Here is a 47567-nt window from a genome sequence, read left to right as displayed (position 1 = left end):
ATGCTAAGATTAGGCAATTGAATCATTGAGACCTGGCTTATTCCTGTCCGACTGATAGAAATGGATTGAACGGATAATGCCCTCTTAAATTATTACAGAATGTATAGACAATTCGTCAAATAATTCCCTAAAAAATAATGACAATTCTCCAGTGATTTGATAAGAGAGCTTGGGCAAGTGCTATCTATTATCTACTTTTTTCACTTTGGAAACTAGGTTCTATTTTTCTAATGGTTGTTATCTTTTCAGTATATTATTACCACTTTTGTTCACTTTGAGCAACTTTTTGGCAAAAGACTTGCTAAAAATGATGTTATGTGCATAGTTCTTTAACCCTTTTGGGTAATCTAAAGAACAACAGAGAACTTGTAGGAATATAACAGTCTCAAAAAAGGTTAGAAACAGAGTTTTGCTTCGCAATCTTGTAATAACCCACTATTCCCTATTCCTTATTCCCTATTCCGCAGTGTATACCACTCTAGGGATTAGTCGCTCTGATTCATACATAGGGTAGACATTCTGTCAAATGTTTGTTACATTGCTTTATAATAAAAATTAAGTTGTCACCCTAACTTTCGACTTAAGGATCTCAGTACCCTACTTCTATTTAAACAAGGAGTCATTATGGAAAACACCTCTTGTAATCTCACCTTAGAACAACAATTTGAAATGAAACGGATTCGCGATGCAGCAACTCAAATGAGCAGAGAGCAAGCTTTAGAGTTATTAGTCCAAGCATCACGACTATTAATGATTAAAACAAATGTTGTTCGTAACTTGGGTAAATAGTTCTCTGTTTACCAAAAAAAATCTCACTAACTATCAATTAACTTATGGAGGTCAATATGGACGCTAATACCTTTGAATTATCCTTAGAGCAACAGTTTCAACTTCAATGCTTACAGCAGGAGTTCCAAGACTTAGAAAGGGAGCAAGTCATTGATTATTTGCTTGATACCATGCAGCAAATCATGGCTAGAGACAATCTCATCCGAGATTTAATGAAAAACGACTTATTCTAGTGTCTTAAGATAGACGCTCTCCATCTCGTGTCAAGCTTCTCTAATATCCTAGGCAAACGATGAAGAGGGACAAGGGGTGTCGGGAGGTCAATCTATGATGATACAGCACAACAGGGAAAAGGCCATAAAAGAAACGAACTAAGCTACTGGCTTTTGAGACTGTTCTAACTGATATATGTGCTCCGATACGCGAACCAGCGTTAAGTGTAATAAATATCTAGTTTTTTCTCTGCCAAACCCGAAACATTAATCCTAAACAAACCAAGATGTAACCCGATGTGAGCAAGCCGTTAAGATATAGTAACCGTAACGTAAGCGTTTCAGATGTTTGTAAAGAGCTTAACCATAGTAAGCTATAAGCAATTGCCCAAATAACTGTGAGTCGCAGGGAAAAACGACTAATCGATACAACCTGACGGCTACCCTGATGATAGTAAACTGTCCAAAGCGCAGGAATCCAACCAACAACAGGAATGAGACGAGTTATTTGTTGTAACTTTTCTAGTTTTCGTTCTTGAAACGGATCATGATGAGAATTTTTCATTACTCTAACCCATAATCTGAGATGGAAACACTTTTCAAAGCCGATCTTAGTGCCATTATCCTCGCAGGGGGTAAAAGTTCTCGCATGGGTGAAGACAAAGCACTGATTAAAATTCGGGGATTTCCCTTATTACAAGTTAGTGCTACTTTAATCCGAGCCTACGCTAACCCAGTCTATATTATTACCCCTTGGATAGAACGCTATCAAAAGATAGTTCCTTCAGGCTGTCATTTGTTGCAAGAAGTGTGTCCATCTGGAGAAAGCCAAGGACCTTTGGTAGGGTTTGCTCAAGCTTTATCCTATGTTAAGACAGAATGGGTGTTATTGTTAGCCTGTGATTTACCTAACTTAACAAATCAATCTATCGAAGCATCGTTACAACAGTTACATCAAGTTTCTGATCAAGCCACTGCTTGTTTACCCCGACATGACAAAGGGTGGGACCCATTGTGTGGGTTTTACCGTTCTTCTTGTTTAACGTCCCTTGAGAGCTTTATACAAGGAGGAGGGCGATCATTTCAAAAATGGTTGCAGTCTCAATCTGTCCAAGAATTGTTTGTGAGCGATCGCTCGGTTCTTTTTAATTGTAATACCCCGATGGATCTCAAGAGAATTATCCAATTTGAATGAATTGAGTTAAAAGTAACAGGAGAATTAATTGTTAAACAAGGGAATTCATCGGTAATTTTGTTAGAATAAAGCTTAATTACTACTCCTATTATCGTTCTTTATAGTAGGGGCATTTTTTATTGATATTGTTAATGCTTTCGTGATTCAAAGATTTCTTTCCTTTATTAGCTAATTAGAAATCTAAAGAAAAATGTTTATTTGTAAATTTTTTGTTATTTTAACAGCAATATTTCTTTATTTTTACAACGACGATTCCATTGCGATTTTGTGAGATATTAAAAGATAAATATTAGAAATGTTAGAGATTGCTCAGTATGGGAAGTCGATATGATTTTGATTATTATTTAGCTTGTGAAGGCAGAGACTATCAGTCAATTACAGCACAACCAGGCTGTTTATTAATTGGGGGAGCAGAAGGCAATAAATCAGGAGAACATGAGGCGACGCAATGGTTTTTAAAACGAGCCTACGGGGGAAAATATTTAGTGCTTCGGGTGGGAGGAATTGGCAGACAAGCTGATTGGATTTGTCGAAATTATAGAGATTGGATCTATTCTGCTGCCGAACTTTCTATTGATAGTCGTGAGTCCGCTAATAATTCCACAGTCACCGACTATATTCTCGACGCTGATGCTTTGTTTATCGCAGGAGGTGACCAAAATGACTATCAAGAATATTGGCAAGGCACGAAAACAGAAGAAACGCTGAATTACGTCATTAATGAAAAAAAAATCCCCATCGCTGGAACCAGTGCAGGAATGGCGATTTTAGGAGACTATTACTATTCTCCCGACCATCAAGGGGTTATCAGTTCAGAAATTTTGAACGATCCGTTTCACTATAATACAGAACATATCCATCGAAGTGATTTCCTGCAAGTCCCTTACCTGCACCAAGTCTTGACGGATACACATCTAGATCGACTGAATCAATGGAATCCAGAAACTCGCTATGGAAGGTTATTGGGTTTATTAGCTAAGGTCATTTACGAAGATAATAATCAACTTGACCATTATGGCATTGGATTAGAAGAAGGGGCCTTTGTTGCTATTGATGAGCAAGGAATTGCTAAGGTTTTTGGAAATGGAACTAATATTGGACAAGATGCCTATTTTTTACAGACTAATGGAGCCTTACCAGAACAAATGGAACCAGGCTGGCCACTGGTTTGGAATAATGAGGGAAAAGCAGTTAAAACCTATCGAATTTCAGGCACACCAGAAGGAAGCGGTCATTTTGACTTAAAGGACTGGTCCACAGCCAATGGAGGACAATGGGAATATTGGTACACTGTAGGGGGTAAATCTGGATTGAAAAAACAATCTTTCTAACTCACATCTTTATGTTTGTTAATAATTGATCGGGATCAATTTTCAGAATAATTAAAAATAAAAGGTATTCATGCAACAGTCAACAGAAAAGCTTAATTAAAATCAGAAACTAACAGTCTAGCAGCTTCGTGTGCTGCATCTCTAAAAGGTAATAAAACGAGATCCGATCCTGCATTTTTGAGAATTTCCATTTCCCGTTCTGTATGACTGGTTACCGCAATTTTACCCTGGAATTTTTGATATTCTAATGTATGTAATAAGGTTAGTCCCACTCGTTGCCCCGGTAAGGTACTAATGACCCATTTTGCCTTATTTAAAGGAAGGGTTGCTGCAAATTCAGGATCTTCTGCATCCCCGTAAAAAGCTAATATCCCTTTATGTCGCCATGTTCTCACTAATTCTGGGTTAAAATCCACCCCTAAAACTTGTAAACCTGATCCTTGTAAGGCTTTAATTAAACTACCGCCATACCGTCCTAACCCGAACAAAATAATATCAACATTGTAAACATTAACTGCATCTAAATCACCTAATTTTTGATGATAATGGGGAATTAATTTATTCAAATGAGAAACAATTGGTAATAATTTTTCATAAATAGTATGAGAATCTATAATCATATAAGTAGACACTCCCATAGTAATTAATCCCACTAACGTAATTAAGCCTAAAACATTCTCATTAATATGACCCAATTCAAGTCCTAATGTGGCAATAATTAAAGAAAATTCACTAATTTGACTCAAAGATAAACTGGTAATGGTGCTAGTATATTTTTGATAACCCATGATACTCATTAACACTGTAATCATTAAAGGCTTACCCAACAAAACAAACACTGATAAAACAAGAGCCGAAAGAATTTCTGAGCCTAAATAACTAACATTAATATGAATGCCTAAATCAATGAAGAAAAATAATAATAAAAAATCTCGCAAACTGACTAATCTGGCTCCAATTGTTGCTCGATAAGTTGTGGATGCTAAAGATACCCCTGCTACAAATGCGCCTACTTCTTTACTGAACCCTAAACCATCTCCTACTGCTGCTAAAGCGATCGCCCAAGAAATAGCAAAAATCAATAGTAATTCCGTTGAATAAGCCAAAACATGAAGTAATTTTGGTAAAATATAACGGGTTAAAAAAGCGATGAATAATAAAAAGATTCCTCCTTTTAAAATAACCGAGAGGATTTCTTGCCATAAGGACTGTTGCGAATCCTCACTAAATGCTGTTAACAAAATCATTGCCACCACAACCACTAAATCTTGAACAATAAGAACCCCTAACGCAATGCGGCCATGTAAAGCATCTATTTCTTGTCTATCTGATAATAATTTAACAACAATAATGGTACTAGAAAAGGTTAAAGATAAGCCAATATAAAAAGCAGAAATTAGATCGAACCCTAAAAAACTAGCAATAAAATATCCTAAAATTCCTGTCATCAAAATTTGACCCATTCCGGCAATAATTGCCACCGGACCAACAGATTGAATTTCATGGGGATCAAGTTTTAAACCCACCACAAATAATAATAAAGCAATACCCAATTCAGCCAATAATTCCACTTCTTCGTTAGCTGAAACGATGTGTAACCCCGCCGGACCAATGAGAATACCAACAATAATAAACGCCATAATTAAAGGTTGCCGTAACCATAAGGCTAATCCTCCCACAGCCGTTGCGATCGCCATAATGCAGGCGATTTCTGCAAAAACACTACTAAAACTAAACATAATAATTTCTTTTGATATCCCTTTTGAATCCAATTGTAGAATTAAATTGTAGGAAAACGGGAACAAAAAAATAATCCGATCGGGGGATAAGAATAACCCGATTGGGGGATGAGATTGTTATGAAGATTTGTTACATTAATAATATAAAAGAAATGCGAGGAGTATTAAATATGAAAAGGAATATATTAAACGCAGTATTGTTAGCTACCCCCATTTTATTAGCTAGTCCTGTAATGGCAGGAAACCCGGCCCATGTTCAACAATTATTAGAAACAGGAATGTGTCAAGGGTGTGATCTTAGTAACGAAGACCTAAGATATGCTCATTTAATAGGATCTGATCTCAGAGACGCTAACCTAGAAGGAGCGATTCTTATCGAAGCTAACCTAGAAGGGGCTGACCTTACAGGGGCTAACTTAGAAGGAGCAAACCTCATGGGAGCTATGTTAACGAATGCTACCTTAAATAACTCTAACTTAGATAACGTTAACTTAGCCAATGCCAAAATCTATGATGCAGACGTAACCGGCGCATCTATGGAAAATCTAGACATTACCAACGCGCAAATCTTTAACACAGGTATCGGTGTCGGTGGCGAAACACCATAGTTGAACAAATTAGTGTTATGAAATTAACAAAAGTCGGGGCGACAGTGGGAAACAATATCCTCTCCTACTGATTCGCCCCTTGTTCGTTATTATTTTTTATATTTCTAACTTGTTCAATATCTAATTGAAGCTTGATTAATATTTTCTAATTCATCTAAATAAATATGGGTAATTCGTTGAGAGTTTAACACTTCTTGATAAGGTTGTCTGTTATCCATTTCTATTTGACGGTTAGGATAAATAATAACCCCTTTCCAATCATTGCTTAATTCGGTTTTACTGAGATATAAGAAAATTTAAGCAAAGAAACGTCCATAAAATTGATCATCTTGTTGGAATTGTATCTCACAGAAATAAATGAGAGTTTCAGGGTTATCATTTTGGGTAAGAAATACCCCATCAATACGAAAAGCTAATTGTTTAACTTCAACAGAATCAAACCGATACTTAACCGATAGTTATTTGCTTGACTAACAGGAACTTGAATGAATTCAAAGAAGATGCTAGGAAAAGATTGAAATAGACAATAAAAAAGAGTATCTATTTTCATTTTGTTATCTTAATAGGCGATCACTGGTTTTTGATAATAGCTTGATTCTACAGACAATAAATATTATATTGAGAACCTAGATAATCAATTCTATTGCCCTTAATCTTCCGAAAAAAAAGTAAACTAGAAAAATAGTGAACTAGATAAAACTTTATGGCTCGTAGACCACCCCCTCGTTATTCTGATCGCCGTTCTAACCCTTCTCCTCCGCCTTCCCCCAAATCTAATATTAACTATGGAACTATTGCCCTATTTGGAGGCATTTTTGTTTTAGGAATCGGGGTTGGCATCGGTGTGAGTTCTAACGCCAGTTTTGACCCCAAAAATGTCGCGTCACGGGAGGTTATAGACAAAAGTGCGCCCAATGCGGAACTTTGTGTTCAATACGGAGCTAGTGCCATTGTTGCGGATATGCGGATTTTCCTGACCTTAAATCCTTTTAGTGTGTTTGTCACTCAACCGCAAATGCAACCCGGATGTGTTCTACGTCGTTCTAACATGAATTTACTCGAACAAAAACGACTGATCACCTCAGAACAAGCGAGAGATTGTCGAAATCGCATGAATACCTTTGGTTTTGTTGGTTCTTTGGATAGTCAACCCACCATCGATTGTATCTATCCTAACGATGCAGCCGGAAACTTATTCTTGAACCCACCCGGTTCAGTTAGTCCTCGTTCCGAAGGAGAGAATTTTTAACCCGATTAAAATCCGTTTATCCTATAAGATAAGACAAAAATAGTTTAGTCAACTTAGTATGAGTATTCATCAAAAACAAGCCATCACTATTGCTGTAGTGGGAGACGTTCATGACCAATGGGAAGAGGCTGATAATAATGCGTTAGAACAGTTAAATATTGATCTGATTTTATTTGTAGGAGATTTTGGGAACGAATCCGTTCCCGTAGTGCGTAAAATTAGTGAGATATCTGTGCCGAAAGCAGTGATTATGGGTAATCATGATGCTTGGTACACTGCTTCTGCTTGGGGACGCAAAAAATGCCCTTACGATCGCTCTCAAGAAGATTGGTTACAAAAACAATTAGACTTATTGGGTGATATTCATATCGGTTACGATAAATTAGATTTTCCTCAATTTAAACTTTCTGTTGTAGGCAGTCGTCCCTATAGTTGGGGCGGTCCAGAATGGAAAAATAAAGAGTTTTTACGCGATCGCTATCAAGTTACCAATTTTCAAGAATCTACTACAAAAATAATGTCTGCTGTTCATGAAACTAGCGAAGATAATATTATTTTCTTAGGTCATAATGGCCCCACTGGTTTAGGCAAACATCCTGAAGCTATCTGTGGAAAAGATTGGCAACCCATCGGAGGGGATCATGGTGATCCAGACTTTACCCAAGCCATTGAACAGACTTATGATTTAGGGAAAAAGATCCCTTTAGTTACTTTTGGTCATATGCACCATCGTTTACGTCATACCCGTTCCCAACTGCGGACTAGGGTAGTCAGCAGTGAACAGGGAACCGTTTACTTAAATGCAGCTTGTGTCCCTCGTATTATTGAAGAAAACGGCAAAAAGTTACGGAATTTTTCCCTAGTTACCTTAGAAAATGGCAAAGTAAGTAATATTTCTTTAGTATGGGTAGATAATCAAGGGGCGATCGCTACTGAAGATCGTCTTTATGAACAACCTGTTCTTTCTCCCATTCATTAAACCTTATGAGGCTACTTTCTCCCTTTTCTTCTCAATCGATTACCCCTTTATTTATTTATTTTCCTGGTATGGATGGAAGCGGAAAATTATTTCATCGGCAAGGAGAAAAATTAAAGGATTTTTTTTCCATTCGTTGTTTATCAATTCCATCCAATGATCAAAGTGATTGGCCAACTTTAGTTAAAAAAACAGTAACTTTGATTAGAAAGGAATTAGAGGATCATCCTCATTCCTCAGCTTATTTATGTGGAGAATCTTTCGGAGGTTGTTTAGCGATTCAAGTCGCTTTAACAGCCCCAGAATTAGTGGAAAAAGTAATTTTAGTTAATCCAGCCTCTTCTTTTAATAAACGCTCTTTTTTCAAAGTGGGAATTGAGTTAAATCGATGGATTCCTAACTTTGTATATAAAGGATCTGCTTTGATTCTTTTATCGTTTTTAGGCGCATTAAATCGAATAACAAATAAGGATAGTAGAGCTTTATTTAATGCGATGCAAACCCTTCCCCAAGAGGTAGTCAGTTGGCGACTTTCTTTGTTACGAGATTTTGAAATCAATAAAAAACAGTTGATGTTGTTTGAAAAACCAACATTAGTATTAGCGAGTCAAGCCGATAAATTATTACCTTCGGTTGATGAAGGAAAAGAATTAGTCAATTCTTTTCCTAACAGTTGTTTAGCTATTTTGCCTGACAGTGGTCATGCTTGTTTATTAGAGACAGATGTTAATTTATTAGAAATTTTACAAAAACATAATTTTATTTATGAGGAAAATCAAACTAAAAATAATTTACACGCTAAATAAATTAGGTTGCCAAGTTAATATCACAAACAATCTAATCAAAAGCACAAAAAGACTAGGAGAACCCCTAATATTTTTAAAGTAGTTGATATTTAAGATGTTTAGTATAGAGATTATTATGAAAAGTATACTAAGATTAAATTAACGCCAAATCCCAACAATTTTCTATGCTCTCCCAAATCAAAACCCTTGCTGAAGACTTAGCCCCTAGACTTATTGAAATACGTCGCCATTTACACGCTCACCCCGAATTAAGTGGGCAAGAATATCAAACAGCAGCTTATGTGTCTGGGGTGTTATCTTCTTGTGGGCTTCATGTCCAAGAAGCAGTAGGAAAAACAGGGGTTGTGGGTAACTTGAAGGGCAATGGGGCAAAAAAGGGAATTTTAGCGATTCGCACCGATATGGACGCTTTACCCATTGAGGAACTAACACAACTTGACTTTGCCTCTTGTAAACCAGGGGTAATGCACGCTTGCGGACACGATGTTCATACCACCTTGGGACTGGGAACCGCTATGATTTTATCCCAGTTACGAGAACAGTTACCCGGTAATATTCGCTTCATCTTCCAACCCGCCGAAGAAATCGCCCAGGGAGCAAGCTGGATGGTGCAAGATGGGGTAATGCGAGATGTGGATAGCATTTTGGGGGTTCATGTGTTTCCGTCTCTTCAGGCGCGTTCTGTGGGCATTCGTTACGGGGCATTAACAGCAGCAGCCGATGATATTGAAATCTTTATTAAAGGAGAGTCTGGCCACGGGGCCCGTCCCCACGAGGCAGTCGATGCTATTTGGATCGCCTCTCAGGTAATTACCACTCTACAACAAGCGATCAGTCGCACTCAGAACCCCTTACGTCCTTTGGTTTTGACCATTGGACAAATTACCGGAGGACGTGCGCCGAATGTAATTGCTGATCATGTAAGAATGGCTGGAACCGTGCGATCGCTACATCCAGAAACCCATGCTAACTTACCAGAGTGGATAGAGGGGATTGTTGCCAATGTTTGTAATACTTATGGAGCTAAGTATGAAATGAATTATCGTCGCGGTGTTCCTTCGGTTCAAAATGATGTTAATTTAACGCAAATATTAGAAAATGCTTGTCGAGAAGCTTGGGGAAATGATCTTGTCGAACTACTTCCAGAACCCTCTTTAGGAGCAGAAGATTTCTCTTTATATTTACAACACGCTCCAGGAACAATGTTTCGCTTGGGGGTTGGACAACCTGATACTGTTAATTATCCTCTACATCATCCCTTATTTGAAATAGATGAATCTGCCATTATTACAGGAGTGGTTACTTTAGCTTATACGGCTTGTAAATATTGGGAAATTAACCAAACATAATCACTTTTTTGACACTCGCTTCTCTGGTTAAAACCAAAACACAGCTAGAGAATATTTCTCTAGCCGAGGTTACTAGGGGTGTTTTGAGTGCGATTCGTTTCTCTGAAACCTATACATATAGGGGGATAGAGAGCATCTGTTGAGTAAACCAATTTGGTTGGAGTTCGCACTTTAATCCTCAATAGAATGATAACTTCATTTTCATGTAAGTGAGTGAAAGTACCCTAGAAATCACAAGTCTTACCGTCATGGTGCTTGATTGAAAGCATTTTCCCCAGGTTCGAGACTAGCCATCAAACCCTGAAGCGGGAGAAAAAGCGTAAAGATACTAATAGCCTAATTTGGTATCACGTGAGCAAGTTCTTATGAGTAACAGAAGTGAAGGAAGGTTTGAGAACCGTCGTTATCCCCAAACCAGTGGAATAAGGCTATACACACTGGGAGTACCAAAAGGTCATAAGGTTCAACTAATTGAACATAAAGGGTGGGAAAAGTGTTCAATAACTTTTCTCAGCACTACCCTAAAACTCGGCGGACGCTTCCACTCTAAGAGAACAAAACAATGAAAATGAGGAACGAAGTAACCTATCTATTTACTCTCAATCAAGGTCGAAAGATTGAGTAGTCAGCTAAGACAAAACATCTACCAAAAAAGGTAGGTAATAGATAGGAAAGATTGAGTCAGAAGCTAACGCTTATGGTAATGCGTAAGATATGCCGACAGACTCACGGTAGAACGGAATGTAAAGCTACAAGTAGCAATGAATAAGTTATGAACACGGTTAAACCGATGTATAAATGGTCAGATATCCCCTGGCGTAAGCTAGAAAAGAACATCTACAAGTTGCAAAAGAGGATTTACAAAGCGTCTAGTCGTGGTAATGTCAAATTAGTTCGCCGACTCCAAAAACTTCTAATTAAATCCTGGTCTGCAAAATGTCTAGCGGTTCGTCGGGTCACTCAGGATAATCAAGGTAGGAAGACCGCAGGAGTGGATGGGGTTAAATCTCTATCCCCAAAACAGCGTCTCACCTTGACAAATAAATTAACACTGGGTACAAAAGTCGCTCCCACTAGGAGGGTATGGATTCCTAAACCTGGGAAACAAGAGAAGCGACCATTAGGAATACCGACAATTAAAGACCGAGCAATGCAGGGACTTGTCAAACTGGCACTTGAGCCAGAATGGGAAGCCAAATTTGAGCCTAACTCATACGGGTTCAGACCAGGACGCTCATGTCATGATGCAATTACAGCAATCTTTGGCTCAATAAAACAGAAGTCTAAGTATGTTTTTGATGCCGATATCAGTCAATGCTTTGATTGCATAAATCACAACAAACTACTCGAAAAACTAAATACCTATCCTACCCTACGGAAGCAAATCCGAGCTTGGCTGAAGGCTGGTGTTATGGATGGAATAGAGTTAAAACCAACTTTACATGGAACACCCCAAGGAGGCGTATTAAGTCCGCTTTTAGCGAATATTGCCTTACATGGAATGGAAAATGTAATTAAAGACTTAGTAGTTCAATATAGAATATTAAGTCCCACGGGAAGACCACTAAATACTAAAGATAAGCGACAAAGCGTAAATCTTATTAGGTATGCTGACGATTTTGTGATATTTCATGAAAACATAAACATACTTAACAAATGTATAGAGGTCATAACTCAATGGCTAAATGACATGGGGTTAGAAATAAAAGCCAGTAAAACAAGAACAACCCATACATTAATGCACTACAAAAAAGAAAAACCTGGATTTGATTTCTTGGGATTTCACATCAGACAATTTAAGTCTGGAAAATATAGAAGTGCAAAATATAAAGGGAATATTCTAGGCTTCAAAACTATTATCTCACCCAGTAAAAATAGCGCATCAGAACACTATCAAAAGATTGCTGAAATAATCAGAAAACACAAATCAAAGAGACAAGCTGCTCTCATTGATAATCTCAACCCAATAATTAGAGGTTGGTGCAATTACTTCGCAATAGCTAGTTCAAGCAAAGTGTTCAGGCGACTCAAAAACATAACATTTTGGAAGTTATGGAAATGGGGTAAGAAAAGACACCAAAATAAGGGAAGAAAGTTTGTAAAAAACAAATACTTTCATCACGTTGGTAACAAAAATTGGGTTTTTGCTACAAAGATAAGCAACAATGAACTCTTTACCTTAAAGTTACACGATGAATTCACATTCAATGATAAATACATTAAGGTTAAAGGGAATGCCAGCCCATACAATGGCAACCTGATTTACTGGAGTACAAGAATGGGAAAAAACCCTGAGATGCCTAAGCGAACAGCATCATTGCTCAAAAAGCAAAAAGGGAAATGTACCCATTGCGGATTAACTTTCAAAGATGGAGACCTAATAGAGCTAGACCATATCATCCCTAAGTCGAAAGGCGGAAAAGATGAATACAAAAATTGGCAATTACTCCATCGACACTGCCATGATGAAAAGACCAAAACAGACGGAAGTTTGGAAAGGTCTGGTAACAAAACTGACTGCAATAGTGTCATACCAAAACAACTATCCATTATCCCATCCAATTACAAATGGGTTGAGGATATGCTTGTGATGACGTACTGATGACAATAGCCGTTCTACTGAGGAGCGGTGTGACGGGAAACTGTCACGCACCGTTTTGGAGAGCAGTGGAGAAGGTGACTTCTTCACTGACTTTAATGTCGCCCACATCGGTATGATGTATTTAAGAATTTAAGTAAATCATACCGAAAAAAATGTGAAGAGGCGAGATTTTAACCCGACTCGTAACAACATTTTTGAGTCCAGGGTGTTTCAACCCCTGGAGAACTCAACATTGTGGAGGAACCAATCTTAAAGGTATAATATATCTTAACAATTTCTTCAAGGTTGACCAAACCATGACTTCTAGATACGTAATCAGTGCTTTTTTATTGCCGTTTTTAGGAATTTTAAGTGCTTCTGTTCCTGCTAACGCAAAATTTAACAGTAATCTTACTGTTGAAATCGATGGGGTGAGCGATCGCCAAGGGCAAATTTGTTTTAGTCTTTTTAAAAGTAGTCGTGGTTTTCCTGACAGTGGTAATGATGCCGTCGATAAAAGATGTGTCAAAATTACAGAAACTCCCCCTAAAATAACGTTTAATGATTTACCTCCCAACACCTATGCGGTGGCAGTGTTTTGGGATAATAATTCTGACGGAGAATTAAACCGTAATTTTCTGGGAGTACCCACAGAAAAATTCGGATTTTCTAGTAATCCTGTTATCCGAACTGGACCCCCTAAATTTTCTGATTCTGCTATTTTAATTACCGGTAAAAATCAAGTAATTTCAATTAAATTACAATCCTTTTAATCATTAATAATTACCAGTCAGCTATCAGTTATCGGTCACTGTTTACTGATAACTGATAACTGCTTTAAAGCACCTGCGCTCTAAGCCAAGCAATGGGAAGATAGACCATTTTCTTGGGAGTCCGAACAAAAGCCCTTTGATTAAACACATCATAATCATTGGCTTCAATAACATCAAGGATACCTTGATATAACATCAATGCTGCCCAAACTGGCCAACGAGAGTCTCTAGAAAGAATACGAATACCCCGTTCTGCATCTTTATAATACTGTCTAGCTCGTCGGATCTGAAAAGCCATCAACTCACGCCAGCGATCATCAATTACCCCTTTAAATAAATCGGTTTCTGTATAATTAAAGCGATCTAAATCTTCTAGGGGTAAATAAATACGTCCCCGTTGGGCATCTTCTCCCACATCCCGCAAAATATTAGTTAATTGATTAGCAATACCCAAAGCGATCGCCTCTTCTTTGGGAATATAGTTTTCAAGTTGTTTATTCCAAGGACCGATGGATGGCTGTTTTTCCACGCCTAACACTGCATTAGACATTAAGCCAACGGTGCCAGCTACCCGATAACAGTAAAGTTTCAGGTCTTCAAACGTCTCATAACGGTTACGATGCAAGTCCATATGTTGTCCTGCGATCATGTCCTCGAAGGGTTTAATTTCTACAGGAAACCGTTGTAACGTATCCACTAAAGCGACATCTTCGTCATCAATGGGATTACCTTTAAACAGGCATTGAAGATGATCTTGCCACTGTTGTAGGGTTTCTGGGGTGGTGTATTTTGCTTGGGGACCGTCGACTAACTCATCGGTACGGCGACACCAAACATAGATCGCCCAGATTGCCCGTCGTTTCTCCGACGGCATTAATAGGGTTCCCAGATAAAAGGTTTTTGAATATTTCTGGGTAATTTGACGACAGCGTTCATAGGACTCTTCTACGGAGACCAGCATTTTTGGGGGTTGGGGACGTTTAGGCAATTGTAGCATTCAGCACAAGCAGAATGATTTTCTATAGTAAAAAGAGGTAATAAAGTTTTTTGACCGTTAGACTCTTAGCATTGTCCCATTCATTGACCTTTTCGTCATTATTTCGGACAAAATTCTAGGTCGCTAACTGTCAAAGGACTAGACTAAAGAGGCTTCTTTAGGGACTTCAGAGCTTGATGAGGTTATCTTAGCAGGGTAATCTTGCGCTAGGGTTTGTGCTGCTAATTTTCCGGATAAAACGGCTCCTTCCATGCTTCCTAAATATTTTTGCATAGTAAAGTCGCCTGCTAGATAGAAGTTAGCAATGGAGGTTTTTTGAGAAGGACGATAAGCTTGTCTTCCGGGAATCGCTTTATACACAGAACGAGGGGTTTTTATCACATGATATTTGAGGAGTTTTGCCTGATTTTCCCCTGTAAAGTGTTGGGGGAAGAGTTTTTTGATTTCTGTCATGGTTACCTCGATAATGGCTTCATCGGAGGCTGTTATCCAATCCTGTGCCGGGGCTAAAACTAACTCCAACATGGAGCGATCGGGGTTAGCGTATTCTTTACAAGTGTTACTCATGTCCGCATAAACGCTGAGTAAATCAGAACGAGAAAATAGAAGATGATCGATATCAGTAAGTTTCCGATCAAACCAGAGATGGAGGTTAATCACAGGAACCCCTTCTAATCCTTCTAATTTCTTAAATTCTTCTAGTTGTCGCCAAGGTTTGGGTAAAATCACCTTTAACGGATCAACAGGCATGGCCGATATATATAAGTCCGCTTCAAATATTTCGTCTGGTTTACCCTCAATTCCTCTGAGAAGAAACCCTTTAACTGTATTATCGTCATTGAGTAAAATTTCTTTTAATGGGGCATTTAATCTCACTTCTCCGCCCCTTTCAGTAATGTAATCAACTAACGGTTCACAGAGTCTTTCTGTGGGGGAACCATCGAGAAAAGCCATTTTTGAGCCATTTTTCTCCTGTAAAAAGCGATTTAACGCGGTTAATAAAATGGTGGCTGAAATCTCATCAGGGTTAATAAAATTTAACGCCTTAGACATAGCGATAAAGACTTCTTTTTCAACTCTGGAGGGAATATTCTGTTTTTTAAGCCACTCTGACCAAGAATATTGATCCATCTCTTCGACGTAGCTTTGTCCCCGTACAATGGCAGGAAGTAGCCCTAAACCGAATTTTATTTTCTCTTCCCAAGTCAACATATCGTTATTGCGTAAAATAGCAAGGATACCATTGACGGGTGCTGGTATATTAGGAAAATCAAACCTTGAGTAAGTTCCAGGGGTTTCAGGTTGGTTGAAGATCATGGAATGTTCTTTCCACTGTAAGCGATCTTCAATCCCTAATTCTTTGAATAATTGCAACATATTAGGATAAGCCCCGAAAAAAATATGAAGTCCGGTTTCATACCAGTCTCCATCTTCATCTTTCCAGGCAGCAACCTTGCCACCGAGGACATCTCTTCTTTCTAAAACAATGGGGGTATGTCCTGCATCCACAAGATATTTGGCACATGATAGGCCCGCTAAACCGGCACCGGCGATCGCAACTCGCATCTATTTTTCTTCTCTATAAGGGTTTATGTCTTACTCATTATACTTTGCATTTCGTTACATTTTGTTTAGAGTTGGAAATTTTCTTGAGAAAAAAAAGAACCGGAGGGGTGAGTGTGGGGTGTAGAATGTTCGGAGGTGCTTTTAGTTCATCAAAGACTGTTGAAGAAATTCAATAAATAACTTAATTTTTGTAGAAAGATGTCGATTAATCGGATAAATAATAGATAGGTCTAATTCTGGTATTTTATAACTAGATAAAATGATTTGCAAATCCCCACTTTCTAAGTATTGATTGACAATAAAATCAGGTAAAATAACAATGCCGAGTCCCTGCAATGCAGCATCTCTTAATACTTCTCCGTTATTAGAGCAAAATGAACCTTCAATGGTTATGTTTTCTTGTTTTCCTTGATAAATAAATTGCCATTGAGTACCACTCAGCAAATATCCATAATGAAGACAAGAATGTTGTTTTAGCTCAGAAATTTTTTCAGGAATTCCGTTTGTTTTTAAGTAATGGGGAGAAGCACAAATAACGCGAGCAATAGTCGTAATTTTACGAACGAATAAATTAGGTGATTGTGGTGGGGAACCTATGCGAATGACGAGATCATAACCTTCACTAATGGGATCAATAAACCGATCTTCTAAAGTCAATTGAATTTTAATCTTACTATAGCGGGTCATAAACTTAGCAATGATTGTCCCTAAACGAGTAATCCCAAAAGACATTGGCGCATTAATTTTTAGGCTTCCTAGGGGTTCATTTTGTTGCTGTGAAACGGCTAATTCTGCTTCTTCTAAATTGCTAAGAATCTCAAGACAACGTTCGTAAAAAGCTTGGCCAGTAGCGGTAGGGGTCACTTGACGAGTAGTACGATACAGTAGTTGTACTCCTAAGTAATTTTCTAAATTAATTACTAATTTATTAACCGCAGAACGGGATAGTTTCATTTTCCTGGCTGCGGCCGCAAAACTTCCTTCTTCTATAACGTAAGTAAAGGCACGCATACTCTCGAATTTATCCATAATCTATCAATTTGAAATATAATGTGTTTTGAGATGTTATATAGTCAGTTTAATTAACCGAAGAATTAGAGTTGATTTTTAAATTATGAATGCACTTTCAATTCCAACCTGGATGGTTCATGTTTCTAGTGTTATTGAGTGGACAGTTGCTATTTTATTGGTTTGGACTTATGCAGAAGTTAGTGAGAAATTATACTGGCGATGGCTATCTTGGGGAATGTTACCGGCGTTAGTGAGTGCGATGTGTGCTTGTACTTGGCATTTCTTTGATAATGCACCTTCTCTAGATTGGTTAGTGACGTTACAAGCTTCTTTGACAGTGGTAGGAAACTGTACCCTTTGTTTGGCTGGTTGGCGTATTTTTCGCTCTTCTTCTGCTTCATCTTCAGTTGTTGAAAGTAAACAGGAAACTGAATAATTATTATTAATTCTAGAGCAGTTTATTTTGATAATACTGAGACAAGATTTCTAATACTTTCCTAGAAACATCAAAAGTCAGTAATTCTCCGTTACAATCAATCTGAGAAAAGAGAATTATTTCGACAACACTATTCGTATAAGCAATGATTTCTAGGGATTTAGTCCACGAGGGAGTCCATTGATTTTCTTTGATGTTAAGATTCTGCTGACGTAACCACTGAATTAATTGCCATCTTCCAATTCCTGGCAAAATTTGACCCTCTAAAGCTGGTGTGTACCATGTTCCCTGTTTCCATCCCCAGAGATTACCGGTACTGGTTTCAAGCCAATTACCCTGTGAATCTACTAAAATAGCTTCTTGAAAGCCAAGGGTTTTTGCTTGTTGTAAGGCTAACCACGCCCCTAAATAATTCCCCGTTTTATGACTGTTTAAAGTTCGTTCAAAGAGGGGATAAGATGCTAACCATCCTTTAATCCCTTGTTGTTGAAATTGAGCTAAATTTTCAGGTAAAAAACGTCCGATAATCCATTCTCTTCCATCAGGAAAAATAGTTATTCTTAAAACGGGGTATGTTTTAATTAAATGTTTTGCACCTTGAGCTATGTTTTGCCAATTGGGGAAACACCAGTCAAAAGCTTCTAAACTGTTTTTTAAACGGTCAAGATGTGCCTCCCATTGAGTTAAAGGGTGTTCTAGAGATTGTTGATAAACTCGAAGCGTGCTAAAAATCGTGGCCCCGTATTTTAATCCTGGGTCATTAATGGATAAACAGATTGTATCTTCTTCAAATAGTTGACCATCATACCAATACATAACTGCTACGCCAAAGTCAAAAGTCAAAAGGCAAAAGTTAATAATTATTAATTACTGTGACATCGCTCTTAATTGTCCACAAGCTGCATTGGCTTCTAGTCCCCGTGAATAACGAACACTAACGGCAATTTTTTGTTCTTCTAAAACATTACGAAATAGGTTAATACTTTGAGTATCAGGTCGTTGATAGTCTGCTTCTTCTATAGGGTTATAAGGGATTAAATTAACATGACTTTGAAACCCTTTTAAGCATTTAGCTAATTGGATTGCTTGTTCTGATGAATCATTAACTCCCCCTAATAAAATGTATTCAAAAGAGACTCTTCTTCCGGTTATTTCTACATATTTTCGACAATCGGCTAATAGTTTAGGAAGAGGATAATATTTGGCACTGGGAATTAATTGTTCTCGTAATGTTTGATTAGGAGCATGAAGACTAACAGCAAAAGTCACTTGTAATTTACGATGAGCCAATTCTAAGATTTTTTTAGGAATTCCAACGGTAGAAATAGTGAGCGATCGCTGTCCAATTCCTACGTCTTGATTGAGGATTTTTACTGCTTTTATTACCTCTTTTAAATTTAACAAAGGTTCACCCATTCCCATGAAGACAACATGACTCACTCTCTGTTGAAAATCTTCTTGTACAGTTAAGACTTGATCAACGATTTCTGCACAGGTTAAATCTCTGGTATATCCACCTTTTCCTGTGGCACAAAAATCACAATTCATCGGACATCCCACTTGAGAAGAAACACAAACAGTTAAGCGTTTTGAAGTAGGAATACCCACAGTTTCAATAATTAATTCATCCCCTAAACTTAAGAGGTATTTTCTGGTTTGATCGTCGGCAATGGTACGATGATAAATGTTAGAACGACCAATCTGATAATCTTTTAATTCTTCTCGCCAGGTTTTGGGAAAAACAGAAATGTCAGTGAGCGATCGCGCTCCTTTTTGATATAACCATTGATGGAGTTGTTTTCCTCGATAAGCAGGTTGTCCTTGTTGTTTTACCCAGTCGGTTAATTGTTCTACGGACTTTCCTAATAAAATTTCTTCTTGCACTTTCATGGTCATAATTACTTGACAATTTTTTTTGCTTTAACTAACACTAATTAAGAAGCATTATTTTCTGACTTGTTTTAAGAGTGTTGTTTGCACCATTGCTCATAAACTCTGATTCACTCCTTATATGATAACTTGACTAGCTGATTCGATTATTAATTTCTTGCCTGTTCCCTGTTCCTCATGATTGAGTTATAATTATCCAGAAGTATTAAATTTTGACTATATTTACTATTAATAGCCAACAAAGCTCAGTAAAATAACCAACAACAGCCTTAGTTGATTGCCTTTTTATTTAATTTTTCTCATAATTAAGTTATGTCCCCTTTACCTGAGTATAGACCCCAAAAACTGTCTTTAGGCTCTTTAGAAACAGAAATTTTAGAAATCGTTTGGGACTTTGGCCAAGCGACGGTTAAACAAATCCACGATCACATTTTAGCTGATCCAGAACGAGAACTGGCCTATGCTTCTGTGACGACGGTATTAAACCGTTTGAGAAAAAAAGGTTGGCTAAAATGTTGTAAAACCAATAAAGCGTTTGTTTGGGAACCGTTAGTGTCCCGTGAACAGGCGAAAACGATACAAGCTTATGAACAATTACAACAATTTCTAGCTATTAGTAATCCTGATATGGTAGCTTCTTTTGCTGATAGTTTAGATACAACCAGTTTAGAACAATTGGAGGCGATCGCTACTCGTCTTCAGGCTATTCGTCGTCAACGGGGGACTCCTTAACCATGCACTTAATGATGATTATAACTGCATTGGCTTTAGGAATAGGGATACGATTATCTTACGGTTTATGGTGTTATCAAATGAGTCGTTGGCAGCGATCGCTGATTGCTTTTATTGTGCCACCTCTATTGTTATTAATGACAGCCATTGCCGTTATTTCTATGGGCTATCATGGCGAGATGTTAGGCTTTCACGCTAGTCGCTTCAGTTATCTATTAACTATCTTTTTCTTAGGTTTTGCATTAGTAAGAGGCTTAGAAATTACTTATAAAGGATGGTTAGCCACCCAAAAAATCAAGGATTATCCTCAACAAAATATTAACAACAATATTGCTAGAATTATTAATATTAATTTACCTTACAGCGCACAAGTGGGCTTTTGGAATTCCGAGTTAATCATTAGTAATGGTTTATTAGAAACTCTAGATAATGACCACATAAAAGCAGTCATTGCCCATGAACAAGCCCATACCCATTATCATGATACCTTTTGGTTTTTCTGGTTAGGTTGGTTAAAACGGATTAGCTTTTGGCTTCCTAAAACCAATGAGCTTTGGCGAGATTTATTACTGTTAAGAGAAATTCGGGCAGATCAAGAAGCTGCTCAAACCGTTGACCCTTTGATGTTAGCAGAATCTTTACTAATCATTGCTCAAGAAGTTCAAAAAATAGCGATAACTAACAATTTAGGGGTTGTAGAAGCAGGGTTTCATGATATTGAGATGAATAATCACCTTGAAGAAAGAATTAATGCCTTATTTAGTGAATCAGATTACTTTAGGTTTGAGGGCATCGATTGGCATTGTATATTATTCACCTTACTTCCATTAATTTCAATTCCGTTTCATCGTTAGAAACCATATATTGATTATTATTTTTTTCTGAGGATATGAAAACCAATGAAAGAAAGCATTTTATTTTTTTAAAACAAAACAAGCTAGAAAGATTTTAAACTCAATTAAACAATTATTAATTGATAATGCTTATAGCGTTTCTCGAACTCATGAGGTAAAGCTAAAATTTAACTTTTCTACTCCTAACTTCTAAAACTAGAAAACGTTGTACCTCACAAGTATGGGGATTGCTATATTTTTAGCGCCCTACGATCTCAGCTTGAGCAGGAGTTAAAGATGGTCTTTGACCAGGTAAAAAAGCGATAGGATTAACTGCTTTTCTACCGTTAGGACGAATTTCAAAATGTAAATGGGGTCCGGTACTAAATCCAGTGCTGCCCATTTCAGCAATTTGTTGGCCTCTTTCGACGGTTTGTCCTGAAGTCACTAAAAGCCGTTGATTGTGGCCATAAACACTGACATTACCATCGGGATGACGAATGCTGACTTGATAACCCAAACCTTTATTACTCCAACCGGCAAAGACGACAACTCCAGAGGCAGCAGCGACGATAGGAGTACCGATGGCCGCAGCAATGTCAACCCCTGTATGTAGTTTATTGAAACGTTTTCCAAAGCCAGAGGTTAGGTTTCCTTGAGCCGGCCAAATGTAACCTTTAGCCGATTCAGGGGTTTGAGGTAAATAGTTATCTGAAGGAAGGGGGCGTAACTTTGAGCCAGCTTCACTATCTCCAGAAGCAGCGACTAGGCTATGAAAGGTTAAAGAAAAGCAGATGCTTACAACAGCGATGATTAATCGATTTGATGAAAATTTCATAAATTAATGAATGGTTTAGCTATATATACAGATTAACGAGGAAATCAAGGGTTAAACTCTGCCCCTTGAGGGAGTATTAACTCCACACTCCTCACACCTCACTCTTCACAAACTCCTCACATCTCACACACTCCTCACATCTCATACACTCCTCACACCTCACTCCTAGCTCCTAACTTGTGACAACTTTGGTCACTTCGTAAAGAAAGTTAAAGAGTTGTAAGCTACTGTAGCAGAAAATTGACTTTTGTAAAATTTAATTTCTTGCCTTGAATGTTTTAATCTGATGATTACCCAATGTTTACCTTCATCTTTTACACTGTCTCGTAAAGTATTGTCGTTTAACGATGGGAAGACTAAAATCAAGATGCTGTTAGCCTATAACCCAACTCAACCTCTGTCCCTTGAAGATACAGAGGGGGGACGACTGCACTTTTATGAACGAGGAGAGACGATTCCTTTAGTAACAGAACGGGTGTGGCAAGTTTATCGAGGTGTTGCTCAACTAAGTCAGTTATCTCCCCAAGGAGAAGAAATTTTACTAGGATGGGCGCAACCTGGGACATTTTTTGGTTCTTGGTTAACTTGTGTCGATTCTTATCAAGTGAAGGGGTTATCGGATATTTATTTGAAATGGCATCCCCTAGAAGAGTTAACTAACTCCGCTCAATTAAGTCAAATGGCTTTTACTCAATTAGCCCGTCGAATGCGTCAAACAGAGGCATTATTAGCTATTTCAGGATTGAAACGAGTTGAGGATCGTCTTCAACAATTACTGAGTTTACTGAAGCAGGAACTAGGGGAAACCACCGAGACAGGAACCCGTATCAAAGTGCGTTTAACTCATCAAAATTTAGCCGGGGCGATCGGGACAACGAGAGTGACGGTAACTCGCTTATTAGGAGAATTTCAACGTCAAGGATGGCTTAGTTTTGATAGCGATCGCCACATTATTATTACGTCTGATAAGTCTGATAAGTTTGATGGGGATATTAAATCTGATCTAGTTTTGAATTAATTTTGCGATATACAATTTATTTCTAGACTATTTAAGGGTTAGTTATTATTGCTTGTTGTTTTGCTAATAATATTTACTATTGGTAAGATAATTTTTAATTCGGTGTATTCATTTTCTTTACTGTCTATGAAAATTTGTCCTTGATGTCCTTGTACAATAATATCATGGCTAATAGATAATCCTAAACCTGTTCCTTGTCCAGTCGGTTTAGTCGTAAAAAAAGGGTTAAAAACTTTATCGATTACAGTGTGAGGAATGCCTTTACCGTTATCATGAATGACAATTTCTATCTCTTCATTTTTATTAGCGGTGGTTACAGTTAGCGTTGGTGTAAAGTTTTCTGGATAAGATTTACTTTTTTCATTAACAGCATAACAAGCGTTATTAATAGCATTAAGAAAAACTCTACTAATGTCTTGGGGAACTATATTAGTTTCAGGAATATTACTATCATAATTAGTCTCAATTTTTATTTTAAAGGAAGGGTCTTGGACTCGCATTCCGTGATACGCTAAATTAACAGACTCAGCTAATAAATTATTAATATTAGTTCGTTTTCGTTGTCCTGGTTTGCCTTTTGAGTGCATTAACATACCATGAACAATTTTATCAGCCCGTTGTCCATGTTCGTGAATTTTTTGGGAGTTTTGTTTAATATCTTTTAAGATTTCTTCTATATATTCGATAGTTTCCTGATCTAATTTATCTTTTTGGTTATCTACTTCTTCATATAATTCGTCTGTTAATTCGATACAAATTTCTGCAAAATTATTAACAAAATTAAGAGGGTTTTTGATTTCGTGAGCAATTCCAGCCGTTAAGGCCCCAAGAGAAGCTAATTTTTCTTGAGCAATAATTTGATTTTGTGTTGCTTTTAATTTAGCCAATGTTACATTTAATTGCTGATTTTTATCTTGTAATTCTTGGGTTCTTAACTGTACTTTTTTCTCTAAGGTTTTACTATAGTCTTCTAGTTGTTCGTAGAGGCGAGAGTTTTCAATAGAAACCGCAGCAGAACTTGATAATATTTTGACAATTTCTACTCTTTGTGGGGTAAAAGCATCGGTAGTTAAATTGTTCTCTAAATAAATAATTCCGTTGAGTTTTCCTTGATTAATAATAGGCGTACAGAGAATTGATTTGGGTTTATTTTTGACAATATAAGTAGTTTGAGTAAATTTGCCTTCTTGAGAAGCATCATTTAAAACAATACTTTCTTGGGTATGAGCGACATAATTAATAATAGGAATTGACAGTTTGATATTGTGAGAGATTTGATCAGAATGATTAATAGGAATTGATTGTAATATGGTGAGATTTTCATCCTCAATATTTCCTTCTGCTTCAATTAACCAATTACTATTATTTTCTAATAATAAAAATCCTCTTTGTGCGCCAGCATTTTCTATAATAGTTCTCATCAATTTTTCTAACAAGTTTTTTAAGATAATTTCCCCAGAAATAACTTGAGAGGCTTTTAAAATACTGTTAAAATCTAACTCTTCAGTTAATCTTTTTTCAGTTATTTTTGTGGTTAGTTTATTGGGCAAAAAACTGTCTTTTGATACCAACTGAGGGTAGGTTTCTTCGATATCTTTTACTTTTGCGATCGCTCCCCAAACTTTATAATAGTAATGGGCATTGTGTAAATAGTAATAAGCTAAGTGGGTGTGTTCTTTTTTAAATAAAATTTAGCAGCTAATTCATAAGCAATCGCTTGTTCATGAATATAATTGCTTTTTCAAAGGAAGCAATTGCTTGGTCATAATATTCTCTGGCATTTTGATCTTCACCTAATACGCGATATAATTCAGCTTCAATTAAATAAAATTTTCCTAAATAGTGACTCGGATTATGGGTCGATAAAAGTTTTATAGTTATTTGATGATGGGTTACTTTTTCGATAATCTTTTGTTGTTCCTCATCAGATTTTTGCTCATAAATGGCTAAATGAGTTAAACAATAGTAAAAAAGAAATTTTGGAGATCCTGCGGTTAGCATTTCTCCTATATATTTTTCTCCTTCTAGAGCATATTCTAATGCTTTTTCTAAATTTCCTAATAGATAGCAGAGAGTAGTTTTATGAGTGTAAATATGAAATAACGCTAGATTATAATTAACTTTTTTATACAATGGAAGCATTTGATCTTCATTAAATGCTTCACCAACCAAACGACAAGGAAATTCACATTCATTTTGTAAGTTAAGTACAAGTTGATAATTCATTGCTAAAAAATACAGACTATTCTTACTTTGCATTTTTTTAGCAGCTTCAATATATTTATTTAACTCATCTTTAAGTTCGTTTAATTCTTTTCCTGCAGCAAATAAATAATTACAATAGAGTTGAGCATTCCACATTGCATACTCAATATTACCTGTTTCTAATCCCTTTTCATATCCCAAACGTAAAGGATTAATCAGTTTTCTTAAAGGTTCTTTCCAATGTCTGATAGATAAGATAACAATAAAAGAAGTTTGTGCTTCTACTCGTTTTGCTTGAAGTTTTGATAATAAAGATAAAGCAAGTTTTCCAAATTCGTAACCGGCATCAAAATCTTCACTAATTTGACATAAAAGTTCACCATAAAAAGCATAAGCAACACAAGCTTCGGGAGAGTTACCATACCTTAAACATAGCTTAATTTGTTGAGTAACAATTAAGGTAAATAATCGAGAATTAGCCAAAAATGCTGCCATACTCGTTGTGATTAAAATCCTTAAAGAAGCTATAGCCTTACTATCAGTTATAAGAGGTAAATCAACTAACTCTTGAATAATTATTGTTTGTAATAAGCTATTCGTTTCTTGCAAGGATTTTTCTACATCTATAATTGTAGGATTTTCGGGTATTATTATTCCTAATAAAGCTAAAGTAGATAAAGATAAATCAATGGCTTCTAATAACTTATTTTGAGAAGTGTATGCTTTTATTTTGATTTCATAAGCTTTTATTTTATCGAGTAAAAATGGAGTATTTTCAATAATAGTTATAATTAAACCTTCCATTATCTCAAACTTGCCAGTTAAATAGGCAGTTTCTGCTGCTTCTAAGTAAACTTCTAAAGAAAATTTATATTGAGTTGTCCAGATTTTATCTAGTTCTAAAAGATTAATGGCAAATTGTAAATAATTTAAAGCAACTTCATAAGCTGCTGATGCTTTTGCTTTTTTTCCAGCAATTAAATTTAATCTAGCAAGTTGTTCATATTCTAAAGGATTATCAATCAGTTTATAACCAATATTAATTTGATTGACAATATCAAAGATTTTTTCTTCTTGTTTCGATTTTGGTATGTTATTTAATAGTATGTTTCCTATGGTTAAATGTATTTTTTCTTGCCTTTCTTTAGATAGTAAGGAATAAGCTGCCTGTTGTACTCGATCATGAGAAAACTTATAACTAATTTTTAATGAGGTAGGAATTTCGTTATCGTTTTTATAATTGTTAATTAATTTATATTGATTATTTAGGGGTAAAATAAATCCTTTTTCTAAAGCTTGTAATAAATTATTTGCTGTTTTGATTTGTGAGTTATTACTAACTATTCCCAAAGTAAATAAATCAAATTTACTTCCAACGCAAGCTGCTATTTTTAATATTTCTTGTATTTCTACTGGCGTATTTCTAATATTATTGGCCATTAAATCAACAACATTATCAGTAATTTCTAAGGCTTGAATTTCCTTTTTATTATAGTCCCATTGTCTTGTTATATAGTCGAATAGTAAAATTCTATTTTGGTAAAGAGAATTCAAGAATTCTTTAACAAAAAAAGGATTGCCATTAGTTTTTTCCGCAACTAATTCAGCCAGTTTCTTACAACTGATATCTTCTAGCTTAATAGTATCTTTAATTAATACTTCAATTTCAGAAATTTTTAAGTTATTAAGTAAAACTTCTTCAGTAATAACCCCTTGATTATGAATATCATTTAAGGTTAGTTTTAAGGGATGAGCTAAATCAACTTCATTATTTCTATAAGCACCAATAATTAATAAAGATTGATCATCTAATGTGGTAATTAAAGACTGTATCAATTGTAGCGAAGCTGTATCAGACCATTGTAAATCATCTAGAAATATAACTAAAGGATGCTGTTGTTTAGTAAAGACTTTTATAAAATTTTGAAACACTAAATTAAAACGATTTTGTGCTTCTTTGGGTTCTAATGGGATAACGGTTGGCTGATCTCCGATAATTTGTTCAATTTCGGGGATAACATCAATAATAACTTGTCCATTAACCCCCAAAGCGATTAGTAATTTTTCACGCCATCGCCTAATATTTTGATCTGATTCTGTTAGTAATTGACTAACTAATTCTTGACAAGCTTCGATAATAGCTGCATAAGGAATATTTCGTTGAAACTGTTCAAATTTTCCAGCAATAAAATATCCATTTTTTTTACTAACAGATGGATAAATTTCACGAATTAAAACTGATTTACCAATACCAGCATATCCAGACACTAATATCATAGCATTGTGTCCTTTCGTTACTGTTTCAAAAGTATTTGTTAAGGTTTGTATTTCTTTTTTTCTACCATAAAGTTTTTGAGGAATTTGAAATTTATCCGAAATATCATCTCGTCCTAATGAGAATAATTGAATCTGATTTTTCTCTTTGAATTGATTTAAACATTTCTGTAAATCGGCTTTAATTCCTGTGGCACTTTGATATCTTGCTTCAGGAGTTTTCGCCAGTAATTTCATAACAATATTAGAAATAATTACAGGAATATCAATATTAATTTCATAAGGAGAAATTGGTTGTTTAGCAATATGAAAATGGATTAATTCTAGGGGATCTTCCGTTATAAAAGGAATCTGTTTCGTCAACATTTCATAGAAAGTTACGCCCAAAGAATAAAAGTCCGTATGATAATCAATTTTACGGTTCATTCTCCCTGTTTGTTCAGGGGATATATAAGCTAGTGTTCCCTCAATTAAGTGAGGATTAAATTCCTGAGTAGATTCTAACGCTAGTTGAGTAGAAATACCAAAATCTATTAACTTTATTTCTTGAGTTTTAGGATGAATAATAATATTACTTGGATTAATATCTTTGTGAATAATATTATAGTGATGGACAACTTCTAATCCTTCAACAATTTTTATAGCAATTTTCAAAAAACATTCTAAATCTAAGCTATTGTCTTTTAATAAAGAGTTTAAAGCTATTCCACCAAAATCTTCTAAAATAATCACTAAGGTGTTTTGATATTTATCAATACCATAAGTTTTAATTATTCTTGATGAATTTAGCTGACTTAGTATTTTATATTCTTGTTTAAATTGTGATAAGGTTAAAGGATCTGGATAACTATCTTGAAGAATTTTTAAAATAACAGGTTTGTTATCCGTTTCTCTAACACCACGATAAATTAAAGAATGAGGACTTTCATAAAGTTTTTCTTTAATACTACAATCATTAATAATAATATTCATAATTCAGTTATTATAAACTTTTTTAAAACAATTTATCTAATTCAAAACCAACTAAACTAATAACCATTATTCAGTTTGGAGAAAGGCTAATAAATCTGCTTCGCTTAATTGAGTGATCCCTAGTTCTTGTGCTTTAATTAATTTCGATCCTGCATTTTCTCCCAGTAACAAGTAATCTGTTTTTTTACTAATAGAACCTGTTACTTTGCCCCCTGCTTTTTCGATTAATGTTTTAGCTTCAGTACGGTTTAAGGTAGGTAAAGTTCCAGTAATGACGAAAGTTTTGCCAGATAAGGGAGTTAGGGAAGATTCAACAGTGTTTTTTTCGGAGGAAGTTATCTCTAATTGTAACCCAACTTTTTTTAATTGTTGGATTAAATCATAATTTTTTTGAATACTAAACCAATCAATGATTGATTGTGCAATTTCTCCTCCTACACCATAAACAGAACATAAAGATGTAAAAGAAGCCTGGGATAATTGATCAATACTCAGAAAATTTTCTGTTAATAAATTAGCGGTGACACTACCCACATAACGAATGCCTAAACCGTATAAAACCCGTGAGAAAGGTTGCTGTTTACTCCCTTCTATAGCCTTAATTAAGTTATCTGCTGATTTACTGCCCATGCGTTCTAAATTGGCAATTTTTTCAGGGGTTAAATAATATAAATCAGCAATGGAATTGACCAACTCATTATCAATGAGTAAAACCACAATTCTTTCCCCTAAACCCCGAATATCTAGGGCATCCCGTGAAGACCAATGAACCAAACTACCCTTTAAAATTGCGTTACAGGATAAATTCATACAACGAAGAACCGCTTCTTCTGGGGGACGAATTAGGAGGGAATTACATTCAGGACAGCGATCAGGCATTTCATAGGGTTGGGTGTCTGGGGGACGTAATTCTTTGAGAACACGAACCACCTCAGGAATAATTTCCCCTGCTTTGCGAATAATCACCGTATCTCCCACACGGATGTCAAGTTGAGAGATGCGATCGCTGTTGTGAAGGGTGGCTTTTTGTACCGTTGTTCCGGCTAAATGAACCGGTTTCATAACGGCCATGGGAGTTACTGCCCCAGTTCGTCCCACATTAACTATGATATCTTTAACGATAGTAGGGGCTTCTTCGGCGGGATATTTTAAGGCGATCGCCCAACGGGGGAATTTTTGGGTAAACCCTAAAGCCTTTTGCAGAGAATAATCATTAATTTTGACTACCACCCCATCAGTCATATAAGGTAAGTCTTTTCTGGCGGTTTCCCACTGCTTAAAATAGTCGGCGACTTCATCGAGAGACTGGCATAATTTGCGATGAGGATTAACTAAAAAACCACTGTTTTGTAAATAGTTTAAAGACTGCCATTGACTACTAATTTCTGTCTCTTCAAGATGCAAAGTATAAGCAAAAAATTGTAAGCGTCTTTGGTCAACAATTTTTGGATCTAACTGTCGCAAGGTTCCGGCTGCTGCGTTACGAGGATTAGCAAACAAAGCTTCTCCCTTTTCTTCTCTTTCTTGATTAATGCGATCAAATTCATCTAGGGGTAAAAACGCCTCACCTCTAACTTCAATCATAGGGGGAGGGTTATCTAAGTTTAATTTTAAAGGAATGGAACGAATAGTGCGAATATTTTGCGTAATATCTTCTCCTGTGGTTCCATCTCCTCTTGTTACTCCTCGAATTAATAAGCCGTTTTCATAGGTTAACGCTAAGGCAGATCCATCAATTTTTAGTTCACATACATATTCAATTGTGTCTAAATCCTCTTTTTCACTATATCGTTGCCACCGATTTTTCCACGCTTTTAACTCATCTAAATTAAAGGCATTTTCTAAACTATAAAGGGGTATATTATGAGTAACTGAAACAAATTGAGAGGCAGGTTTATCCCCTACTCTTTGAGTAGGACTATCTGGGGTGATTAACTGAGGATGTTCTTTTTCTAAATTATCTAATTCTCGATATAACTGATCATAAACAGCGTCTTCCATAATGGGATCATCAAGAACATAGTAAGCATAATTCGCTTTTTGCAGTTGTTGACGAAGTTGTGTCACTCGTTGTTCAACTCCTAAGTTTTCGACTTTCATCGTTTCTTCTCCTAGTAGTGTATCTATCTTTTATTGAAGCATAAATTATTATCTGCAAACGATTTCTTATCGTTGAGATTTTCCTGTCATGGGTTATCAATTCTTTACAATCTGTTAAGATATGTTATGATAACAGTGTTTTAATTTTTTGACATTAGTTAAATAGTTAATAGTTTGAAGTGATATAAGAATAAGAAAATGACCGATAGTATTTCATTTAGTATCGATATAGATAGCATTATTATTTTTGCTATTGTTACCCTCATCTTAATAATCGCCGGCATTGGCTTATTTTTGTTACCTAGAATTTTAGGAAACATTATTACTAATGTTTTTTCTGGTGAATTCAAAGTTATTTATGATAAGATTATTCCCCCTTATCAAAACTGGTTAGCATTAATAGGGTTATTAACCATTACGGATCTTAGTTTCTCGATATTTTCTTTACCCAGTTGGCTAAAATTTCTAGAAATACCTTTAAGTTTTGTCATTGTTTTTACTGTTATCTGGGTAGGGTTACAAATTTGTCAAACCTTTTTTGATGATCATTTATTACAACTAGCGATCGCTAATAGTAGTAAGCTTAATAGTGAATTTATTATTATTGCTAAATATCTCACTAAGGCTGCTATTATTCTCATTGTTTTGTTCATCTTTGCAGAAACCCATGATATTAATGTTTTTGGATTACTAGCTAGTTTAGGGATTGGAGGATTAGCAGTAGCTTTCGCAGCCCAAAAAAGCTTAGAGCAACTATTAGGGGGAATTGTCCTTTATTTAGATAAACCCTTCATTGCTGATGATTATATAGGCTTACCTGATGGCACTTTTGGTAGGGTCGAATCAGTGGGTTTAAGGTCAACAAAAATCAGAACATCAGGGAAAGGAACCCTAATGATCGTACCTAATAGTTCCTTAACTCAGATGAATATTGAGAATTACACGGGTGCTAAAAAAGTAGTTTCTCTGATTTATTTAACCTTTTACCGCTTAATTCCTAAAGACGAAGAAGCCCTAATTCGCCAAGTTATTCTAGATAGTACCAGTGATATTTTTGGCATTGATTCTCGCAGTACTGATGTTATCTTTAAAGAAATCCCTGTCGAAAATGGAAACTCTATAGTTACTCAAGCACAAATTAACTTTTTTATCTTGGGATCAGGACAAGTTTCTATGGAGTTACGCCGTCAATTTTTAGAGATTGCTAATCAACAAATTACCTATCAATTGAAAGAATATGGCATTGGTTTTGACATAGAAGATAAAACTATTAACGTTGATTCACCCATTACTGTTTAATAATCATTGATCATGACAGTTGTTATTGAATATTTCACCAATTTATTTCAATTTGATGAAGCAGCCCAAAAGGGTATAATTACCTTTGGCTTACAATTACTCATCTTTTTTGTTTTTGTCCTGTTATCCCTGTTAATTGGACGCTATACCCCCTTGTTAGCTAGATTAATTATTCAACGATTTTTTCCTAAACAAGTTGCTAGTATTTATGAAAATTTAATTACTCCCATTGAACACTTATTTCGTATTACAGGAACTTTAATTTTAGTTTCTATCTCTCTTAATTTTCTAGTTAACTACACAGGTATTTATCGATTTCTAAACTTTTTCATCGATCTAGCTGTCATTAGTAGTTGTGCTTGGCTTTGTTCTCGACTTTTTCGCCAATTTGTACGCTTTTATGGCATCGATTTAGTGAGAAAACTAGGGCGACAGGTTGATGAATTATTGTTAGTATTTGAAACCATTGCCAATGTTCTTATTGGTTTTATCGCTGTCTTAGCTTTTGCTCAAAGTCAACAAGTTAATTTAGTTGGACTATTAGCCAGTTTAGGAATTGGGGGTTTAGCTATTGCTTTTGCAGCCCAAAAAACCTTAGAACAGCTATTAGGAACCTGCGTATTATATCTTGATCGCCCGTTTATTCCTGGAGAATATATACGGCTTCCGAGTGGCTTATTTGGTCGGGTTGAGTCAATCGGTTTACGGTCAACAAAAATTCGGACAGCAGCCAAAAGTACCTTGATGATTGTCCCTAATTCTATTATGGCTAACCTAGAAATTGAGAACGTAACCCGTGGTAAAAAAGTGATGGTGTTACTCTATTTAGACTTTCTTAAACAGTTGGAAGACTCAGAACAAGCTTTAGTCGAACAAGTCGTAAAGGAAAGTACCGACGCTTTATTTGGTATCGATCCAGGTAGCACTAAAATTTCCTTATTTCCCAAAGAAGGAAGTGATGGAATTCGCGCAAGAGTTACCTTTTTTATCCTAGGTTCGAGTGAAAATTCCATTGAATTAAGAAAACGTTTATTAGAATTAGCCAATGAAACTATTACCAATAAACTCAGTAATTATGGTATTGAATTTACTGTTCAAGAACCGACAATTTATGTAGAATCTCCTGTTACTATTTAACTGGTGTGATTTAGGAGTACATATCTTGGTAACTATTCGCTGTGAGAACCTTGAGTTTAAAGATATTGAAGCCATCATTTTTGATAAAGATGGTACCTTAGAAGATTCTAATAACTTTTTGAGAGAACTCAGTATTCGTCGCGCCCGTTTATTAGATGCCGAAATACCCGGTATTGGGGAACCTTTATTAATGGCCTTTGGTCTTCAAGATGGTCAACTCGATCCTACCGGTTTAATGGCTGTAGGAAGTCCTCAAGAAAACTTAATTGCTGCTGCTGCTTATATTGCCGAAACTGGGCGAAGTTGGTTTGAATCGTTAGAAATTGCCAAAAATGCCTTTAGGGAGGTTGATAAATATCTCAAAAAAGATCGCACCACTTCCCCATTATTTACTGGAAGTTTAGAAGTGTTAAAAACCTTATCTGAGACTGGATTAAAATTAGGAATTCTTTCGGCTTCCCCTACCAAAGACGTAGAACATTTTGTCCAAGAACACAAACTCTTTAAATATATTCAATTAATGATGGGAGGCGATCAAGGATTAAGTAAACCTGATCCCAAACTATTCATTAGAGCCTGTGAAATGATTAAAACATCTCCCAACAAAACCCTTATGGTAGGAGACTCCCAAGGGGATATTACTATGGCCAAACAAGCAGGAGTCGCAGGAACTATCGGTATTTGTTGGGCTAATCAGATAGTCTCTCATTTAGATGAAGCTGATATCATCATTAATCAAATCGAAGCAATTCAACTCTCAAAACCATAAGATTCTTAAACAACAATCCTCACATTTCCTAATTCGGATTTTAGGGTGTATGATCAGAGGTTAACAAAAGCTTTAATCCGTATCATTACTTAGAGAGGGTAAAAAACATTGTCTCGCCGTTATCTATTTACATCTGAATCTGTAACTGAAGGTCATCCCGATAAAGTTTGTGACCAAATCTCTGACACTATTATTGATACCCTCCTCTACCACGATGATCAAAGTCGGGTAGCGGCCGAAGTAGTTGTCAACACAGGCTTAGTCTTGATTACTGGGGAAGTTACCTCCAAAGCAAATGTTAATTTTGTGGAGCTTGCCCGCAAAAAAATTGCAGAAATTGGCTACACTGATGCTGATAATGGTTTTTCTGCCAATAGTTGCTCAGTTTTAGTTGCTTTAGATGAACAATCACCTGATATTGCTCAAGGGGTTACCCAAGCGCAGGAACAACGTCAAGCTCTTAGTGACGACGAGTTAGACCAAATTGGTGCCGGTGATCAAGGGATTATGTTTGGTTATGCTTGTAATGAAACTCCTGAATTCATGCCCTTGCCCATTAGTTTAGCCCATCGTTTTTCCCGTCGTTTGGCCGCGGTTCGTAAAACGGGTGATTTAAGCTATTTACGACCCGATGGTAAAACCCAAGTCTCCATCGTTTATGAAGATGGTATTCCCGTGGATATCGATACCATTCTCATTTCTACACAACACGATGAAACCATTGGATCGATTACCGATAATGATGCAGTTCAAGCCAAAATTAAGTCTGATCTCTGGGACGCAGTAGTATTACCCGTTTTAGGGGATATGAAAATGAAACCGTCTCAAGAAACTCGTTTTTTAGTTAATCCTACGGGTAAATTCGTCATCGGTGGCCCTCAAGGGGATGCAGGTTTAACCGGTCGTAAGATTATTGTTGATACCTATGGCGGTTATTCTCGTCATGGGGGTGGAGCATTCTCAGGAAAAGATCCCACAAAAGTCGATCGCTCTGCTGCTTATGCTTGTCGCTATGTTGCTAAAAATATTGTCGCTGCTGGTTTAGCTGAAAAGTGTGAAGTTCAACTCAGTTATGCCATTGGGGTTGCTCGTCCCGTTAGTATTTTAGTCGAAACCTTTGGCACCGGTAAAGTAGAGGAAACTAAGTTACTCGATGCTGTTAAGGAACTCTTTGAATTACGGCCTGCCGGTATTATTCAGTCTCTCAACCTGCGTCAACTTCCTTCACAAAGAGGAGGTCGTTTTTATCAAGATGTGGCTGCTTATGGACATTTTGGACGCAATGATCTCGATCTTCCCTGGGAAGCAACCGATAAAGCAGCCTTACTCAAAGATTCTTTATTAAAAGTCCAGGTTTAACCTTAACTCGGTTACAATATTGAGGGGAAAGGGTATAACTCTTTTCCCTTTCATTTTATTGAAGATGAAGTATGATAAATTAATCGCATTAACAAACGTAATCCTTCATTAACGGCTGCTGAATCAGGAAAAAGATTAGCCACATCAGGATCAATTTGAACAGTAACAGATTTATCATCAATATTTGATTTTATACCAGGTCTGATAGTAGTAGATTTTAACATTTCTGGGGTAATTTCTGGACAGTCTGAAAAATCAATATTTTCGTCTTCCATAGCGTCTAATCTTGTCCAATCAGTTAGTGATTTGTTCAAAGTAGGTTCGTTGTTCATATTGAGTTCCTTTTCTAATTGAGATAATTCTTAGACTGCTTTTACGTTCAGTATAAACGACAACTACTACTCGTCCTTTTAACAAACCTAATGCCAACCATCTTTGTTCATTATAATTAAAGCGATTATCTTCAATAATAACTGTATCGTTCTCAAAAATGCTCTTTACATCCAAAAAGTCAATGTCATGCTTACGGATGTTTATTAGTCTTTTGTCTTCGTCCCATTCAAACTTCATTTTATTGATATATTTTCAAAGCGATCGCTTTTTAAATGATATTTAAAAGTTTTTCTAGGGATTAAATACATCATCTTCAATACCTACCCACCATTCACCTAATTTCATTAATTCTTGGTGCAATTCAGACATTTGGGCGATATATTGATCAGATGAGAGATTATGACGATTTTCTTGTAATTTTTTGAGTCTTAATTGTATCAATAACCAAGGTTGTGATATTTTATCAGTCTCTTCAATATATCGGGCTAATTCTTCACCTTGATGTCGCAAGGAGGCTCGCTCTGTACTGAAAGTCAGAGTTCCTCGCTACGCTGCGGCGCAGTTGCACGAGAGGAATTGCGACCAATATATTAACACGAAGTACGATTTTTATGATAGTATGTCATTATGGTGAGTTTTTAAAGTCAGTGAAACAGTTCTTAACGCTAGTTGTAAAACTTCAACCTACATCAAAGCAAACCCAATTGTTAGGTGATACTGCTCAGGCGTTTGCTGATGCTTGCAACTATATTAATAAGACTGTTAAACATAATTTGACCAATAGAAACTCAATACAAGCTGTATGTTATCAAGACGTTAAAGAACAGTTTGGACTAACAGCTAATCATGTTGTTAGAGCTTGTGCTAGGGTCGCAGCTAATCGCTTAACAGCTAAACAAAAAGGTAGAAAAGTTAAACACTTTAAACCCACCAGTTTTGACTGTGATGCCCGTACTTTTAGGTTTGTTGAAACTGGTTATTTAGCTAGTATTAGCACGACTGGAAAACGAGCTAAAATTCCTATGAGAGTAAGTAATTACCATATAGGAAAACTGTCAGGTCAAAACCCCACATCCGCACAAGTTTGTCAACATAAAGATGGTGATTGGTATGTGCATATTCAGCTAAAATCTGATGCTCCTAAACCTATCAAATCAGATAACGTTATTGGGGTAGATTTTGGTAGAAGAGACATAGCAGTTACTAGCACTAATAAATCATGGTCAGGAAAAGAGATTCTCCGAAAACGAGATAAATTTAATCGTGTCAGAGCTTCTTTGCAGAAAAAAGCGGATGCGACCCCGCGCCGTCGTACGGCGCAAGGGAACGCGCACCAAGCAGCAACCCAAGGCACAAGGTCAACACGGCGTAGATGTCGTCAGATTTTGAAACGGCTATCGGGTAAAGAAAGAAGATATCAGGCGTGGTTAAATCATAATATTAGTAAAGCTATCATTGACGAAGCTAAACAAAGTCAATCCTTTGTATCTATTGAAGATTTAACAGGTATTCGGGAACGAACTAACCAAAAACCTAGAAATAAAACCGAACGAAGACGGTCTAATTCTTGGGCTTTTTATCAGTTAAGAACTTTCCTCGAATATAAAGGAATTAAAGAAGGGATTGAAGTAATAGCAATTAACCCAAGATATACGTCTCAAACCTGTCATTGCTGTCTGCATATTGGACTTAGAAACAATAAGTCTTTTAAATGTAGTAATAAAGCTTGTGGGTGGATTGGAGATGCTGATCTTAATGGGTCGTTGATGATAGCTTTAGTGGGGCAGAGTGTAAGGCTGCCTGGAGGTTCGAGTCTGTTGGCTTGTTCAATAGATTCAGGGCTACAGAAAGCCCGCGCTGTATGAAATCAGCGTCGGGAACCTTACTATTCATAATTTAGTTAAAATCAGACTATTAGTAATCAATAGAACCATCAGGTCTTTTGTAAAAATGATAGGATGGTTTGATACCTAATAGTGTCGGTAAACCATCAGCATCAATACAAACTGCTATAGTTCCATTTTTCTCTACATGATAAGCATCGATAAAGCAACTTATTTGTTGATCTTCATATAGGTTAATAATAACGGTTTTTGCAGGAGACGACAAAATCTCCCTGTAGGATTTTTGTTCATACTCTTTACCAATTTTTTCAGCTTCTTGCCATAAAATTTGATAATTTTCTTGAAGTTTCTGTCTTTGTTCTTTTATAAACGGGAATAACTCAACCGGTTTCATGAAATTGTTTCTTAAATAAGGAGTCAGGAGAGAAAGAATTGATTATAATATATAAATACTACTCTAGTATAGAATAGTTGATAAATAGTCTAAAATGTCAAACCAAAGCTATCATTCTCATTCAAGCAAGTTTAGAAAAACAGTTGCAAAATGCAAAAAAGTATCTCAAAAGTTTGCTAATATTCCGTCAGTTACTCCTCAACGCTTTTACGGTTCTGTTTTATTTACAAGATTGTGTGTCATAGCAATTAGTATGGAAAGATTATTACCTACTAAAATAACTGATCATTGGGATTATGCCTCAGTTGCTTCATTAACAAGAAATATATTGGAATGTTATTTGATTTTTTTCTATTTTTGTATAGATTCTGTCTCTTATACCGAATGGGAATGTCGCTATAACATTTTTAATTTACATGATTGTACAAGAAGAAAAAAGCTTTTTGAGTCCGAAATATTGGGTGATTGTGATCAAGATATTCAAGGTTTTAATAAACAAATATCAGAACTAAAAGACAGATTAATAAATAATGAATATTTCAATAATAATTTATCGGATAAACAGAAAAAAGATTATTTAAAAGGGAACAAACATCTTTTATTATCTCAAGACGAAGTTATAGAAAAAATGGGATTAAGTTTAGATAATTTCCGTTTTTCATATATTTTCTTATCAAATCAAATACATACTTTACCTATGAATTTTTATAGAATGGGAGAACAAATAAGAGGTACTGGTGTTCATAGTGACGTTGAAGAAGATTACACTCAGATGTGTGTAGATATTACAATAAAATATCTTGAAAAAGCGATTAATGATATGGAAAATCTATTTGGCTGATATTTATAAAAAATGAACTAATTTAGTATAAGCTAAGAGACGTTATGTTAACGCCTCCTACCTCAAAAAAAGTGTTACTTATTAACCACAAACATTGATTCTGCATCAATATTATTTCTAGTATTTTCTTTTTGTTTGGGTTGATATTGACTGGCAATTAAAGCGACTAGAAACCACCATAAGGTATTAACTTGGGGACGATACCAAACTGTATCAAATAACCCTTGGGCCATTAAACCAGCCATAGCAGCGATCGCAGCAATTAACCACATACCATAAGGATTATTGTTATCCCTTAATCGTTGAATTTGTCGTACTCCTTGATTAACAGTAACCACAATTAACCAAATAAAAATACTTAAGCCAATTAAACCTGTTTCTACGGCGGTTTCTAAGAGTACAGAATAAGCACTTAAAGCACTGTATTTAGGACTCATATAAAGGGGATAAATTTTATTAAAAGCACTGTTTCCCGGACCAATCCCAATTAATGGGCGATCGCGGATCATGTCTAATACCGCCATCCACACATTCATACGAAAATTGTTACTACTATCTTCTCTTCCCATAAAGATAGTCATCACCCTCATTCTCAAAGAGTCAACAGAGACAATAGCAGCCAACAGTAAACCCCCTAAAACAGTAAAGACTAACGGTAATAACCACTTACGCCAAAACGGGGATAAATTGTTCTTAAACCAAACAAAAAATAATAATAAAAAGGTTGCCATTAAAGCCAACATTGCAATCCAACCGCCACGACTTCCCGTAAAATAAAGACAAGCCGTATTTACTAAAGTAATAGTAGTTGCTAACAATTTAGGTAATAAACCTTGCCAAACAAAAAAAGCAGCGACACCAAAAGCGATAGAGGGTAATAAATAAGCAGATAATAAATTAGGATTACCCAAATAACTATAAACCCTCGTTGCACCAGCTAATTCTGAAGTCGGATCATTCCAAGTGGCTAATTGTTCTACTCCAAAAATTTGTTGTCTAACGCCATAACAACCTACCACTAAACCAATACCTAAAACCACTGTAATTAAGTAATTGGTTAAGCGAGGCGATCGCAAAATTCTGGCACAAAAAGCAAAAAAGGCTAAGTATAAAGTTAACTTGATAAACCCCGAAAAAGCAGCAGCTTTAACAGGAGATAACGCCACCGCCACCGCAGAAACTCCCCAATAAACAGATATCAATAAATGAATAGGACTAAACCCAGGTTTTTCCCTATCAGATAAGGTTAAAATCCCCCAATAACCGGTAATAGCAATTAACCAAACTCCAATTAAACCAGTGGTAATAAAAGGGCCAAAAATAAAGACAAGACTGATTAATAATGCCCCTATCGCCTCACTCCACTGTAATAAAAAGCTAGACTCGCGCCAAGCAGAAAATAAACCCACCAGACGGTAAACATAACTAGCATTCAGCCAAGTTTTCGGTGAAAAGTAAGAGAGGGTAACGAGATCCCAAGTTGAATTCATGAATCCTTACCAAAAAAGATTAGTTATTAGTTATTACGGATCAAGCTTAATTTTGTCAACTGATATTTAAACCACTGACCTTTAAGCAGAACCCAAAATAACGATTGTACGTCATCATATATTATTGTCCTTAATTCTCCTTTCCCTGTTCCCTTAAAAACCTTTATTGTGTACCCTATAACTAAATTCCATGCTGACCTATCCAAAGGGAGATAACCCGTTGACTACGCTAATTCATCCTACTGCTGTCATTCATCCGAAGGCACAAATACATCCCACTGTAGAAGTAGGCCCTTATGCGGTCATTGGTGATCAGGTGAAAATAGGCGCACAAACCACCATTGGCCCCCATGTGGTTATCGAAGGACCCACAGAAATTGGCGAAAATAACCGTATTTTTCCTAGTGCAGTTATTGGCTTAGATCCCCAAGACCTAAAATATAAAGGGGCCCCTAGTCGGGTCAAAATCGGAAATGGTAACACTATTCGGGAATTTGTCACCGTTAATAAAGCAACTCATGCTGATGAAGTTACAGAAATTGGTAGTAATAATCTTTTAATGGCTTATGTTCATGTTGCTCATAACTGTGTTATCGAAGACCATGTAATCATTGCTAACGCCGTCGCTTTGGCGGGCCATGTTCATATTGAGTCTAGGGCAGTTATCGGGGGTGTTTTAGGGGTTCATCAGTTTGTGAGAATTGGCCGTAATGCCATGTTAGGGGGAATGAGTCGGATAGATCGTGATGCCCCTCCCTTTATGATGATCGAAGGAAACCCATCTAGAGTGCGATCGCTCAATTTAGTGGGGTTAAGACGGGCTGGACTCACCACCGAAGATGTAGGCTATCTAAAAAAAGCCTTTCGTCTCTTGTATCGGTCTGATCTAACTTTGCAACAGGCCTTAGAACAGTTAGAAAACTTAGATAATAATGAATTTGCCCGATATTTACGTCATTTTCTTCAACTCTCAACCACAGGAGAAAAACGACGGGGGCCGATCCCAGGAAATAATAGTTAAATAATCATCGATTGATCATTATGGGTTAAAGAGGAAACTATGCAAATTTTTATCAGTACCGGGGAAGTTTCAGGGGACTTACAAGGATCGATGTTGGTTAAAGCCCTTTATCGGCAAGCAGAACAACAAAATATTCCTTTAGAAATTTTGGCTTTAGGGGGCGATCTTATGGAAGCAGCCGGAGCGAAGTTATTAGGAAATACGGCTAGTATTGGGTCTATTGGTATTGTTGAAGCCTTACCTTTTATTATCCCCACCTGGTTAATGCAGCGTCGGGTTAAAGCTTATTTACGGGATAATCCCCCAGATGTGTTAATTTTATTGGATTATATGGGACCCAATGTGGCTTTTGGTAAGTACGCCCGCAAACATCTACCTCATGTCCCTATTATTTATTATATTGCTCCTCAGTCTTGGGTCTGGGCCCCTAATAATAAAACTATTGAACAATTTGCCGAAATTACTGATATTTTACTCGCTATTTTTCCTGAAGAAGCACGATTTTTTGAGAAAAAAGGGGTCAACGTTAAATGGGTGGGTCATCCTTTATTAGATAGAATGGCTAAAGCCCCCACTAGAGAAGAGACTCGCCAAGCTTTAGGAATAAAAGAAGAACAGCGTGTGATTGCTTTGTTTCCTGCATCTCGTTATCAAGAATTAAAGTATCATTTACCGTTAATTTGTAAGGCAGCCCAAAAGTTACAAGAAAAGGTTCCTGATGTCCATTTTCTCTTACCTATTTCTTTAAAAGAATATCGTCACACCATCGAAGAAATGGTGAAACAATATGATTTATCGATTACTTTATTTGATGGACGGGCCATAGAAGTAATGGCTGCTGCTGACTTTGCCATTGCTAAATCAGGAACGGTTAATTTAGAATTAGCTTTATTAGATATTCCTCAATTAGTTCTCTGTTTAGTTAATCCTTTAACCATGTGGATCGCTAGGAATGTCCTTAAGTTTTCGATTCCTTTTATGTCTCCTCCTAATTTAGTCGTAATGGAAGAAATTGTTCCCGAATTATTACAAGAAGAAGCAACTATTGATCGCATTGTAGAAGAATCTTTAGAGTTATTATTAAACCCCGAACGCCGTCAAAAAACTTTCGCTGACTATGAACAAATGAGAACCCTTTTAGGAGAAGTGGGAGTCTGCGATCGTGTGGCTAATGAGATTTTGCATTATAAAAAGTAATTACAGCAGTTTGGGACTGTTTAAGGTTCAAAAAATATTACTTTAAGCAACAGAAAATCAGCTTAGAATGTTATGTCAATCAGTTACAAATTGCTTTATTTATTCTCTCGACTAGATTGTAGCCATCTAATAATAGATGATGGCAAAGGAGAACGTTTACGAATTTTAGGGTTAATGGAAACGTGCTTAGTTATTGCTTTAGCTATCAATTTATCTAAATTATTTTCATAAAATATTTGATAATTGATCTCGAATTCTGTCTCATTTGATTGTATAGGTGTTAGATTAATTTGTATGTGATCGCCACAAAATAAAGGTTGATAAAAATCAATGTCAGCATGAATAATAGGAATAGCAATATTTGAACTTTTGAAAAAAGTTTTTAGATCAATTCCTGCTACTTGTAAAGCATTTTCATAAGCTTCGTGACAAATAGATAATAACGCAGCAAAATAAACAACGCCGGCTGCATCCGTATCAGAAAAATGTATGGTTCTACAATAAGTCATTGATTTTGAGTGGATGGGTTTATATTAAATATTTGAAAAAGTTACTAATCTATTATGAATAAGTGTTGTTCAAACCAACCTACAGGCGCACCGCAAAGCGGATCTCTTTGAGATCGCACTATTTATTATTATTTTCTTGTTCAATTTTGTCTTCAATTGCTTTTTTCATAATATTAATATTTTTCTCAATGGGAATTCCTTCTTCGGTACAAACTGGAGGATACTTCTTAATGTCTATATCATCCTGAACTTGAAAAAGCAGACGAATTGCTTCAATATCTTCTCTATGTCCAAGAACATAAGCTCTTAATTCTGCTTTATTCATTGCTTCATAATTAGGTTTCATATGAAATACCATTCTCCATCAGGTGGAATTACAATTTGAATATTATCACCAGCTAAAATAAAAACGTTGCCGATCTTTTCATCAAAACGAAATAAATAAATCTCTTGATATCCATTTGATAACATTTGACAAATTCTTAAGCTGGCTTGAGCTTGTTTATTAGTGGGTTGAATTAGTTGTTCCTCAATTATGACATTAAAAATATATCATGTTACAAGCGATCGCTTTTAATCCCGATCCCACTCATCTAATTGTAAGTTAGGTTAAACCATAGTGACGCCCAACCAATTAAAGATGTTCGTGTTAGGTTCCGCTATTTGAAAAAATTAATAATAGATTATGAATAAATGCAGATCAACCCAACCTATGAGGCTGTATCAGAAAAATGAATTGTTTTATGATAAGTCATGAATTAATTTTTATCAAATAGATTTATAATAAAAAGAAAACGTTTATGAATAAAAAAGTTGAAATAGATGTTTAAATAATGGAAAAAAGCAACAGTTACGAACATATAGCTAAAACTGCTCTCAAACAATATTCTATTATTCCAGAAAAACTTCAGTTTTTAAGTCATAGCGACAATGTAACTTTCTGTATAAAAACATCATCAAAAAATTTTTTGCTTCGTATTCACCAATCAATTTCAGGAGCGGATGACAATATCTGGAAAAAACCAAAGATTATTGAATCAGAACTTATGTGGCTTGCCGCTTTACATAGTGAAAATAATTTTACCGTACAAAAACCTATAAAAAACAAATCAGGTCAATGGGTTACACAAGTATTGGTAGAAGGGACGAAAAACATTTTTTGATCATTGCTAGGCTGGATGGATGGTGCAATTTCTGATACCCAAAGAACACCGCAACAAGCATATCAACTTGGCTTATTGATGGCTCAATTACATCAGCATAGCAGTCGATGGAAATTACCATCAAATTTTGAACGTCCTCTATATGATGCCAATCATTTTTATGCATCCCTTTCAAAACTTAATTCAAATGAACAAATTAGACCGATAGATTTTGCCCTATGTGGCTTTGGATATTATTTGTACGATGTTGCTTCAGCACTCCAATACTTAACTTCATCAATTAGATTTTCTTTCCTTGAAGGGTATAATACTATTCGTCAATTACCTGAGAATTATATAGAAATAGTAGAAGCGTTTTTTATTCTAGCAGTAATAGATGTTTTCTCTAATCATGTAAGCAATCCAAAAGAACATGAATGGTTAGCAGAAAGTGTGTCATACGTTTGCGAGAATCACGTTTCTAGATTTCTTAGAGACGAGCCATTCTTGTTCAATCTATATTAAATTTTAAAAATTTAGGCTTGCTAATTTACAGACAAATAGAACATATAGGTCATGCAATCCTTATTGCAGGAAACTAAAAAACTTGCAATCGATACTAACAATAGTGGCACTTTTGCGATGTAGTTAGTTACGTGATCGAAAACTCAATGACTCCCTTTAATTCTTGCTTCATACTAACCATCAGTTTTTAATCTTTTGATTACTTCACGAACTTTCATAAAGAGTGATTGACTGTTATTTTTTATAATATATGAATCGCTTGATATCCATTCGATAATAATAATCTAGAACCAAACTGTAAAAATCCTGCTTTTATCATAATTTTCATTCTTCTGCTCTGAGTTAGGACAAAAAACTAGAACATATAGACTATGCAATCCTTACTACAGGAGACTAAAAAACTTGCAATCGAGACTAACAATAGTTACACTTCTTTAAATAAATTTCATTTTCTTGGCATAATGTAGGTTAGCTGACTTTTGGGTTATGAGAGTTGTTCGACAGCGATCGCCCGACATAAGTCACATAACCTTAATATCCATAAGAAAAAAACGTCGAAGTAGACATATTCTCAACAGGAGGAGCGTAGTCAATGGGACTACCTTGGTATCGAGTTCACACAGTTGTTCTGAATGACCCAGGACGCTTAATTTCCGTCCATTTGATGCACACTGCCCTAGTAGCCGGTTGGGCAGGTTCTATGGCTCTTTATGAGTTAGCTATTTTTGATCCGAGTGATCCCGTTCTTAACCCCATGTGGCGACAAGGGATGTTTGTTCTTCCCTTCATGGCCCGTTTAGGGGTAACCGGATCTTGGGGTGGCTGGAGTGTCACCGGAGAAACTGGCGTTAACCCTGGTTTCTGGTCTTTTGAGGGTGTGGCTGCTGCTCACATCGTCTTATCTGGTCTATTATTCCTAGCTGCAGTTTGGCACTGGGTATTCTGGGACTTAGAGCTATTCGTAGATGCTCGTACAGGGGAACCCGCCCTGGATCTTCCCAAAATGTTTGGGATTCACTTATTTTTATCTGGACTCCTTTGCTTCGGTTTTGGAGCCTTTCATTTAACTGGACTTTGGGGTCCAGGAATGTGGGTATCAGACCCTTACGGTTTGACGGGCCACGTCCAACCGGTGGCACCGGAATGGGGGCCATCTGGCTTTAACCCGTTTAACCCTGGGGGTGTGGTTGCTCACCACATTGCAGCCGGTATTGTGGGCATTATTGCTGGTTTATTCCACTTAACGGTCAGACCGCCAGAACGCCTCTACAAAGCTCTAAGAATGGGTAATATCGAAACCGTATTATCCAGTAGTATCGCTGCTGTATTCTTTGCTGCTTTCGTGGTTGCCGGAACCATGTGGTACGGTAACGCGACAACTCCTATCGAACTCTTTGGACCGACCCGTTATCAATGGGATAACGGTTATTTCCAACAAGAAATCGAACGTCGGGTTGAATCCAATATCGCTGCTGGTGACAGTTTATCGGAAGCTTGGTCAAAAATTCCCGAAAAACTGGCTTTTTATGATTATGTCGGTAATAGCCCTGCTAAAGGTGGTTTATTCCGTACCGGTGCTATGGATAGCGGTGACGGTATCGCTCAAGAATGGTTAGGACACCCTGTATTCAAAGACAGCGATGGTCGTGTCTTAACGGTTCGTCGGATGCCTAACTTCTTTGAAACCTTCCCCATTGTCTTAACCGATGCCGATGGTGTTGTTCGCGCGGACATTCCTTTCCGTCGGGCTGAGTCTAAACTCAGTATTGAGCAAAGTGGTGTAACTGCTACTTTCTACGGTGGTGCATTAGATGGTCAAACCTTCAGCAATGCTGCTGATGTGAAGCAGTTTGCTCGTAAGGCACAGTTAGGGGAACCCTTTAACTTTGATCGTGAAACCCTCGGTTCTGACGGGGTATTCCGCACCAGTCCCAGAGGTTGGTTTACCTTCGGACACGCAGTCTTTGCTCTATTGTTCTTCTTCGGTCACATCTGGCATGGTTCTCGTACTCTGTACCGTGACGTATTTGCTGGAATTGATCCCGATCTTGAAGAACAAGTGGAATGGGGTCTGTTTGCTAAGGTGGGTGACGTAACAACCCGTACCAACGCTGAAGGCTAATCATGGTTTCTGAGTAAACCTTTATAACTTAATTTCAAAGAGTCAAGGACAGATGATCCTTGGCTCTCTTTTTTGGCCTTCTATTAAAGTTTCGACAAATTTATGTAATCTTTTAATAAAGTATGCTATAAATTTGAGTATATTTAAGTAAAAATTTCTGATGTTATTCAGGGCAATGCCCTGGTAAAGTTATGCAGTTAGGTCAAATTTTGCTTCAGAAACAATGGATTTCTTCTGAGCAACTCGATGAAGTGATTCAACTCCAAACCTCTCAAAAAAACCGTATCGGAGAATTATTACTCCAAAAAGGTTTAATTGTCAATCATCAATTAGAAGCAGCCCTGAAAGAGCAATATTGGCGGAAAAATGGCTTTTGGGTTATTGATTAATTTTTAGCTTAGGACTATAAGAACGAATTTTAAGGGGCTAAACGGTGAATCTCCCAAGATTCTTCATCGGTTAAAGTATAAGAAAAGCGATCGTGTAAACGGTTTGGTCTTCCTTGCCAAAATTCTAATCGTGCCGGTTTGACTCGATATCCTCCCCAAAAAGAGGGTAACGGAATTTCTCCATGTTGAAATTTATATTTTAATTCTTCAAACTTCATTTCTAATAGTTTTCGTGAAGAAATAACCGAACTTTGTGCCGAACACCAAGCCCCTAATTGACTTCCTCTGGGACGACTGGTGAAATAACTAAAGGATTCTGCTGTGGATACTTTCGTAGCAGTTCCTTGAATTTTTACTTGACGTTCTAAAGGAAGCCATAAAAATAACAAAGCCACGTAAGGATTTTTCTCAATTTCTTGTGCTTTTCTACTTTCATAATTCGTAAAAAAAACAAATCCTTTCTCATCAAAATATTTTAAAAGAACGGTTCTAATGGAGGGTTCTCCTTTGGCTGAAGCAGTGGCTAAACTCATAGCATTTGGTTCGGATAATTCCGCTTCTGTTGCTTGTTGAAACCACTTTTCAAACTGTTTAAAAGGATTCGTTTCTAAATCATCTCTAGTCAAACCATTGCGAGTATATTCTTCTCTTAATGCAGTTAGATCCATTATTAGTTTAAAACGCTTCAGTACAAATTTTTAACTATTACAGTTTAA

Annotated in this window: 48 protein-coding genes and 1 pseudogene; 28 read left to right on the top strand and 21 right to left on the bottom strand. The window is 36.4% G+C overall.

Going from position 1 to position 47567, the window contains the following annotated elements:
- Window positions 1-624: 624 nt before the first annotated feature.
- Together CY0110_RS19490 and CY0110_RS19485 are read left to right on the top strand one after the other, a co-directional pair.
- On the top strand, window positions 625-789 hold the full coding sequence (locus CY0110_RS19490) for an NblA/ycf18 family protein (protein ID WP_008277251.1): 165 nt from the start codon (window positions 625-627) through the stop codon (window positions 787-789).
- Window positions 790-845: 56 nt separating this feature from the next.
- The gene (locus tag CY0110_RS19485; protein WP_008277250.1) at window positions 846-1022 is read left to right on the top strand and encodes a photosystem I reaction center subunit X; all 177 of its coding nucleotides are present in this window, start codon (window positions 846-848) and stop codon (window positions 1020-1022) included.
- A 217-nt stretch (window positions 1023-1239) separates the two neighbouring features.
- Here CY0110_RS19485 and CY0110_RS19480 read toward each other — a convergent pair whose 3' ends face one another.
- Window positions 1240-1566, bottom strand: a complete 327-nt coding sequence (locus CY0110_RS19480) for a hypothetical protein (protein WP_008277249.1) — start codon at window positions 1564-1566, stop codon at window positions 1240-1242.
- 21 nt (window positions 1567-1587) lie between these two features.
- Between CY0110_RS19480 and CY0110_RS19475 the strand changes: the two genes are divergently transcribed.
- Both CY0110_RS19475 and CY0110_RS19470 read left to right on the top strand, forming a co-directional pair.
- Window positions 1588-2196: a molybdenum cofactor guanylyltransferase gene (locus CY0110_RS19475; RefSeq protein WP_008277248.1), complete on the top strand. Its 609-nt coding sequence runs from the start codon at window positions 1588-1590 to the stop codon at window positions 2194-2196.
- A 314-nt stretch (window positions 2197-2510) separates the two neighbouring features.
- Entirely contained in the window at window positions 2511-3527 is a 1017-nt protein-coding gene (locus CY0110_RS19470) for a cyanophycinase (RefSeq protein ID WP_008277247.1), read from the top strand.
- A 92-nt stretch (window positions 3528-3619) separates the two neighbouring features.
- On the opposite strand, the gene CY0110_RS19465 is transcribed toward CY0110_RS19470, so the two are convergent.
- Complete coding sequence (locus CY0110_RS19465) at window positions 3620-5266, bottom strand: cation:proton antiporter (protein ID WP_008277246.1); 1647 nt, start codon at window positions 5264-5266, stop codon at window positions 3620-3622.
- Window positions 5267-5436: 170 nt separating this feature from the next.
- On the opposite strand from CY0110_RS19465, the gene CY0110_RS19460 reads away from it, so the two are divergent.
- Entirely contained in the window at window positions 5437-5874 is a 438-nt protein-coding gene (locus tag CY0110_RS19460) for a pentapeptide repeat-containing protein (RefSeq protein WP_198139212.1), read from the top strand.
- 122 nt (window positions 5875-5996) lie between these two features.
- On the opposite strand, the pseudogene CY0110_RS31020 reads toward CY0110_RS19460, so the two are convergent.
- A pseudogene (locus tag CY0110_RS31020) lies at window positions 5997-6424 on the bottom strand (Rpn family recombination-promoting nuclease/putative transposase); the annotation flags it as partial.
- A gap of 153 nt (window positions 6425-6577) precedes the next feature.
- Between CY0110_RS31020 and CY0110_RS19450 the strand changes: the two are divergent.
- From CY0110_RS19450 to CY0110_RS19425, 7 genes are all read left to right on the top strand, one after another.
- Entirely contained in the window at window positions 6578-7123 is a 546-nt protein-coding gene (locus CY0110_RS19450; protein ID WP_008277243.1) for a DUF3172 domain-containing protein, read from the top strand.
- Window positions 7124-7181: 58 nt separating this feature from the next.
- Window positions 7182-8102, top strand: coding sequence for a TIGR04168 family protein (locus CY0110_RS19445; protein WP_008277242.1), 921 nt, complete (start codon window positions 7182-7184; stop codon window positions 8100-8102).
- Window positions 8103-8107: 5 nt separating this feature from the next.
- Window positions 8108-8905: an alpha/beta fold hydrolase gene (locus tag CY0110_RS19440; RefSeq protein WP_008277241.1), complete on the top strand. Its 798-nt coding sequence runs from the start codon at window positions 8108-8110 to the stop codon at window positions 8903-8905.
- Between the two features lie 164 nt (window positions 8906-9069).
- The gene (locus CY0110_RS19435; protein ID WP_008277240.1) at window positions 9070-10254 is read left to right on the top strand and encodes a M20 family metallopeptidase; all 1185 of its coding nucleotides are present in this window, start codon (window positions 9070-9072) and stop codon (window positions 10252-10254) included.
- Between the two features lie 365 nt (window positions 10255-10619).
- Window positions 10620-10820 (top strand): hypothetical protein, encoded by a 201-nt coding sequence (locus CY0110_RS30035; RefSeq protein ID WP_157464518.1) that lies wholly within the window; start codon window positions 10620-10622, stop codon window positions 10818-10820.
- Window positions 10821-11026: 206 nt separating this feature from the next.
- Window positions 11027-12856, top strand: coding sequence for a group II intron reverse transcriptase/maturase (gene ltrA / locus CY0110_RS19430; RefSeq protein WP_008277239.1), 1830 nt, complete (start codon window positions 11027-11029; stop codon window positions 12854-12856).
- 296 nt (window positions 12857-13152) lie between these two features.
- Window positions 13153-13608 (top strand): DUF2141 domain-containing protein, encoded by a 456-nt coding sequence (locus tag CY0110_RS19425; RefSeq protein ID WP_008277238.1) that lies wholly within the window; start codon window positions 13153-13155, stop codon window positions 13606-13608.
- 64 nt (window positions 13609-13672) lie between these two features.
- Here CY0110_RS19425 and crtB read toward each other — a convergent pair whose 3' ends face one another.
- The 3 genes from crtB to CY0110_RS19410 form a co-directional block, all read right to left on the bottom strand.
- A complete protein-coding gene (gene crtB / locus CY0110_RS19420; RefSeq protein WP_008277237.1) occupies window positions 13673-14605 on the bottom strand; it encodes a 15-cis-phytoene synthase CrtB in 933 nt (310 codons plus the stop codon).
- Window positions 14606-14743: 138 nt separating this feature from the next.
- Complete coding sequence (pds, locus tag CY0110_RS19415; RefSeq protein WP_008277236.1) at window positions 14744-16171, bottom strand: 15-cis-phytoene desaturase; 1428 nt, start codon at window positions 16169-16171, stop codon at window positions 14744-14746.
- Window positions 16172-16312: 141 nt separating this feature from the next.
- Window positions 16313-17200 carry a LysR family transcriptional regulator gene (locus CY0110_RS19410; RefSeq protein ID WP_035800065.1) on the bottom strand — a complete coding sequence of 296 codons (888 nt, stop codon included), beginning with the start codon at window positions 17198-17200 and terminating at the stop codon, window positions 16313-16315.
- Window positions 17201-17285: 85 nt separating this feature from the next.
- Here CY0110_RS19410 and CY0110_RS19405 point away from each other — a divergent pair, with 85 nt between their 5' ends.
- Window positions 17286-17618, top strand: coding sequence for a DUF2499 domain-containing protein (locus tag CY0110_RS19405; RefSeq protein ID WP_008277234.1), 333 nt, complete (start codon window positions 17286-17288; stop codon window positions 17616-17618).
- 12 nt (window positions 17619-17630) lie between these two features.
- Here the strand turns inward: CY0110_RS19405 and CY0110_RS19400 are convergent, their stop codons facing one another.
- Both CY0110_RS19400 and rlmN read right to left on the bottom strand, forming a co-directional pair.
- Window positions 17631-18434 (bottom strand): aminotransferase class IV, encoded by an 804-nt coding sequence (locus tag CY0110_RS19400; protein WP_008277233.1) that lies wholly within the window; start codon window positions 18432-18434, stop codon window positions 17631-17633.
- A gap of 51 nt (window positions 18435-18485) precedes the next feature.
- Entirely contained in the window at window positions 18486-19508 is a 1023-nt protein-coding gene (rlmN, locus tag CY0110_RS19395) for a 23S rRNA (adenine(2503)-C(2))-methyltransferase RlmN (RefSeq protein ID WP_035800074.1), read from the bottom strand.
- 312 nt (window positions 19509-19820) lie between these two features.
- Here rlmN and CY0110_RS19390 point away from each other — a divergent pair, with 312 nt between their 5' ends.
- Together CY0110_RS19390 and CY0110_RS19385 are read left to right on the top strand one after the other, a co-directional pair.
- Complete coding sequence (locus CY0110_RS19390; protein WP_008277231.1) at window positions 19821-20240, top strand: BlaI/MecI/CopY family transcriptional regulator; 420 nt, start codon at window positions 19821-19823, stop codon at window positions 20238-20240.
- 2 nt (window positions 20241-20242) lie between these two features.
- Window positions 20243-21094, top strand: coding sequence for a M56 family metallopeptidase (locus CY0110_RS19385; RefSeq protein ID WP_008277230.1), 852 nt, complete (start codon window positions 20243-20245; stop codon window positions 21092-21094).
- Between the two features lie 238 nt (window positions 21095-21332).
- On the opposite strand, the gene CY0110_RS19380 is transcribed toward CY0110_RS19385, so the two are convergent.
- Window positions 21333-21911 carry a M23 family metallopeptidase gene (locus CY0110_RS19380; RefSeq protein ID WP_008277229.1) on the bottom strand — a complete coding sequence of 193 codons (579 nt, stop codon included), beginning with the start codon at window positions 21909-21911 and terminating at the stop codon, window positions 21333-21335.
- Window positions 21912-22278: 367 nt separating this feature from the next.
- Between CY0110_RS19380 and CY0110_RS19375 the strand changes: the two genes are divergently transcribed.
- The gene (locus CY0110_RS19375; RefSeq protein WP_008277228.1) at window positions 22279-22929 is read left to right on the top strand and encodes a Crp/Fnr family transcriptional regulator; all 651 of its coding nucleotides are present in this window, start codon (window positions 22279-22281) and stop codon (window positions 22927-22929) included.
- A gap of 38 nt (window positions 22930-22967) precedes the next feature.
- Here CY0110_RS19375 and CY0110_RS31015 read toward each other — a convergent pair whose 3' ends face one another.
- The 3 genes from CY0110_RS31015 to ligA all read right to left on the bottom strand — a co-directional run bounded on the left by CY0110_RS31015 (window position 22968) and on the right by ligA (window position 30480).
- Complete coding sequence (locus tag CY0110_RS31015; RefSeq protein ID WP_008277227.1) at window positions 22968-24479, bottom strand: GAF domain-containing sensor histidine kinase; 1512 nt, start codon at window positions 24477-24479, stop codon at window positions 22968-22970.
- 148 nt (window positions 24480-24627) lie between these two features.
- Window positions 24628-28380 carry an ATP-binding protein gene (locus CY0110_RS19370; protein WP_008277226.1) on the bottom strand — a complete coding sequence of 1251 codons (3753 nt, stop codon included), beginning with the start codon at window positions 28378-28380 and terminating at the stop codon, window positions 24628-24630.
- Window positions 28381-28446: 66 nt separating this feature from the next.
- Window positions 28447-30480: an NAD-dependent DNA ligase LigA gene (ligA, locus tag CY0110_RS19365; RefSeq protein ID WP_008277225.1), complete on the bottom strand. Its 2034-nt coding sequence runs from the start codon at window positions 30478-30480 to the stop codon at window positions 28447-28449.
- A gap of 198 nt (window positions 30481-30678) precedes the next feature.
- Here ligA and CY0110_RS19360 point away from each other — a divergent pair, with 198 nt between their 5' ends.
- From CY0110_RS19360 to metK, 4 genes are all read left to right on the top strand, one after another.
- The gene (locus CY0110_RS19360; RefSeq protein ID WP_008277224.1) at window positions 30679-31779 is read left to right on the top strand and encodes a mechanosensitive ion channel family protein; all 1101 of its coding nucleotides are present in this window, start codon (window positions 30679-30681) and stop codon (window positions 31777-31779) included.
- A 12-nt stretch (window positions 31780-31791) separates the two neighbouring features.
- Window positions 31792-32916 carry a mechanosensitive ion channel family protein gene (locus CY0110_RS19355; RefSeq protein ID WP_008277223.1) on the top strand — a complete coding sequence of 375 codons (1125 nt, stop codon included), beginning with the start codon at window positions 31792-31794 and terminating at the stop codon, window positions 32914-32916.
- A gap of 25 nt (window positions 32917-32941) precedes the next feature.
- A complete protein-coding gene (locus CY0110_RS19350) occupies window positions 32942-33685 on the top strand; it encodes an HAD family hydrolase (RefSeq protein ID WP_008277222.1) in 744 nt (247 codons plus the stop codon).
- Window positions 33686-33793: 108 nt separating this feature from the next.
- On the top strand, window positions 33794-35044 hold the full coding sequence (gene metK, locus CY0110_RS19345; RefSeq protein ID WP_008277221.1) for a methionine adenosyltransferase: 1251 nt from the start codon (window positions 33794-33796) through the stop codon (window positions 35042-35044).
- A 50-nt stretch (window positions 35045-35094) separates the two neighbouring features.
- Here metK and CY0110_RS19340 read toward each other — a convergent pair whose 3' ends face one another.
- From CY0110_RS19340 to CY0110_RS19330, 3 genes are read right to left on the bottom strand one after another with little or no spacing between them, the layout of a single operon-like run.
- Window positions 35095-35376, bottom strand: a complete 282-nt coding sequence (locus CY0110_RS19340; protein ID WP_035800060.1) for an S-adenosylmethionine synthetase — start codon at window positions 35374-35376, stop codon at window positions 35095-35097.
- Window positions 35339-35614, bottom strand: coding sequence for a BrnT family toxin (locus CY0110_RS19335; RefSeq protein WP_008277219.1), 276 nt, complete (start codon window positions 35612-35614; stop codon window positions 35339-35341). The genes CY0110_RS19340 and CY0110_RS19335 overlap by 38 nt, the downstream gene beginning before the upstream one ends.
- A 54-nt stretch (window positions 35615-35668) precedes the next feature.
- On the bottom strand, window positions 35669-35887 hold the full coding sequence (locus CY0110_RS19330) for a hypothetical protein (RefSeq protein WP_008277218.1): 219 nt from the start codon (window positions 35885-35887) through the stop codon (window positions 35669-35671).
- Between the two features lie 137 nt (window positions 35888-36024).
- Here CY0110_RS19330 and CY0110_RS19325 point away from each other — a divergent pair, with 137 nt between their 5' ends.
- On the top strand, window positions 36025-37242 hold the full coding sequence (locus CY0110_RS19325; protein WP_232285754.1) for an RNA-guided endonuclease InsQ/TnpB family protein: 1218 nt from the start codon (window positions 36025-36027) through the stop codon (window positions 37240-37242).
- 49 nt (window positions 37243-37291) lie between these two features.
- Here the strand turns inward: CY0110_RS19325 and CY0110_RS19320 are convergent, their stop codons facing one another.
- Window positions 37292-37615, bottom strand: a complete 324-nt coding sequence (locus CY0110_RS19320; protein WP_008277216.1) for a hypothetical protein — start codon at window positions 37613-37615, stop codon at window positions 37292-37294.
- A gap of 94 nt (window positions 37616-37709) precedes the next feature.
- Here CY0110_RS19320 and CY0110_RS19315 point away from each other — a divergent pair, with 94 nt between their 5' ends.
- Window positions 37710-38456: a DUF5677 domain-containing protein gene (locus tag CY0110_RS19315; RefSeq protein ID WP_035800057.1), complete on the top strand. Its 747-nt coding sequence runs from the start codon at window positions 37710-37712 to the stop codon at window positions 38454-38456.
- A gap of 74 nt (window positions 38457-38530) precedes the next feature.
- Here CY0110_RS19315 and CY0110_RS19310 read toward each other — a convergent pair whose 3' ends face one another.
- A complete protein-coding gene (locus tag CY0110_RS19310) occupies window positions 38531-39946 on the bottom strand; it encodes an IctB family putative bicarbonate transporter (RefSeq protein WP_008277214.1) in 1416 nt (471 codons plus the stop codon).
- Between the two features lie 190 nt (window positions 39947-40136).
- On the opposite strand from CY0110_RS19310, the gene lpxA reads away from it, so the two are divergent.
- Together lpxA and lpxB are read left to right on the top strand one after the other, a co-directional pair.
- On the top strand, window positions 40137-40967 hold the full coding sequence (gene lpxA, locus CY0110_RS19305) for an acyl-ACP--UDP-N-acetylglucosamine O-acyltransferase (RefSeq protein ID WP_008277213.1): 831 nt from the start codon (window positions 40137-40139) through the stop codon (window positions 40965-40967).
- A 39-nt stretch (window positions 40968-41006) separates the two neighbouring features.
- On the top strand, window positions 41007-42164 hold the full coding sequence (gene lpxB, locus CY0110_RS19300) for a lipid-A-disaccharide synthase (RefSeq protein ID WP_008277212.1): 1158 nt from the start codon (window positions 41007-41009) through the stop codon (window positions 42162-42164).
- Between the two features lie 95 nt (window positions 42165-42259).
- Here the strand turns inward: lpxB and CY0110_RS19295 are convergent, their stop codons facing one another.
- From CY0110_RS19295 to CY0110_RS31440, 3 genes are all read right to left on the bottom strand, one after another.
- Window positions 42260-42673, bottom strand: a complete 414-nt coding sequence (locus CY0110_RS19295) for an acyl-CoA thioesterase (RefSeq protein ID WP_008277211.1) — start codon at window positions 42671-42673, stop codon at window positions 42260-42262.
- A gap of 118 nt (window positions 42674-42791) precedes the next feature.
- Window positions 42792-43031 (bottom strand): DUF6887 family protein, encoded by a 240-nt coding sequence (locus CY0110_RS19290; protein ID WP_050780022.1) that lies wholly within the window; start codon window positions 43029-43031, stop codon window positions 42792-42794.
- On the bottom strand, window positions 43016-43144 hold the full coding sequence (locus tag CY0110_RS31440; RefSeq protein WP_008277209.1) for a DUF6888 family protein: 129 nt from the start codon (window positions 43142-43144) through the stop codon (window positions 43016-43018). The genes CY0110_RS19290 and CY0110_RS31440 overlap by 16 nt, the downstream gene beginning before the upstream one ends.
- A 362-nt stretch (window positions 43145-43506) precedes the next feature.
- Between CY0110_RS31440 and CY0110_RS30475 the strand changes: the two genes are divergently transcribed.
- The 4 genes from CY0110_RS30475 (at window position 43507) to CY0110_RS19270 (ending at window position 46851) form a co-directional block, all read left to right on the top strand.
- Window positions 43507-43836: a protein kinase family protein gene (locus CY0110_RS30475; RefSeq protein WP_008277208.1), complete on the top strand. Its 330-nt coding sequence runs from the start codon at window positions 43507-43509 to the stop codon at window positions 43834-43836.
- Between the two features lie 15 nt (window positions 43837-43851).
- The gene (locus CY0110_RS30470; protein WP_008277207.1) at window positions 43852-44340 is read left to right on the top strand and encodes an aminoglycoside phosphotransferase/kinase family protein; all 489 of its coding nucleotides are present in this window, start codon (window positions 43852-43854) and stop codon (window positions 44338-44340) included.
- Window positions 44341-44932: 592 nt separating this feature from the next.
- Window positions 44933-46462: a photosystem II chlorophyll-binding protein CP47 gene (psbB, locus tag CY0110_RS19275; protein WP_008277206.1), complete on the top strand. Its 1530-nt coding sequence runs from the start codon at window positions 44933-44935 to the stop codon at window positions 46460-46462.
- Between the two features lie 191 nt (window positions 46463-46653).
- Complete coding sequence (locus CY0110_RS19270; protein WP_008277205.1) at window positions 46654-46851, top strand: hypothetical protein; 198 nt, start codon at window positions 46654-46656, stop codon at window positions 46849-46851.
- A gap of 29 nt (window positions 46852-46880) precedes the next feature.
- On the opposite strand, the gene pdxH is transcribed toward CY0110_RS19270, so the two are convergent.
- Window positions 46881-47519, bottom strand: a complete 639-nt coding sequence (gene pdxH / locus CY0110_RS19265; protein WP_008277204.1) for a pyridoxamine 5'-phosphate oxidase — start codon at window positions 47517-47519, stop codon at window positions 46881-46883.
- Between the last annotated feature and the right edge of the window lie 48 nt (window positions 47520-47567).

Origin of the sequence: Crocosphaera chwakensis CCY0110, from assembly GCF_000169335.1 — a bacterium.
Taxonomy (GTDB): Bacteria; Cyanobacteriota; Cyanobacteriia; order Cyanobacteriales; family Microcystaceae; genus Crocosphaera; species Crocosphaera chwakensis.
The sequence above is the reverse complement of the archived record's forward strand: the minus strand, read 5'-3'. Positions and strand labels throughout refer to the sequence as shown.

Excerpts from the sequence above, each read along its gene's own strand:
- CY0110_RS19490 (WP_008277251.1), top strand. The coding sequence starts at position 625 with ATGGAAAACACCTCTTGTAATCTCACCTTAGAACAACAATTTGAAATG.
- CY0110_RS19485 (WP_008277250.1), top strand. The coding sequence starts at position 846 with ATGGACGCTAATACCTTTGAATTATCCTTAGAGCAACAGTTTCAACTT.
- CY0110_RS19480 (WP_008277249.1), bottom strand. The coding sequence starts at position 1,566 with ATGAAAAATTCTCATCATGATCCGTTTCAAGAACGAAAACTAGAAAAG.
- CY0110_RS19475 (WP_008277248.1), top strand. The coding sequence starts at position 1,588 with ATGGAAACACTTTTCAAAGCCGATCTTAGTGCCATTATCCTCGCAGGG.
- CY0110_RS19470 (WP_008277247.1), top strand. The coding sequence starts at position 2,511 with ATGGGAAGTCGATATGATTTTGATTATTATTTAGCTTGTGAAGGCAGA.
- CY0110_RS19465 (WP_008277246.1), bottom strand. The coding sequence starts at position 5,266 with ATGTTTAGTTTTAGTAGTGTTTTTGCAGAAATCGCCTGCATTATGGCG.
- CY0110_RS19460 (WP_198139212.1), top strand. The coding sequence starts at position 5,437 with ATGAAAAGGAATATATTAAACGCAGTATTGTTAGCTACCCCCATTTTA.
- CY0110_RS19450 (WP_008277243.1), top strand. The coding sequence starts at position 6,578 with ATGGCTCGTAGACCACCCCCTCGTTATTCTGATCGCCGTTCTAACCCT.
- CY0110_RS19445 (WP_008277242.1), top strand. The coding sequence starts at position 7,182 with ATGAGTATTCATCAAAAACAAGCCATCACTATTGCTGTAGTGGGAGAC.
- CY0110_RS19440 (WP_008277241.1), top strand. The coding sequence starts at position 8,108 with ATGAGGCTACTTTCTCCCTTTTCTTCTCAATCGATTACCCCTTTATTT.
- CY0110_RS19435 (WP_008277240.1), top strand. The coding sequence starts at position 9,070 with ATGCTCTCCCAAATCAAAACCCTTGCTGAAGACTTAGCCCCTAGACTT.
- CY0110_RS30035 (WP_157464518.1), top strand. The coding sequence starts at position 10,620 with ATGAGTAACAGAAGTGAAGGAAGGTTTGAGAACCGTCGTTATCCCCAA.
- ltrA (WP_008277239.1), top strand. The coding sequence starts at position 11,027 with ATGAACACGGTTAAACCGATGTATAAATGGTCAGATATCCCCTGGCGT.
- CY0110_RS19425 (WP_008277238.1), top strand. The coding sequence starts at position 13,153 with ATGACTTCTAGATACGTAATCAGTGCTTTTTTATTGCCGTTTTTAGGA.
- crtB (WP_008277237.1), bottom strand. The coding sequence starts at position 14,605 with ATGCTACAATTGCCTAAACGTCCCCAACCCCCAAAAATGCTGGTCTCC.
- pds (WP_008277236.1), bottom strand. The coding sequence starts at position 16,171 with ATGCGAGTTGCGATCGCCGGTGCCGGTTTAGCGGGCCTATCATGTGCC.
- CY0110_RS19410 (WP_035800065.1), bottom strand. The coding sequence starts at position 17,200 with ATGGATAAATTCGAGAGTATGCGTGCCTTTACTTACGTTATAGAAGAA.
- CY0110_RS19405 (WP_008277234.1), top strand. The coding sequence starts at position 17,286 with ATGAATGCACTTTCAATTCCAACCTGGATGGTTCATGTTTCTAGTGTT.
- CY0110_RS19400 (WP_008277233.1), bottom strand. The coding sequence starts at position 18,434 with ATGTATTGGTATGATGGTCAACTATTTGAAGAAGATACAATCTGTTTA.
- rlmN (WP_035800074.1), bottom strand. The coding sequence starts at position 19,508 with ATGAAAGTGCAAGAAGAAATTTTATTAGGAAAGTCCGTAGAACAATTA.
- CY0110_RS19390 (WP_008277231.1), top strand. The coding sequence starts at position 19,821 with ATGTCCCCTTTACCTGAGTATAGACCCCAAAAACTGTCTTTAGGCTCT.
- CY0110_RS19385 (WP_008277230.1), top strand. The coding sequence starts at position 20,243 with ATGCACTTAATGATGATTATAACTGCATTGGCTTTAGGAATAGGGATA.
- CY0110_RS19380 (WP_008277229.1), bottom strand. The coding sequence starts at position 21,911 with ATGAAATTTTCATCAAATCGATTAATCATCGCTGTTGTAAGCATCTGC.
- CY0110_RS19375 (WP_008277228.1), top strand. The coding sequence starts at position 22,279 with ATGCTGTTAGCCTATAACCCAACTCAACCTCTGTCCCTTGAAGATACA.
- CY0110_RS19370 (WP_008277226.1), bottom strand. The coding sequence starts at position 28,380 with ATGAATATTATTATTAATGATTGTAGTATTAAAGAAAAACTTTATGAA.
- ligA (WP_008277225.1), bottom strand. The coding sequence starts at position 30,480 with ATGAAAGTCGAAAACTTAGGAGTTGAACAACGAGTGACACAACTTCGT.
- CY0110_RS19360 (WP_008277224.1), top strand. The coding sequence starts at position 30,679 with ATGACCGATAGTATTTCATTTAGTATCGATATAGATAGCATTATTATT.
- CY0110_RS19355 (WP_008277223.1), top strand. The coding sequence starts at position 31,792 with ATGACAGTTGTTATTGAATATTTCACCAATTTATTTCAATTTGATGAA.
- CY0110_RS19340 (WP_035800060.1), bottom strand. The coding sequence starts at position 35,376 with ATGAACAACGAACCTACTTTGAACAAATCACTAACTGATTGGACAAGA.
- CY0110_RS19335 (WP_008277219.1), bottom strand. The coding sequence starts at position 35,614 with ATGAAGTTTGAATGGGACGAAGACAAAAGACTAATAAACATCCGTAAG.
- CY0110_RS19320 (WP_008277216.1), bottom strand. The coding sequence starts at position 37,615 with ATGAAACCGGTTGAGTTATTCCCGTTTATAAAAGAACAAAGACAGAAA.
- CY0110_RS19315 (WP_035800057.1), top strand. The coding sequence starts at position 37,710 with ATGTCAAACCAAAGCTATCATTCTCATTCAAGCAAGTTTAGAAAAACA.
- CY0110_RS19310 (WP_008277214.1), bottom strand. The coding sequence starts at position 39,946 with ATGAATTCAACTTGGGATCTCGTTACCCTCTCTTACTTTTCACCGAAA.
- lpxA (WP_008277213.1), top strand. The coding sequence starts at position 40,137 with ATGCTGACCTATCCAAAGGGAGATAACCCGTTGACTACGCTAATTCAT.
- lpxB (WP_008277212.1), top strand. The coding sequence starts at position 41,007 with ATGCAAATTTTTATCAGTACCGGGGAAGTTTCAGGGGACTTACAAGGA.
- CY0110_RS19295 (WP_008277211.1), bottom strand. The coding sequence starts at position 42,673 with ATGACTTATTGTAGAACCATACATTTTTCTGATACGGATGCAGCCGGC.
- CY0110_RS19290 (WP_050780022.1), bottom strand. The coding sequence starts at position 43,031 with ATGGTATTTCATATGAAACCTAATTATGAAGCAATGAATAAAGCAGAA.
- CY0110_RS31440 (WP_008277209.1), bottom strand. The coding sequence starts at position 43,144 with ATGTTATCAAATGGATATCAAGAGATTTATTTATTTCGTTTTGATGAA.
- CY0110_RS30475 (WP_008277208.1), top strand. The coding sequence starts at position 43,507 with ATGGAAAAAAGCAACAGTTACGAACATATAGCTAAAACTGCTCTCAAA.
- CY0110_RS30470 (WP_008277207.1), top strand. The coding sequence starts at position 43,852 with ATGGATGGTGCAATTTCTGATACCCAAAGAACACCGCAACAAGCATAT.
- psbB (WP_008277206.1), top strand. The coding sequence starts at position 44,933 with ATGGGACTACCTTGGTATCGAGTTCACACAGTTGTTCTGAATGACCCA.
- CY0110_RS19270 (WP_008277205.1), top strand. The coding sequence starts at position 46,654 with ATGCAGTTAGGTCAAATTTTGCTTCAGAAACAATGGATTTCTTCTGAG.
- pdxH (WP_008277204.1), bottom strand. The coding sequence starts at position 47,519 with ATGGATCTAACTGCATTAAGAGAAGAATATACTCGCAATGGTTTGACT.